The organism is Bradyrhizobium sp. CCBAU 45321 (assembly GCF_028128975.1).
GTDB classification, from domain to species: Bacteria; Pseudomonadota; Alphaproteobacteria; order Rhizobiales; family Xanthobacteraceae; genus Bradyrhizobium; species Bradyrhizobium yuanmingense.
Window position 1 is genome coordinate 1 of sequence record NZ_LFKZ01000114.1, and the last position, 55,923, is coordinate 55,923.

General features: G+C 58.5%; 45 protein-coding genes and 3 pseudogenes. 23 read left to right on the plus strand and 25 right to left on the minus strand.

The annotated features are described in order from the left end of the window. Nucleotides 1-118: 118 nt before the first annotated feature. From ACM43_RS38930 to ACM43_RS13865, 6 genes and pseudogenes are all read right to left on the minus strand, one after another. Nucleotides 119-972: pseudogene (locus tag ACM43_RS38930) on the minus strand (pantoate--beta-alanine ligase). Nucleotides 973-1,218: 246 nt separating this feature from the next. Next, a complete protein-coding gene (locus tag ACM43_RS13845; protein WP_271540682.1) occupies nt 1,219-2,901 on the minus strand; it encodes a pentapeptide repeat-containing protein in 1,683 nt (560 codons plus the stop codon). After that, complete coding sequence (locus ACM43_RS13850) at nt 2,898-3,854, minus strand: ABC transporter permease (RefSeq protein ID WP_225115148.1); 957 nt, start codon at nt 3,852-3,854, stop codon at nt 2,898-2,900. Before ACM43_RS13850 ends, ACM43_RS13845 begins: the two co-directional genes overlap by 4 nt. Nucleotides 3,855-3,858: 4 nt before the next feature. Beyond that, nucleotides 3,859-4,545, minus strand: coding sequence for an ABC transporter substrate-binding protein (locus tag ACM43_RS13855; protein WP_225115151.1), 687 nt, complete (start codon nt 4,543-4,545; stop codon nt 3,859-3,861). Beyond that, the gene (locus tag ACM43_RS13860; protein ID WP_271540683.1) at nt 4,503-5,546 is read right to left on the minus strand and encodes an ABC transporter substrate-binding protein; all 1,044 of its coding nucleotides are present in this window, start codon (nt 5,544-5,546) and stop codon (nt 4,503-4,505) included. The genes ACM43_RS13855 and ACM43_RS13860 overlap by 43 nt, the downstream gene beginning before the upstream one ends. A gap of 34 nt (nt 5,547-5,580) precedes the next feature. After that, nucleotides 5,581-6,921: an NtaA/DmoA family FMN-dependent monooxygenase gene (locus tag ACM43_RS13865; RefSeq protein WP_036032050.1), complete on the minus strand. Its 1,341-nt coding sequence runs from the start codon at nt 6,919-6,921 to the stop codon at nt 5,581-5,583. 2,461 nt (nt 6,922-9,382) lie between these two features. Here ACM43_RS13865 and ACM43_RS13870 point away from each other — a divergent pair. Beyond that, on the plus strand, nt 9,383-10,252 hold the full coding sequence (locus tag ACM43_RS13870; protein ID WP_271540684.1) for a hypothetical protein: 870 nt from the start codon (nt 9,383-9,385) through the stop codon (nt 10,250-10,252). A 200-nt stretch (nt 10,253-10,452) separates the two neighbouring features. On the opposite strand, the pseudogene ACM43_RS13875 reads toward ACM43_RS13870, so the two are convergent. Together ACM43_RS13875 and ACM43_RS13880 are read right to left on the minus strand one after the other, a co-directional pair. Continuing rightward, nucleotides 10,453-11,652: pseudogene (locus tag ACM43_RS13875) on the minus strand (IS256 family transposase). Nucleotides 11,653-12,673: 1,021 nt separating this feature from the next. Beyond that, entirely contained in the window at nt 12,674-13,114 is a 441-nt protein-coding gene (locus tag ACM43_RS13880) for a VirK family protein (protein ID WP_036032015.1), read from the minus strand. 693 nt (nt 13,115-13,807) lie between these two features. Here ACM43_RS13880 and ACM43_RS13885 point away from each other — a divergent pair. The 5 genes from ACM43_RS13885 to ACM43_RS13905 all read left to right on the plus strand — a co-directional run bounded on the left by ACM43_RS13885 (nt 13,808) and on the right by ACM43_RS13905 (nt 23,332). Next, nucleotides 13,808-14,785, plus strand: coding sequence for a hypothetical protein (locus tag ACM43_RS13885; protein WP_036032013.1), 978 nt, complete (start codon nt 13,808-13,810; stop codon nt 14,783-14,785). 2,040 nt (nt 14,786-16,825) lie between these two features. Next, entirely contained in the window at nt 16,826-17,515 is a 690-nt protein-coding gene (locus ACM43_RS13890; RefSeq protein ID WP_036032010.1) for a response regulator, read from the plus strand. A 27-nt stretch (nt 17,516-17,542) separates the two neighbouring features. Continuing rightward, nucleotides 17,543-18,997, plus strand: a complete 1,455-nt coding sequence (locus ACM43_RS13895; RefSeq protein WP_036032008.1) for a type II and III secretion system protein family protein — start codon at nt 17,543-17,545, stop codon at nt 18,995-18,997. A 10-nt stretch (nt 18,998-19,007) separates the two neighbouring features. Beyond that, nucleotides 19,008-19,670, plus strand: a complete 663-nt coding sequence (locus ACM43_RS13900) for a CpaD family pilus assembly lipoprotein (RefSeq protein ID WP_036032006.1) — start codon at nt 19,008-19,010, stop codon at nt 19,668-19,670. 1,220 nt (nt 19,671-20,890) lie between these two features. Further along, nucleotides 20,891-23,332: a hypothetical protein gene (locus ACM43_RS13905; RefSeq protein WP_271540685.1), complete on the plus strand. Its 2,442-nt coding sequence runs from the start codon at nt 20,891-20,893 to the stop codon at nt 23,330-23,332. A 329-nt stretch (nt 23,333-23,661) separates the two neighbouring features. On the opposite strand, the gene ACM43_RS13910 is transcribed toward ACM43_RS13905, so the two are convergent. Genes ACM43_RS13910 through ACM43_RS13960 form a run of 11 tightly spaced genes read right to left on the minus strand, consistent with a single transcriptional unit; the run spans nt 23,662 to nt 32,088 of the window. Next, entirely contained in the window at nt 23,662-24,699 is a 1,038-nt protein-coding gene (locus ACM43_RS13910) for an EscU/YscU/HrcU family type III secretion system export apparatus switch protein (RefSeq protein WP_271540686.1), read from the minus strand. Then, a complete protein-coding gene (sctT, locus tag ACM43_RS13915; protein ID WP_036031183.1) occupies nt 24,696-25,517 on the minus strand; it encodes a type III secretion system export apparatus subunit SctT in 822 nt (273 codons plus the stop codon). The genes ACM43_RS13910 and sctT overlap by 4 nt, the downstream gene beginning before the upstream one ends. A gap of 10 nt (nt 25,518-25,527) precedes the next feature. Then, nucleotides 25,528-25,803, minus strand: coding sequence for an EscS/YscS/HrcS family type III secretion system export apparatus protein (locus ACM43_RS13920; protein WP_036014823.1), 276 nt, complete (start codon nt 25,801-25,803; stop codon nt 25,528-25,530). Nucleotides 25,804-25,805: 2 nt separating this feature from the next. Further along, nucleotides 25,806-26,471: a type III secretion system export apparatus subunit SctR gene (gene sctR, locus ACM43_RS13925; RefSeq protein ID WP_036014825.1), complete on the minus strand. Its 666-nt coding sequence runs from the start codon at nt 26,469-26,471 to the stop codon at nt 25,806-25,808. After that, on the minus strand, nt 26,464-27,585 hold the full coding sequence (gene sctQ / locus ACM43_RS13930) for a type III secretion system cytoplasmic ring protein SctQ (RefSeq protein ID WP_036031180.1): 1,122 nt from the start codon (nt 27,583-27,585) through the stop codon (nt 26,464-26,466). The genes sctR and sctQ overlap by 8 nt, the downstream gene beginning before the upstream one ends. After that, nucleotides 27,582-28,118, minus strand: a complete 537-nt coding sequence (locus ACM43_RS13935; RefSeq protein WP_124163627.1) for a hypothetical protein — start codon at nt 28,116-28,118, stop codon at nt 27,582-27,584. Before ACM43_RS13935 ends, sctQ begins: the two co-directional genes overlap by 4 nt. Continuing rightward, the gene (sctN, locus tag ACM43_RS13940) at nt 28,094-29,449 is read right to left on the minus strand and encodes a type III secretion system ATPase SctN (RefSeq protein ID WP_036014832.1); all 1,356 of its coding nucleotides are present in this window, start codon (nt 29,447-29,449) and stop codon (nt 28,094-28,096) included. Before sctN ends, ACM43_RS13935 begins: the two co-directional genes overlap by 25 nt. Next, nucleotides 29,446-30,066, minus strand: a complete 621-nt coding sequence (gene sctL / locus ACM43_RS13945) for a type III secretion system stator protein SctL (RefSeq protein ID WP_036031175.1) — start codon at nt 30,064-30,066, stop codon at nt 29,446-29,448. The genes sctN and sctL overlap by 4 nt, the downstream gene beginning before the upstream one ends. Next, a complete protein-coding gene (locus tag ACM43_RS13950; protein WP_271540687.1) occupies nt 30,063-30,695 on the minus strand; it encodes a nodulation protein NolU in 633 nt (210 codons plus the stop codon). The genes sctL and ACM43_RS13950 overlap by 4 nt, the downstream gene beginning before the upstream one ends. Before the next feature lie 11 nt (nt 30,696-30,706). Next, nucleotides 30,707-31,567 (minus strand): type III secretion system inner membrane ring lipoprotein SctJ, encoded by an 861-nt coding sequence (gene sctJ, locus ACM43_RS13955; protein WP_036031168.1) that lies wholly within the window; start codon nt 31,565-31,567, stop codon nt 30,707-30,709. 8 nt (nt 31,568-31,575) lie between these two features. Beyond that, a complete protein-coding gene (locus ACM43_RS13960) occupies nt 31,576-32,088 on the minus strand; it encodes a nodulation protein NolB (protein WP_124163624.1) in 513 nt (170 codons plus the stop codon). Nucleotides 32,089-32,263: 175 nt separating this feature from the next. On the opposite strand from ACM43_RS13960, the gene ACM43_RS13965 reads away from it, so the two are divergent. The 4 genes from ACM43_RS13965 (at nt 32,264) to ACM43_RS13980 (ending at nt 35,346) form a co-directional block, all read left to right on the plus strand. Continuing rightward, nucleotides 32,264-32,959: a secretin N-terminal domain-containing protein gene (locus ACM43_RS13965; RefSeq protein ID WP_260374198.1), complete on the plus strand. Its 696-nt coding sequence runs from the start codon at nt 32,264-32,266 to the stop codon at nt 32,957-32,959. A gap of 305 nt (nt 32,960-33,264) precedes the next feature. Further along, nucleotides 33,265-33,657 carry a hypothetical protein gene (locus ACM43_RS13970; protein ID WP_271540688.1) on the plus strand — a complete coding sequence of 131 codons (393 nt, stop codon included), beginning with the start codon at nt 33,265-33,267 and terminating at the stop codon, nt 33,655-33,657. A 206-nt stretch (nt 33,658-33,863) separates the two neighbouring features. Next, nucleotides 33,864-34,130, plus strand: coding sequence for a hypothetical protein (locus ACM43_RS13975; RefSeq protein WP_162130866.1), 267 nt, complete (start codon nt 33,864-33,866; stop codon nt 34,128-34,130). 790 nt (nt 34,131-34,920) lie between these two features. Next, the gene (locus ACM43_RS13980; protein WP_225114932.1) at nt 34,921-35,346 is read left to right on the plus strand and encodes a hypothetical protein; all 426 of its coding nucleotides are present in this window, start codon (nt 34,921-34,923) and stop codon (nt 35,344-35,346) included. Nucleotides 35,347-36,006: 660 nt separating this feature from the next. Here ACM43_RS13980 and ACM43_RS13985 read toward each other — a convergent pair. Continuing rightward, complete coding sequence (locus tag ACM43_RS13985) at nt 36,007-37,452, minus strand: DUF1521 domain-containing protein (RefSeq protein ID WP_036031150.1); 1,446 nt, start codon at nt 37,450-37,452, stop codon at nt 36,007-36,009. Nucleotides 37,453-38,374: 922 nt separating this feature from the next. On the opposite strand from ACM43_RS13985, the gene ACM43_RS13990 reads away from it, so the two are divergent. From ACM43_RS13990 to ACM43_RS14035, 11 genes and pseudogenes are all read left to right on the plus strand, one after another. Beyond that, complete coding sequence (locus ACM43_RS13990) at nt 38,375-38,683, plus strand: hypothetical protein (RefSeq protein ID WP_036031147.1); 309 nt, start codon at nt 38,375-38,377, stop codon at nt 38,681-38,683. Nucleotides 38,684-38,725: 42 nt separating this feature from the next. Beyond that, nucleotides 38,726-38,917 (plus strand): hypothetical protein, encoded by a 192-nt coding sequence (locus ACM43_RS13995; protein WP_036014847.1) that lies wholly within the window; start codon nt 38,726-38,728, stop codon nt 38,915-38,917. A 115-nt stretch (nt 38,918-39,032) separates the two neighbouring features. After that, complete coding sequence (locus tag ACM43_RS14000) at nt 39,033-39,926, plus strand: SctD/MshK family protein (protein ID WP_036031142.1); 894 nt, start codon at nt 39,033-39,035, stop codon at nt 39,924-39,926. Nucleotides 39,927-39,959: 33 nt separating this feature from the next. Continuing rightward, complete coding sequence (locus ACM43_RS14005) at nt 39,960-40,496, plus strand: hypothetical protein (RefSeq protein ID WP_036031139.1); 537 nt, start codon at nt 39,960-39,962, stop codon at nt 40,494-40,496. Between the two features lie 2 nt (nt 40,497-40,498). Continuing rightward, nucleotides 40,499-40,927, plus strand: coding sequence for a tetratricopeptide repeat protein (locus ACM43_RS14010; protein ID WP_036031136.1), 429 nt, complete (start codon nt 40,499-40,501; stop codon nt 40,925-40,927). Nucleotides 40,928-40,936: 9 nt separating this feature from the next. Further along, entirely contained in the window at nt 40,937-43,027 is a 2,091-nt protein-coding gene (gene sctV / locus ACM43_RS14015) for a type III secretion system export apparatus subunit SctV (RefSeq protein WP_271540689.1), read from the plus strand. Nucleotides 43,028-43,132: 105 nt separating this feature from the next. Beyond that, nucleotides 43,133-43,648 carry a tetratricopeptide repeat protein gene (locus ACM43_RS14020; RefSeq protein ID WP_225114933.1) on the plus strand — a complete coding sequence of 172 codons (516 nt, stop codon included), beginning with the start codon at nt 43,133-43,135 and terminating at the stop codon, nt 43,646-43,648. A 119-nt stretch (nt 43,649-43,767) separates the two neighbouring features. Continuing rightward, nucleotides 43,768-44,640 (plus strand): Effector protein NopP, encoded by an 873-nt coding sequence (locus tag ACM43_RS14025; RefSeq protein WP_225114934.1) that lies wholly within the window; start codon nt 43,768-43,770, stop codon nt 44,638-44,640. A gap of 449 nt (nt 44,641-45,089) precedes the next feature. Continuing rightward, nucleotides 45,090-45,329: pseudogene (locus ACM43_RS38935) on the plus strand (insulinase family protein); the annotation flags it as partial. Between the two features lie 926 nt (nt 45,330-46,255). Beyond that, nucleotides 46,256-47,005 carry a hypothetical protein gene (locus ACM43_RS14030; protein WP_036031156.1) on the plus strand — a complete coding sequence of 250 codons (750 nt, stop codon included), beginning with the start codon at nt 46,256-46,258 and terminating at the stop codon, nt 47,003-47,005. A gap of 59 nt (nt 47,006-47,064) precedes the next feature. After that, a complete protein-coding gene (locus ACM43_RS14035; protein ID WP_271540690.1) occupies nt 47,065-47,784 on the plus strand; it encodes a hypothetical protein in 720 nt (239 codons plus the stop codon). 461 nt (nt 47,785-48,245) lie between these two features. Here the strand turns inward: ACM43_RS14035 and ACM43_RS14040 are convergent, their stop codons facing one another. The 4 genes from ACM43_RS14040 to ACM43_RS14055 all read right to left on the minus strand — a co-directional run bounded on the left by ACM43_RS14040 (nt 48,246) and on the right by ACM43_RS14055 (nt 49,608). Beyond that, nucleotides 48,246-48,473 carry an NEL domain-containing protein gene (locus ACM43_RS14040; protein ID WP_245333771.1) on the minus strand — a complete coding sequence of 76 codons (228 nt, stop codon included), beginning with the start codon at nt 48,471-48,473 and terminating at the stop codon, nt 48,246-48,248. Nucleotide 48,474: 1 nt separating this feature from the next. Further along, entirely contained in the window at nt 48,475-48,720 is a 246-nt protein-coding gene (locus ACM43_RS14045; RefSeq protein ID WP_271540691.1) for an NEL-type E3 ubiquitin ligase domain-containing protein, read from the minus strand. Nucleotides 48,721-48,783: 63 nt separating this feature from the next. Next, nucleotides 48,784-49,362, minus strand: a complete 579-nt coding sequence (locus tag ACM43_RS14050) for a hypothetical protein (RefSeq protein WP_050996249.1) — start codon at nt 49,360-49,362, stop codon at nt 48,784-48,786. A gap of 87 nt (nt 49,363-49,449) precedes the next feature. Beyond that, the gene (locus tag ACM43_RS14055; protein ID WP_271540692.1) at nt 49,450-49,608 is read right to left on the minus strand and encodes a hypothetical protein; all 159 of its coding nucleotides are present in this window, start codon (nt 49,606-49,608) and stop codon (nt 49,450-49,452) included. 984 nt (nt 49,609-50,592) lie between these two features. Between ACM43_RS14055 and ACM43_RS14060 the strand changes: the two genes are divergently transcribed. Both ACM43_RS14060 and ACM43_RS14065 read left to right on the plus strand, forming a co-directional pair. After that, complete coding sequence (locus ACM43_RS14060; RefSeq protein ID WP_244621015.1) at nt 50,593-50,892, plus strand: hypothetical protein; 300 nt, start codon at nt 50,593-50,595, stop codon at nt 50,890-50,892. 2,106 nt (nt 50,893-52,998) lie between these two features. Then, the gene (locus ACM43_RS14065) at nt 52,999-54,081 is read left to right on the plus strand and encodes an ATP-binding cassette domain-containing protein (protein WP_271540694.1); all 1,083 of its coding nucleotides are present in this window, start codon (nt 52,999-53,001) and stop codon (nt 54,079-54,081) included. Nucleotides 54,082-55,089: 1,008 nt separating this feature from the next. Here ACM43_RS14065 and tnpC read toward each other — a convergent pair. Continuing rightward, a partial coding sequence (tnpC, locus tag ACM43_RS14070) for an IS66 family transposase (protein WP_271540693.1) occupies nt 55,090-55,923 on the minus strand: 834 nt, incomplete at its 5' end.

A 55,923-nucleotide genomic window follows, 5' to 3' on the forward strand; every position in this document is an offset into this window, starting at 1 on the left:
AGCCACGAACTTCTTGGCTGCCGTCCATCTCGCCGCCATCGTTGCCTATTGGATCAATTGAGTCCGAGCCCTAGTTCCGTGAAGGCCATGCGGTGAATAATGGTCTAGCTACGAGTGCTTAGACAGATCGATCCAGAGATCCGGAGCACCATTTAGGAGGGTATCCTGATCTGGAACATAGATACTCGAAAACCCTCAGGCCGTGAGCCGTTGCCGCGCCGATAATGATGAAAGGGAGCTTGACCTGCTCTAGATCTTCGAAGCTGTCACCGCCGACAATCCGAAGATAATCGAATTTAAACCGTCGGAACTTTATGTGAGATGCAGCCGACGCTACAAGGTCCTTGACGCTCGACGCTCCTCGGACGATCTGGTTGAGTGCCGTGAAGAGGCATGACAGCTCATCAAGCTCAGACCGGCTAAATCGCCTTAAGCGCGACGAAATCGGCACTCCATTCTTCTCACGGTCGGCACAAACCTTATCTCGCAATCGAGAAGGAGGTCTGCAACGGCGCGCTTCACCAGGATCGCCTGACCGATATCTTTCAGGCCGAAGTAGCTGCGAGTTGGCCGCGCATAGCAGATCCAGCGGACCGCACCGGTCAGGGCTTCCTTCAAGCACGCCTCAGGCCCATCTAAACGCAAATGATAGTCACCTTGCGATACGAACGTTCGATAGCCAGGCGGAAACATTTCGGTGTCGCTCGAGGAGATCACGGCAGTCGCTCCCGAACGTAGGGCAAGTCCAATATCATCGTCCAAATTGAAATTGTAGCTCCCACCTGGTCTAAGCTGGATCTTGTTCGGGTACACTGTGACAATCGCGACGTCATTCTCCAAGGCCGCTCTTCTGATCAGTTCTGCATGCCCAAGATGCAGGGCGCCCAGAGTGTGTACTGTGCCAATGGTCTGACCTGTTCTTGCGACCTCCCGGATGAACGCCTTGCCTGCGGAAAGACCTGCCAGATGCATGTTCTTACTCCAGTTTCCTTGAACGCAAAAAGAGTGGAGCGCTTGGATCTCGGAAGATGCGCGGCGGGGGCATCCTGTGTGGGCCGCGCACGCAGACGAGCTCCAAAGAGCTTCAACGCCCGCTTACAGTCGAATGACCGCATCAAATTGATCTAAGCTCATGGGCACTGTAGCTCCCTCTGTTCTTGCGGTTTTCAAAGGAGTCAGGTTGACCCTTCTCGACCACGTCGCATCAACGATGAGAGTTCAGCCAGATAGTTCGATGACTCGTTCAGCTGATCCCCCTCCAGAGCGACCTGCAGTCCCCGACAACGGTCGGCAAAAAACGGTGGTTATCTTAGCGCCTAAAAAGTCGACCTTCACGAAGCTGGCCTGGAATGGCGATATCCCACTCAGGTTCGCATCGCGCAGGGACGATTGGTTCATGCGAACGTATGCGGCCCGCGTTGCCTCCAGGTTGCTATCGGTCATACCCGCGGCGAGATATGCCTGAACGAGATTGGAGCCTTCGAGATTTGCGTGACCCAATGCCATTGATTGCGGCGGATCACCGGTGATCATCGACCTGTAGAGGTAAGCCTGTGATAGGTCCGCATGTTCGAGATCGCAGTCGCGCACAAAGGCGCAGCGGCCGCGAAAACCGGTGAGTTTGGCGGCTCGCATTGTGCTCTCTGTTATCGAAATGCTCTCACCTGATGCCTGAGATAGGTCCGCTCCGTCCAGCTGACAGGAATGAATAGATGCACTGTTGAGCACAGCACCGACGAGGTTCGCGTCGGACAGGCCTACGGACAGAAGCCGCGCCTCGGTGAGGTCTGCCTGTTCCAGCTCAGCGCTCGCGAGATTTGACAGGTGAAGATCAGCGAATGGGGCGCTCAGGGCTCTCGCCCGAATCCGCCCGCTCACCTTTGAGAGTCTCAGATACGGAAGATGAGCACCTTCCAAGACAAGACCATCGATGGAGGTGGGACGCACGATCGATAAGCAGTCTCCCTTTGAGTGGAAGAACGAGCAATCCGCCAGATGCGTCTTCGTGATAGCGACTTGGCTCAGCTTAGCAAAGCGGAAGGAAGCGGAAGGAAGGAAGCATTCATTGATAGTTGACCCTTGCAGTTCCGCGCCATCGAATACAGCATTACTCGCGTCGCACTGATAAAGGAGAAGCCCGCTGAGCATCGCGTTGTCAAAGCGTGTTCTTTTCATACTGCAACCATGAAATAGGCTGCCGGTTGCATCAATTAAATTGCGCAGACTGGCGTCATCGAAGTTGCATGCCTGCGCTGCCATGGCGTGCATATAGGCAAAATCAAGCTTGGCCCCGAGGAAACTTGCCCGCTCTAGCCCCGGACGGGGAAATGGATGACCCAGAACCTTGGCGGCCTCCACATACCCTGTCCCTTTGATGGCAAGCATCTGGCCCCTGATCATGCACGCATAGCCTGGCGCTGTGCCGATTCCGACAGCTATGACCTCAGTCAATAGGGACGGGCCAAAAACGGTCACGAACACAAGGGCGAGCAAGAGCGTGGGAATCGCAAAGAGCACGTCGACAATCCGGCTGAGGATGCTATCGACTACGCCACCAGAAAGCGCTGCGGCGACGCCGATAACGATCGCAATGAACATGCTCAGCGCCGTTGCGCCAAGTCCGATGGCGAGGGATTGGCCCGTCCCCTCGACTATTCGAGAGTAAAGATCTCGCCCCAATTGATCAGTTCCCAACCAATGAATGATCGACGGAGACTGCAATGACGATCTCAAATCTATAGCGAGCGGATCGTGCGTCTGCAGTACCTTTGGGGCCATAGCCGCGAAGGCAAAGAGGCCAATTATTATAAGAGAGACGGTAACCCGGAAGGGAACATGGCGCGTGATTGCCAGGACTTCTTTGAGCGAACGAGATATGGTGACTTCGGCGAACATGCTCATGTCAACTTGAACCTCGGATCGACCAGCCGGTAAGTCAGATCGACGATCAAATTGGCAAGAGCGAATACGCCCGCAGAGATCAAAACAGCTCCCGAGACAATCGGAACGTCTCTCGAGGACGTTGCAGCGACGAGGACTCCACCTAGGCCTTGACGGGCGAAAACCACCTCGATCAAAATCGCGCCCGAAAGAAGTTTGCCGAGCGCCCAGCCTGACAAAGTAATCCCGGGCAATGCGGCGTGGCGGAGGACATGGCGAAGCCTGACGCCAAAATCACTCATACCTCGGGCCCGCGCGGACGTGACGAAGGGCTGCTCGAGCACGCGCGTGAACTCGTTCTGAACGACTTGTCCAAAAAAGCCCGACAGTTCAAGAGCCAACGCAAGTGTCGGGAGAATGAGCCCGACCGGGGAATTTCCACCGATGACCGGAAGAATGCGCAGCTTTACCGCAAAAACAACCAGCAAAATTGTGGCCAGCCAGTAAGGCGGCACTGTTGCCAAAAAGACTTGCGTGTCCTTGAGCAGCTTCGACCATATGTTGTCTCTGCCGGCGATGAACAAGGTTGTCAGGATGGCGATAATCCATGCAATCAGCAGCGCGGCGACCGCCAGAATAATCGTAGGCCCAATCTGATCCGCGATGATCCCTGCGACAGGCCGATGCTGCTGGTAGGATTCACCAAGATCTCCATGCAGGATTCCCAGCATGTATTTTCCGTATTGAACCACGAGTGGTTGATCAAAGCCGTATTTCGCATTGATCGCCGCGAGTTCTGCCGCGGACGCCGGCCCGACGTTGCCACTTGTCACATTAATGATGATCTGGGCGCGATCGCCAGGCATCACACACTGAATTAAGAACGCAAACGTTGCGGCAGCCCACACCACCACCACGCCGGCCAATATCCGGCGCGTGAACCAAACAATGGCATGATGGGTTGCTATCTTCATGGCATCATTTCTTGTCGTCAAAATGGGCATCATAGAAGACAGGTTCGCCAACTGACCCACGGTCCAGCCAGACGTCTTTCAGGGTCGGCTTGGTCGCCAAAGTTACGTCCAGGACAGTAAGGCCAATAACGGGTGCCTCATCCACGATCTTCCGTTCCGCCTGCTGATAAAGGGCGGTACGTTCAGCTCCATTGAAATTCTGTTCCGCCTTTCGAATGATGTCCCAAAGCATCAGATCCTGGTAGCGTGAGGGATTGAAGCGATTGGGCTCGCCATTCTGATCGGGCTTCCACGAGATCCGGAATATCTCAGCGCCGGGGGCAACCCAATAGAGGAGAACGACCTCATAATCATCGGGTCCGAGGTTTTTCCCGGCGAAGAAGTCAGCCGGATTGGTGGGTTGAAGACGTACGTCAAAACCGGCCGCCCGTCCCTGCTGCTGGACAACTTGCAAGGCTTGCTCGCCATCCGGCTTGAGAAAAGCGTACGAATAGGAAATGCGCACGATGAGCGGACGACCGTTCTTGACACGAACGCCCGTAGGATTGCGCTCAGTCCAACCCGCCTGATCAAGCAGCTGATTGGCCTTGCGAATATCGTACCCATAGGACTGCCCGAGTTCAGGCAGGTATTCCGGCGAGCTCTGACTTAGCGCACCGTTGCCCTCGACGGTAAAGAGCCGAGGAAGGATGTGTCGACCGCGGCCTTTCGGTCAGTAGAATAGGCAAAGGCCCTGCGGACGAGCACGTCGTCAAATGGGGGCCGGGCCGTATACAATGCGAGGCGCAGGGGGGGGTTCCCCGTCAGGTGCCGTAATACTGGAAAGCGGAAGTTGGCGTCCTTCCATGCGACAGCCGGAATATCGTATATGGCATCGGTCTCCCCCGCGATCAGCGAGCCGTATCGGACAGTCTGATCTGGCAGAAACTTCCAACTGATCCCGTCAACGTAAGCCGGCCCCTGATGTCTGGCGGTGGCCGGCGCCGAATTGTATTCGGGATTGCGGCGGAAGGTGACTTCTCGCCCATGGTGCCACTTGTCGACAATGAATGGACCTGAACCGACGGGGTTCTCGCAATTGACCGCAAGTCCACGTTTGAGTGCCGATGGCGAGAGAATGCCTTGTGAGGATTGGGCGAACACGTTCAGCAAGGGCTGGAACGGCACCTTCAATTTTACTTCCAATCTCAGAGGAGCAATTGCCCTCGCCGATTCGAAGCTCTCGCCGAGATAAGGAGCGGCAGTCGGATTGCGAAGATCGGGGTCATTGCTGAGCCACCCGTTGATATTGTCAGCGATGGCCTGCGCATCGAGGGCGCTCCCGTCAGTGAACTTTACATTCGGCTTTATCTCGAATGTGTACACCTTTTTGTCGTCGGAGATGGTCCAAGACTCGGCCAGCCATGGCAAAATCTTGCCGTCCTCGTTGCGCGCAACCAGATTATCGCTGTACTGGCGTTGCAGATACCATTGCTGCACCCATCCTCCGAACAGGCAGGCAGGCTCTTGAAAATGCCCGTAACGAATAACGCCTCCTCGCTTGACGCTGCCGGCCAAGCCTTCCTGCGCATGAACGCTGGGCGCCAATTGGGACAGGCCCAAGAGCATGACAAGGGTAGCCGCCAGTGTTCTTGCTTGACGGTTGGACTTGCCAGTGAAGCGCCTCGCTGACGGCGCATTGGCTAAATGCATATCCAGGCTCCAGAGATTTGGTGTTGAGGAAGCGTCAGAGCGGTGAGCTAGCTGTGGCTCGTGCCGGCTCGAACGGAGTAGAAATGCCGAAATGCTCTCGCAGTGTCTGTCCCAGATATTCTTTGCGAAACAGCCCGCGCTTCTGCAGGATGGGAACCACATTGTCGACAAACGCTGAAGTGCCATCGGTGAGAACATCCGGAATGATGTTGAAACCATCGACCGCGCCGGCGCGGAACCATGCCTCAATCGAATCCGCGATCTGCTCGGGTGCACCCACAAGCAAGCGGTGGCCAAAAGCTTGAACGCTGCTGATGATCTCGCGAACCGTCCGACCTTGACGCGCCAGAGCTTCAATCGTGCGATGGTGACCGACAGAAAACGGAACATGATCTGCATCAGGCAGAATCTCCTCCGGGATTGGCCTCTCGAGGCTGAGCTTCTCGACCGCCACACCCATGCTTCTTGCAAGGGCGCCGAGGGCGCGCTCCAGATCGAGCAGTCCATCAAGGTTTTCTTTGCGACGAGCCGCCTCGTCCTCGGTGCCCCCGATACAGGTGACAAGGCCCGGCAGGATGAGCGGAGCCGCAGGGCGGCCGAATTGCCGAGAGAGCGCACGCAGGCGCTCTGCCTCCCTCAGAGCCGTCGTCAAGTCCCCGGCGGCCGCAAACACGACATCTGCACTGCGGGCACCAAGCCATAGTCCGGGATCCGAACCGCCCGCCTGAACGATGACTGGGTGACCTTGGGGCGAAGCGGGATGCGTCAGTGGGCCTCGGATGCCGAAACTATTGGTATCCGGATCCAGGAGGCGGAATTGACTCTGATCTGCGTAAACTCCCGCAGCCTGATCGGCGATGACCACCTCGCCGCTCCAGCTCAGCCAGAGAGCGCGGACCGTTTCAACGAAGTCCTCGGCCCGTCTGTAGCGATCCACTCGCCCGACTTCTCGACCGCCAAAGTTTGCTACCGTCGCCGGGCTCGACGTCGTGACTGCGTTCCAGGCAACGCGGCCACCGCTGATGACCTCGAGCGATTGGAAACGCCGAGCGAGATTGTATGGTTCATTGTAGGTCGTCGACGCTGTCGCGATCAGGCCAATCCGCTGCGTTTCGCGTGCAATCACCGCAAGAACGAGGGTAGGTTCGAGCCCATTCAGCGGTGGCTGGTGCGTAATGTCGAAACTTATCGCGGGAGTATCGGCGAGGAATACAGCATCCAGCAGACCACGCTCCGCAACCTTCGCAGCCCGGACGTAGTGCTCGACATCGAAAAAGGCGCTTGGATTTGTACCTGGCCAGCGCCACGCGGCGGAATGGCCACCAGCGCCATGAAGATTTAGGCCGAGATGAAGCATGGAGTTAACCGAAGACATCACAACCCCTAATGCGGCGGCCTCTGAGCCAGTTGGTGGGCGTTGAGGACAAATCAGCGACCACCCTGCCCTTTCGCGCAAGCTCACGCTCAATGTGCGCCGGGCAACCGATTTGAGGCATGGATAACAAACCGTCGGCTGATGTTAGAGGGCTCTCCCCGAAGAAGATTCGGGTACGTGCTATGATGTTCTGTGCGCAGGCGCAGCCCAAAAGAGCTTCGACAACGGTGGTCGCCGATTGACGCTGTCGTGACAGCCAGTTTCCAGCGGCTAGTTGATCCCACACGAGTACACTCACATCTGCGCTCCAGAATTCATCAAGGCCAGCTGCTTCTCAGGAAGGTGTTCTGATGCCCATTCGCGATCGGAACGTTTGGACTCGCGACCGGGCGAGCAAGGATCGATTAGAGGATTTTTAGAGGGCGAAACCACGCAAACGCAATAGTTGAGTATTTCAATCTACTATCGTCTGTTGGCATCCCCTTCTATTGCGAAGTCTATCTGTCCATCGCTTAGCCCAAATGGTCTCTGATCAGGCTCCCCGAACATGCGCTGCGTGATTGCAGCGACTTTAATTGGCAGCGCCGGCTCAAAGCGAGGGACATGAATTGATGCGCTCGAGAACACAAACAGATTAGGCGAGACATTGCTGATCAGCCGCATGCTGCCCCGTTGCAAAGCGACATCCGATCAATAAGGCCGGGCCAAGCCAACCATCTAATAATGCGATGAAACATTCTAGATTATAGATGCCTAAAGCATTGCTTGGACGCTGAGCTTTGTTCTGCAGCACCGTGGCGCCTGCTGCATTCGAGGATGCTGCGGATCTTCGCGTGATTGTCTTGCAGGCGCCGCATGTTCTCGCTTTTTCCATCGGTATGATGACCGACGCGACTTTGGAAGAATGCCGTCCCCGAGGCCGCCTTCGTGAGCGCGCCCCGCTATGTGCACGGGACTCAGTTACTTGTGAACACAAAGGCCCTGGAGCATCAAACACCCGGAGCATCAACGTTCACGAAATCACTCAGTTGGGTATCGGAGCGCGTCACTTACCGGCAGATGAGGTCGGGCGCGCCTCTCGTGATGAATCGCAGGCTATCAGCTTCATCAATGCCGGTTTGAACCGTCTGGCTAGCCTCGAGGTCTGCGGCCACCTCCGGCGCGAAAGATCACGGACGACACGCTCCGCGCCAGCATGGTGGACGACCGCAGCCCCGGCGATCTGACCTAAGCCATCGCCGTCCTGCCACTAGCAACAGAAATGCAACCCTCGGAGCGCCAAGAGCCGCCTCCTTCGGCCATCCGGGCTGGTCGCTTTGGATCGACCCAAGAAGACTGATGCTAGTCACATTTTCATGCGTCGGTGCCTGAGATCTATCGCTACTTTGACCGGAACCGCGCCGGGGTTCGGAGATGGCAAGGAGGGGCCGATACGACCGACCGCGGAGATTGCCCTGGATCTTTTTGTTCTGCTGCGCCTGCAGGTCACACTAAAAGGCTTGTGCGGCGATATGTTTGTAAGGCGCGACCAACGTTGTGGTGCATTGTGTGGCGCATCGGCTGCAAGCGTCAACGCGCCGTTTTTCTTTTCCGAACTGAGGCGCCCGTGCGCCAGTTCTTGCCGCCGCGGGTTCTATGCACCCGAATCGTTTGTGGCCCAGTCAAGCTCTGGTTGGCAGTTCAACGTCTCGCGGCCGCACAGCGTTTTAATGTTGTCAGTTAAGCCATTACCCATGTGTTGCGGATGCCCGAATCGAAGTCGCACGCGCGGCTCTTGTTTTACGGCCAGCGCCCCGGCGCACCGACGCGAGGTCTCGTTTCAGCAGTCCCGACAGAGGAATAAGCTTCACGCCACCCCGGCCCGGACACGAGCCCGGCGGCTGCGGCCAGACTCAGCTGTTCGGATCCAGCTAGCACCTTGACGAGCATTTCAAGGAGATCCACTCGGAGCCGATGCAAGCTGGCCCAGGCATACTTCTCCACGCCGCTCAAGGTCACCGATAGCAGCGCTTCCGCCGCGCTGCTTCTCCCCGGACCTTCACACGGCCCTGCCGTGGAGCGGATAGCGAGGATGGCCGTATCTCCCAAACTCTGCTCTGCATGAACAACAGGCTCGCGGGGGTAGTCGGAAAGGACCCCGCGTTTTCTTCAAGCACTGAGTCTGGTCAGCTGTTCGACAGCTAAGCCTTCTAGCATCGCAGCATCTTTATCCGGACGGCAGGCCGACTTGATGGCCCAAGCTCTGGAACAGAAGAATGACTTGGATCGGCGGTCAGTCCGACCCGTATGCCCTCAACACACCGATCGGTTCGAGAACCGGAGCCGGTGCGTTTTATCGACATTGCGGGCGTCTCGGTTTCTGATCCTTATCGGATCAACTTCGTACGAATGATAGTGACAAGGCTACCAAAGGGGGACCGACATGGACCCATTTGAGGACGTCAACCGATCCGAGGCTCGGATGAATTACCTCGAGCCTCAACAGGAAGAGATAGCGCAAGCAGATTTTGAGCAGCGGCTTAGAGAGTCTCGGCCAATCCTCGCAGCATTGGCTTCACCTGGGGCCGGATCGAGCCGGACGGTAACGGACGGTAACAAGAGAGCGCAAGCTATCCCGGAGAATGAACGCTGCACGGCTGCATCCTTTGTCAGAACACGCGCTCAACTTGCCGCAACGCTGACGTGCGCTAACATTGCGGAACTCAGAAGAGAAATCGAACTCGCTGCGCAAAGATCAGCAAAATGGTCACGAGCGAGTGGATCGTCAGTCGACCGCGTGGACAGTGGCCGCGTTTACGATGACGTGGTGGGATCGTCATACGTGGAGCTGGAGCGCTTTCAAAACCACGCCAGGCATTGCAAGCCACATGCGTTGGACCGTCAAAGCGCGATGGCCCATTTGCGTTCCATGGCGGCTTTGCGTTATGAGGCCGCCCCCTGGAATATCTGGGGAGGCCAACGACTTGATCTGGGTCGCACAGCGGCAGAGCACATGAGGGGAGGTACCAGTTCTTCGCCTTTTGTGTCACTGTCTGAGGAGGCCTCACAACTGCTCCTTTCGCCGGACGATGACAACGAGTATGGCGCCAAAGCAATCGCGGAAAACGCGAATGAGTTGCACACCTACACGGTCCCGAGAGTCACAACATGGACGGCGGAAGACATCGTCAGTATTCTCGAGGACGGGACTGAGAATGACGAACCCGCTCTGGCTTGGGTGAGCGATACCCCAACTGAGGAGCGTGAGGTACTATTTCTCGGCGGGAACCTGGATGACTATCGGACCGCTAGCGCATCTAATCCATACAAAACGTCAGGAACAAACGACTGAGTGGTACAGGCCTCGGAAAGGGTGACTTGCCTTTTACGACGCTCGGAGAAATCAAACAGTAGCGTTTCACGCTACCAATAATACTCCGGCCCAACTGGCCAGCGCGGGGGACTGGCCGCGTACCGCGCTTGGAGATCGTGTCCCTGAGCGTGGTGTAACTGGCGGTGGGACACCGCGTTCGCCGGCAAAAGCCGGACTGGTCAGCTGGCGATAGCCGGGAGGCTGACGGTTGGATCATCGCTCGACGGCGCGATGGTTTCCAGCGTCATGTAACGGGCGCGCTGGACGGCCCATTCATCATTCTGTTCGAGCAGGATCGCGCCGATGAGGCGGACGATTGCGTCCTCATTGGGGAAGATGCCGACGACCTCGGTCCGGCGCTTGATCTCGCCGTTGAGGCGCTCGATCGGGTTGGTCGAGTGCAGCTTGGTGCGGTGCTGCGGCGGGAACGTCATGTAGGCCAGCACATCGGTCTCGGCCTCGTCGAGGAAGCCGGCGAGCTTGGGTAGCTTGGGGCGGAGCTGATCGGCGACCTTCCGCCATTGCGCTCGTGCGGCCTCGGCATCGTCCTAGGCAAACGCAGTGGCGATGAAGGCGGAGACGACACGCCGTCCACTTTTGCCGGCATGGGCCAGCGCGTTGCGCATGAAGTGCACGCGGCAACGCTGCCAACTGGCGTTGAGCACCTTGGCGACGGTCGCCTTGATGCCCTCGTGGGCGTCGGAGACGACCAGCTTGACGCCGCGCAGGCCGCGGCGGGCGAGCTTGCGCAGGAACGCCGTCCAGAATGTCTCGGCCTCCGAGGGACCAATGTCCATGCCGAGAACTTCGCGCCGGCCATCGCTGTTGACGCCGACCGCGACGATCACCGCGACCGACACGATGCGCCCCTGCTGGCGCACCTTCACGTAGGTGGCGTCGATCCACAGATAGGGCCAATCGCCCTCGATCGGGCGAGCGAGGAACGCCTTCACCTTGTCATCGATCTCCGCGCACAGCCGCGAGACCTGGGTCTTGGAGATGCCGCTCATGCCCATCGCCTGCACCAGATCGTCGACGGAGCGGGTCGAGACGCCCTGCACATAAGCTTCCTGCACCACGGCGGTGAGCGCCTTCTCGGCCATCCGGCGCGGCTCCAGAAAGCCGGGGAAGTAGGAGCCTTTGCGCAGCTTGGGAATGCGCAGCTCGACCGTGCCGGCGCGGGTCTCCCAGGTCCGGTCGCGGTAGCCGTTGCGCTGCGCCAGACGCTCGGGGTTCTTCTCGCCGTAGGCGGCCCCGGTCTGGCCTTCCACTTCCAGCTCCATCAGGCGCTGGGCAGCAAAGCCGATCATCTCGCGCAGCAGATCCGCATCGGGGGTCTTCTCCACGAGCGAGCGGAGGTTCATCATCTCATCGGTCATCGGTGGTTCCTCGAATCAGGTTGGTGTCAGCAACCCGACCCTACCGGCGAACTGCCGGTGACCACCGCAAAGCCGCCCGCCCGCTACGGCGCCATGGGAGGGCGCGCGTGCGGACGGCTTTGCTCTACCGAGCTACACCATCACCGGGGACACGACCCGCTTGGTGGAAACATGAGAGTTCAGCCCAACCCTGTATCGTCTCTGAAGTTCGCCGCACTTATCCGCGGGTTGGAACGACCCTTGCCCACTATTCATTCTAGGTTTCCGCCTGGGCAGGTCAGCTTTTGCGAAGCTAACATGGTAGCGATAGAACGAGGTAGCCATGCCCGCCGACCGCAGAATGGATCGATACAACGCGATCAGCCTAACCGATGGCCGCGCTCAGCTCTTCCGTTGGCGCGCAATTTGGCTGAACGAGGTGCTCGTCGGCACCTCGAGCAGTTGCTCAAGCTGCCGAAACCACGGATCGTTTGCTCAGAGAGCTTCGATCTGCGCGCGAACGCAGTTTACGAGCGGTGAGCAAACCCATAGCGGCCAGCCCAGATGATCTTAAGCGGGATGGTTCAATCACCTTGTGGCTGCATTCGGCAGCACTGAGATTTCAAGGTAAAGGACCCCAAAAGAGGCGGATGAAGGATACGAGCGCATCCTGGGCGCCTAGGTCGAGTGTCATCAACGCGAGCCCGCGGCTGGATCGACTTGGAATGTTCTTACGATGACCGCAGACTGCGTGAGGGCGTCCTTGGCGAGTTCATCTGAAGCGTTCAAGTGAGAGCCTTGCTCCCCCCATCCGACGACTGGCTGAACCGCCGATCTTCCAATCCCTGATATCGAATCTAGATCGGCGGCCCTCATGAGTTACCTGAGCAGCAAGTTCGTGCAACTTGATCCTCGCCCGACGAAACGACCGTCAGAAACACTCTGATCGTTCCTGACGATCGAAAGGATCCGTATCCGTGCGAAGGTGTCCGCGCGATTAAAGGATCAAGTCTTTGAAGCGCCCCCTGCTCTGTGCTCTTCGTTACCAGATGAACTTTGCGCCATCCGGCAGTTCGCAGATGAATTCGCCCTGGTTCACGAGTTCGGTGGTCCCGACGACAAGTTTCGAGGCTCGCACCGTCAGCTTGCCCTCGCGGCTAAGGCTATGGCGGATGTACTCGGTCACGGCATGTCCGGAGCTGTCGACCGTTTGATGAGCATTGGCGAAGCTGATGCCGTTCTGGACGGTTACCCTGAATGCATTGATGAGCAGGCCGGCTTGCGTCGCCGACGCAGGCTTGCCACCCTCCGCTGTGGTACAGCGGCTCATGTCCAGTATGAGCTTTACATTCTTCCCCGCCTGGAGGGCACTGAGCACCTCGGTGTATTTCGGCGAGGGCTCGTCGGCTCTCGCCGGCGCGCTCACGCTCGCGGCCGAAAGCAAGGACAACAGGATCGTTAGTGCTCGGCCAGTAAACTTCATATGCTCTTCTCCCTCGATAAGTACCGCAAATTGCGCTTTTAAAGACGTCGTGCTCGCAAGCCCTTTGTCTGATTCCAGACACAACGCGCGCTCGCGCCTGTACAAAAGCAGCCTGTCGCAACGAGGCGCAAGTCGCTGTGATGGCTATTCCGACATCACAACCTCGTAGGTCAGGTTTGCTGAAGTGGCTTAGCTTCGCGCGCGTCGACTACAACGATTTGATCCAGCGTCGTCCTCCGCTTGGAAACAACAAAACGGAAGCCGGTTGCGCTTGTCCATCGCAGTCCTAACGGGCGCGAGAATGCAGTTCTCACATCTGCATAAGGAGACGATCTACGAAAGACATTCGGCCAGCCGCAAGCGCCAGTCCGTCCGTCTTGCTGTGCAAGGACCGTCTCCCTGGATGAAGCGTCCGCATGAGGTAGTGGAGCGAACCTGGCGCGGCGGTCCGAAAAAGCTCACTCAGCGGCGCCGATCTCGGCTGATCGAACACCAATGCCGGAGGGCACAAGGCAGCACGGTGTCGTGGTACGTCGCCTCCCGCGGCTTCCGTGCAGCTGACCGTTCGCCTCGTTGACTGACTCTATTCGACCCTTTCCAAAGCTAAATGACCTCCTTCCTGGTCGGTCAGCTTCTCGAAAGCTGCACCTGCAACAACTACGCCGACCGCCTGCACTTCGAAGGGAGAGAGAGATGAATGTTGATACAGGAAATGCCGCAGACACTCCCTTTGAGGTTCACAACCCGCTACAGGAGCCGCACCGGGTCCACGGGCCACAAGACGAGCTTAACACCCAGATCAGCGCATCGGCGCACAGTTCAGACGATCAAGAAAGCTTCGAGCAGCACTTGAATGACTTGAATCTAGACGACGTAGACTCGGTCTATTCAACCTCGGCTTCACCCCCCTTAGCGGCAAATTCCGCTACCGCCCGCTCCTCGTCTGCGCCAGGCGGCGCGGCCTCGGAAACCAGTCGCTATCCAGCCCCATCATTTGTCGGCGCGCGCGCCCAGCTTGCGGCAACGCTAATGGGCGCCACGCTCCAAGAGCTCAAGAACGAGATCGCCCTCGCCGAAAACCAGTCAGCGCGATGGGCGCCAGCGGGGGACAACGGTGTCGACCGGGATCGCATTTTCGAAAATATAGCGGCATCGACATATCTCAAGCTGCATCGTTTCCAGAACCAGGACAGCGATTGCAAACCGCGCACGGAAGCCACCACATCTGCAATATCACACGTCCGTAACACGGCGCGCGATCATTCTTCCATTGGAGATCCTCTGGAGCGATATCCCCTGGACCTGGCACGCCAGGCTGGATGGCATATGCGCGGTAAGACCGCTTCTCCATTCGTGTCGTTGGTCGAAGACCCTTCGAAACTCAGCGTCTCCCGAGACGACTGGGCGAGAGCGATCGCAAACAATGCCGACAAGCTGCATACCTACGTCGTCCCGAAGTCTGCGGTCTGGACGCCCGACGACGTACTGAGCAGTATTGGCCTTGCAATGAATGTGGAGGATAGCGACAACATCGATGCGGATGTGGATTTGATGTGTTCGCTTGGCAGAACGCCAACTAGTGAGACAGAGCGCTTGTTCCTCGGCGGCAATTTGGAAAGCTATCGAGTCGCCAGTGAAGACAACCCCTTCAAGCGGAGGACTGGAGAGTAACGATTAGCCAACTGGCGACTGCGCCATGCTCGTAGGTCCCTTAATGCTGACTAGATGACCACCCGAAGGAAGGGTCATCCCAGGCGAGCCCGCTTCACGGACAACGATAATGGCTTGGCCACAGGCGCTGAGACCTATCCCTTGACCGGGCGAGGGACGAAGGGGCGCCCACATCCCAAGAGGTACCCGACAGTGTGGCGGAGGACACACTCGCGCCATTGTTTGTTCTTCCCCGGCCTCATTCGAGTGCTGCGGCCTCCTCGCTCGATCCAGCCGCCGCCGACACGTTCGGAAGAAAGTTCAGATGACGTGAGCCACTAAGGCCGCGCATCGATCGTTTCCGCAGCTCGACCTGCCATCGATGGTGCGATCAATCGCAAGAGCTCGAACGCTAGCGCATCAAAGATCAAGTCAATAGAGTCTCGCTCGCGCGGCAAGCCGTGCCCTCGCACAATGGTCTATCTGCTACCTGGATGCGTTCCATCAAAAGAATCGATTTTGCCGATCTTGCCTAAAAGCTCCATAGTCGCTCGTGATGTATGGAGGCAGCATTCAAGAATGTCGTTTCGCAATTCTTCCAGTCCCTTGTCAGTCAAATCAGCTTGCGAGCTCCGGCGCCTGCATCCCATAGGTTAGCTCCTGCGCCTCACATAGAAGCATCACGGGGCGCCACTGTCTCCCTGCTGAGTTCGCACGCACGAAGTCGACCGCACGACCACGACGTCACACCTAAAGGGCCAGCAAAGACGACGGCCCTCACACACTGTCATCGCCTTTGGCTCAAGCTACGCTTTTGGACCGACGAAATGCTCATGACCTTGAGGAGAGGGACGCGCGCGACGCGCAGCTCGATAGTTTGGTTAGGACGTGTCGTCATTGCTAAAGACTCGTCGAGTTCGAGAGCACCGCTACGGACCAGCGGTCAAAAGCACTTGAACCTCACCTAGCGTCAGATTGTAGGATTTCTGACAGTCGCGACACCGCCCCCCGCTCGCGTGAACTCTTCCTGACAGGTAGCAAGAATTGCGAACGTCTCAAAAGAACAATGCTCCGCTGCGCCGCCCAATCATGCTGCTGGATAGCTCCTCTCCAGGGCCAGCGTCCCACACCGCCTATGTGGAGATCGAAGGACGCAGCGCCGATCCTATCCCAAGCGAATCAAGATGCGCCGTGCGAGAAGAACGCTGGCGGCCGCTATCTCGGCCTTGCGGGGCACACTCCAACTCCGAAATCGAGATCCGATCATTTTGGGGCTGTGCACTCCGTGAGGCGAAGTTGTTCTGGTGTAGGCACCGGGATCTATGCGCAATGGCAAAACTGTGGAGCTCGGTTCTGCAATCGCTCGCAGCTTTCGCTGGGCTGCGACGTATGCGGGGACCTCGGGCGCGTCACAACTTCAGCACGGTTGACACCTTGCGTGCGAACAATTGCGCGCGAGAGGGTGCTCTTCCGGCCGCGAGGGGCAGATCGTTTCGGCGTGCATCTCGGGCTGTGAAGCCAGTGGCCAGATGCCTCGCGTGATGTGTCCTTGAATACCGGAAAGACTTGCACTGTCGTGACTTCACGACACGACAGGCTCGACAGCCCAGCAAGACTGGCCGCAGACCAAGACTAATTGGGGAGTTTCCATGTCAGTTTCGCTCATCTGTTCAGCCACAAATCCGATCGTCTCCCGCGCTTTGGTTTCGGTTGCGCGGCTCGGCGCTATTCTTTCTGCGGGGGCCGGGTCAGTGCGTGCAAGGACGGGCGTGATCGGCCCACGGACGCGTCAGCGGGCTGCCGCGGCTGTCAGCCTCTTAAACAAAAACAGATCTGGCATGAGGGGCATGTTGAGCAGCGCCGACGCCGTAAGCAGGCTGCAGCGGTCCGTGGTCCATCCGACGACAATCGACCCGCAGGTATTGATCGCCAGCCAACATGCTCCGCCCTCTCGTTTCGGGCTGTCCAAACTCACACCGGTCCAGCCTCCTCTCAGTTACATCGAGCCCATGCTCAATCGTGACGCGCTCAGGTCTGCGTGGATGGACGAGAGGCAATGAAATGCGAATTCTCCTGGTTGATCATCATGCGGACTTTGCCCGCCACGTGAAGGAAGTGCTGTTAGGTTGCGGCTTCGCCGTCGACGTAACACGCACGCTGGATGAGGCGGCGGCCGCGCTCGATTGCGCGAACTACCACATGGTCCTGCTCGAATCGGCTTTGCCCGATGGAGACGGATTGGACTGGCTGAAGCAGTTGCGGCGCGAGGGACGGTCAATGCCCACCATGATGATGAGTAGTCTCAATGATCTCGGCCGGCGGATTGCGATTTTCAATGCGGGCGCGGATGATTTTCTGCCTAAGCCCGTCTCTACCGACGAACTCATTGCTCGGATGCGAGCGATTTTGCGACGGTCAACGCAAATGACGGCGCCGGTGGTGACATTCGGGAATCTGCATTTCGATCCAATCGCGCGGCAAGTCTCGGTCGGTGGCCGAATCCTCAGAATTGCGCGCCGGGAAGTGTGCATTCTTGAACATCTGCTCAACCGCGCGGGGCGTACCGTGCCGCGCGCATCGCTCGAAGATAGCTTGTATGCATTTGACGACGAGGTCTCGACCAATGCGCTGGAAGTCGGGATCTATCGATTGCGCACGCATTTGAGCCAGGCGGGCGCAACGCTCAGGATCAAGACCGCGCGCGGTGTCGGTTACACCCTTGAACTCATTGGCGCAGCCTCGGCTGCCTAGCCGATCGAACTTGAAAGCGACACTCCCTTGAACATCGTTAACAATGCCCCCGGCGCTGATGAGCCGTCCATGGTGGCAGGCCGCTCGCACTATGCCGCTTTTCGCCGCCTCTGGTACGCCCTGTGCGCAGTCGCTCTGTTATTTCCGTTTGCTGCCACAGCTCAGACAAAGCGAGATGGCAAAGCAGAACAGCCACGCGCGGCGTCTGGCAGCACCACCGGCACGCTCAGCCTTACTTCCTCACAGGGCAAGACAGTTCATCTGACCGGACCGGCTGCGAGCATTTTTGTCGCCGACCCGGCGATTGCGGACTATCAGGCGCCCTCAAACACCACGATCTTCGTCTTTGGCAAAAAGGCGGGACGGACCAGCCTGTTCGCCCTGAACGACAAGGGAGAGGCTCTGGCTGAGCTGCGTATTGTCGTTACCCAACCGATCCAGGATCTGCGGGCCGCGCTGAGGGCTGAGGTCGGCGACTATCCGATACAGGTCAGCTATACTCCCCGGGGCGCAATTCTTAGCGGGACCGCGCCCACTGCCGATGTCGTCGAGAACGCCAGGAAGGTCACTGAGCAGTTTCTTGGGGCGGGCGCGCTGGTTGCCAACAAGATCCAGGTGGCTGGCTCGTTGCAGGTGAATCTCAGCGTACGGGTGGCAGAAGTCTCCCGCAGCGCGGTCAAGGATCTCAACATCAACTTCACCGCCTCCGGCCCAAACGGCGCTTTCCTTATTACCGGAAAAGGGGGCGGGTCCGGCGCGGCCGGCGGCGGCGGCACGATCGGAATCGGGTTTAGCGCCGGCAATACCAATCTCAGCGCTGTTCTCGACGCTCTCGCGAGCGAGCACCTCGCCTCTATCTTGGCTGAGCCGAATCTGACGGCGATGTCCGGCGAAGCCGCAAGCTTTCTCGCCGGCGGGGAATTTCCGATTCCGGTCATGCAGGACAATCGACAGGTTTCCGTGCAATTCCGGCAGTTCGGCGTCAGCCTGGAATTCGTCCCAACTGTGCTGAACAACAATCAGATCAATATACGTGTGAAGCCCGAAGTCAGTGAACTGTCGAGCGAAGGCGAAGTCAAAATCAATGGCATGGCGGTCCCTGCACTATCAACGCGGCGCGCGAGCACCGTTGTGGAGCTTGCCAGCGGTCAGAGCTTTGCAATCGGCGGCCTCATCAGGCGCAACTTCAACACTGATATCGGCGAGTTTCCCTGGCTCGGCGATGTGCCGATCCTCGGTGCGCTGTTTCGCTCTTCATCGTTTCAAAAACGTGAAACCGAGCTGGTCATTATTGTCACGCCGTACATCGTGCGGCCGGCATCGAACCCGAACAAGATGAGTGCACCGAGCGATCGCATCTCACCGCCCTCAGACGCGGGGCGCATTTTGACGAACACGGTGGCCCGGCCGCCGCGAGACCGCGATGCTCCTCGCACCAGCACACCAGGATTGACCGGCAGTGCCGGCTTTATCATCGAATGAGGACCCTCATATGACCTTGCGACATTTGTGTCACTTGATCGCTATAGGAGCAACATTGGGTGGCTGTGCAAATAGTGCCTCGATCCATCTCGGGCCGGCTGAACAAGCAATACAGGTAGAGCAGAAGAAACGTATCTTGTTCCTGCGGAGCCTGCGTGGCTCCGAAAAGCGTCAACTGCGGAGCTTTATCGCGAACGCCAGTGGCGGCCGGCGGGATGCGCTCCATGTGGATGTCACCGGCTCACCCAGGCTCCTTGCCCAAGTGGCGCACGAGGCCCGCGCCATGGGCGTTGCACCTTATAACATCCGCCTGTCCGCTTCTCCCGTCGATTTACCGCCCCGTTCCGGCGTGAGGATCGAGGCGATCACCTTTGATGCCCATCCTCCGATCTGTCCGTCGCTTTTGATCGTCGGACCAGCCGTGAACGACAATTCGTTCGAACCCACGCTTGGTTGCTCGACCAAAAACAATCTGGCAGTTATGGTAAACGATCCGCTCGACTTGCTGGATAATCGGTCTGTCATCACAAGTAATGGCGATCGCGCCGCCATTCCCCTGGCCAACTACGGTACCTTCGCCCCGCGTAACAAGAGCAACAGAGAAGATGGAGCAGGTACGGCAGCCCCGAACGCGGCGGGAACGACAGAACCGAATGTGCAGCCGCTCCGATAGCGGTTTTTGGCGAATGTCGGAAATCACAATAGCTGCTGCCATGTGGCTAGCAAGGAGAGGCGGCTCGATCGTGACACACAAACCCGCGCTCTGTTTCGGGAGCGGTGACGATCAAGCGCAACGTGCTGCACAGCTCTCGAACGGATGGCGGATCTTGTTCACCCGCACCAATGGATCTCGTCCAGAAATTCCACGTGGCGTGCGCGTGCTCAACAAGGCCGCCATCACGACCCTGAGCGCTTCGACGGTGAAACCGTGACCGGACGTGCCTAAGCGAGATCGACGGCGAAGACCGAGCCTACGATCTATGGGGCGTCTCCAAGAGGGCAACTTAGGCTTGGCGACCACGTCGGTCGTTTGGCTCCGCGCCGTTATGGCTATGGAGCACCCATTTGTGGCTCCAGTTCAGTAACGCGCTCGGCAGCTGGTCTGCATCATCGTCCGTCTTATCCGATGGATGCAATGCCCTCTTGCGCGAGCGCCACAGTTGCCGCGCGCTGGACGCTATGTAGGAGGCACATCGGATTAAGCCAAACAATAACATGGTTTGTCCTGGGTGTCTGAATGCACGCGGCTTCACAGGCTAGCGTTGCCTCTCAATGGCAACGACCGAGCCATCAGCAGTCAAAACGCGCTCGGCCGCTGGCTTCATGGATCAATGGCCCTCGGCAATCCCGCCCTAATCTGCCACCCAGCATGTCGGAGCGTGTGTGTTGAAAGTGAACATGACCACAAGGTGGTATACGAATGGCTTCGTTTCGCTTCTATTCTCGCAGCAGGCGACCACCAACCAGAGCTTGCGAGCTTTATTGAAAGCGCGCGTTCCTGGGAATGCTGGTCAGGAACGCGCAAGAGTGCCCTCAATTCTGGTGCCGCCCATACCGATATCTCGTTGGTTCAAGGAGCGAGCGCCCCGTCGCCGCCTCAGCCCGACCTCCGAGTAATCGAAAGCCCCCGGATGACCCGGTCCTCACGATCATACCGCCGTGAAGGGACCGAGATCTGAAGCGCTGTGGCGCATCACACCACCATTTCAGCTCAACACTTCAGTTGAAGACGCTGTTTTTTCTTCCGGCGCTTTCTTTTGCCTGCTCGAGCGATGCTACAGCGCACGCCGGCCATCATTCACATGTCATTCTACCTTTCCGCCGGCCACGTCAGATTTTGGAAAGCTAACGTGAGTAGCGAAGTGGCGAAAAAGCGATGCCAGCGGACTGACCATGGACCGATTCAACACGATCAACCCAGCCGATAGAGAGTCCACTGCGTCAGATGCCAGCGTGGAACAGCCGCAACAGCCGCATGTTGCGTTTGAGCAGCACCTGGCAGGCGCGCGAGAGGCGGGCCCCGTATATCCTCACGCGGCATTGTATGATGTCACTGACGAAGACGATCGCCTCATCCAGGCGGCATCGGCCGCTGCTCTCGATCGAGGGCCACCGCCGAGTAAAACCACCGTCGAAATTTATGATCGTCGGCTTCGCAAATTCGCCGACGCACTGAAGAAGTCTGGCAAATCAATCTCTGGGCTGGATGACGACACGTTAGCCGGTTACGCTAAGAAGCTGCTGCCAGGCGATAAGGTCATTGCCCCAGCATTGTCAATGGTCAGTCAGTACCGCGAGCCTGACGCCGACGCTGGCCCCATCTCAACACATTATCGTCCTTCCAGGGAAGATGAGAGGGTCATCAGGAAGGCCGCCAACGCAGGTTTTGGTCGACGGATTGGCAAGAGAACGGCCGAGAGCTATGCGAGCCATCTGCGGAAATTGGCGGTAGCGCTCCGCCCCTTGTCCATGGCCGAGCTCAGTGATGATAGACTGCTTGGCCACGCGGACAGGTTGTTTCCAAAGGACAAGACGCTCATCGCCGCCTTGAACGGCCTCCGCGATTATCGCGCGACTACCCTGCAGAACAATTTAGGCGGGGAAGGAGGCAGCTCGCGTCAGGTCATTCAGCCGTCCGCGCCCTCGCCCATGCCCCCGGCCGATGGGCAGCCGATGGGGAGCGGCGCGGATGGGGGCGGCTCATTGCCGCCCGGGTTCGATGTTCCGCAGGTCAGGCATGCAATGGGTTTAGCGGCCCATTCTCCTATACAAAGTGTCGCCCAGGACGAGCTTTTCGATGCGGCGGATCGCGAGGTCCTCTTGCCGGCGACAACACATGCACCGGTGCCTTGGCCAACGACGAGTTCAATCGCCCCCTCGCCGGTGCAAAGTGTCGCTCAGGAAGGGCTTTTCGATGCAGCGGATCGCGAGAACCTCTTGCCAGCGTCGACCTTCGATGCACCGGTGCCTTGGCCAACGATGAGTCCAACCATCCCCTCCCCGGTGCAAGGTATCGCTCAGGAAGAGCTCTTCGATGCCGCGGATCGCGAGAACCTCTTGCCCACCCCAACCTTCGATGCACCGGCGCCTTGGCCAATGATGAATCTAACAATCCCCTGGCCGGTGCAAAGTGTCTCTCAGGAAGAGCTTTTCGATGCCGCGGATCGCGAGAACCTCTTGTTGGCCCCACCCTTCAATGCACCGGTGCCTTGGCCAACGATGAGTCTAACCATCCCCTCGCCGGTTCAAAGTGTCGCTCAGGAAGAGCTTTTCGATGCCGCGGATCGCGAGAACCTCTTGCCGGCCCCGGCCTTCGATGCACCGGTGCCTTGGCCAACGCTCAGTCCAATAATCCCCTCGCCGGTGCAAAGTGTCTCTCAGGAAGAGCTTTTCGATGCCGCGACTTGGCAGCCGAGCTCGCGGCAGCCGAATTCCGCCTCTGAAGACCACCCTGGACGGATGATGAACCAAGGCGCTGCGGCCCAGACCATGCTTGAGCAGACGGTCGCGGCAGCCGGCGACGCCTTTGATGCGTCTTTGAGCGTTCCCGAGGATTTCTCGCACGGCACCCAGGCCGCGCCCAATATGATGCACACGCTTCGCCGCTGGGGCCTCCTGCCGGATGCAGCACAGCGGATAAAGACCTACGATATTCGCGGTGAACGCTATATCGCCGTCTTGGGACCGGGAGGGCTCAATGATGTTCGGCTCGTCCATCTGCGGTCGCCCGCTGTCGGCGATACGTTTGATGTTTCGTTCGCCGTTCCCGAGAATTTTTCCCATCACACCCAGCTGGCCCCCGACATGATGCTGTCCACGTTGGGGGATTGGGACTTCTTGCCTGTTGCGAAACATCCAATCATGAACTACGAAATCGGCGGCGAACGCTACACGGCCATCTTGGGACCGGAAGGCCCCAAGGACGTTCAGCTCATTCATCACCCTCGGCCCGGTTTGCCGGGTGAAGCTACGCCTGCGGCACCGAGGACTTCCTCAGATATTTACGGCGGTCTTGCGCCCGGCTTTGATTGGCTGGCACCTTTCGAATCGCGTGAGGACCCTCCCTCGGCACTGCCACCAAGCCTTTCCCTGCCGTCTGCCGCACCGGCATCAGGTCATCAACCCTTCCCCCAAGTGCCTGAACTGGGAGAGTTGTTGGGCGACGACTGGACGCACGGCCCCCAAGAGGCTTCGCCTGCCGTGATCGACATATTGCAGATCCTTGGCCTTCTGCCGAGTCGCGACGTCCCAATGACCGTGTTTTTGATCCACGGTCAGCGCTACACGGCCGAAAGCCTAGCGGGAGGCGGCGTTCTTCTGTTCCATCGGCCATAATTTGGCTGAACGAGCGGCTCGTCGGCACCACAGGCCCGTTGAGAGCGTGCTCCAGATGGGAGCCGTCCTAGTTCATGATCAGCAGTACCGCGTCATCCGAGTGGCACCCCCTGTAGCTACGGTACAAGTCGACGTCCTCGAGGGTGCAGGCGCGGAAAGCACTCGAAATCGGCGAACAAGTTGTTGCGCTTGGCGCCGCAGCTGATCCAGGGATCCGGTCGGCGAGCCCGTGGCCCAGAGGCTATCTGGGCGAGCCTATCGGCCCGTCGCGCAAGATCCCAGCGTCCATTGGGCGCACTCTGCAGATCGCAGCGTCAGGACAGGATGATCTAGACTAGCCCCGCCGCATAGAGTGCTTTTGCGACCGACTCGAAATATTGCGAGGGAACGGGGTTGCCGAGCTTTGCTTTGCCGAGCAGCTGACGCGTCAGGACATCGTCATCCACAATGTTGAGGCGCAGCGCGCGCGCCTCACCAAGCAGCTGTAAAGCAGCTTCGCCCTCGCCACGGCAGACCAAGACCGGCACGCCGGTCTCGCCGCGAACATAGCGCAGCCCAATCAACGTTGCCGATCCCCGCAATATCAACGTGGCTCGACTGACGCCGACCGGAGCCTCGTTGGCCGACTCTTGCCGCAGACGCCGGTGCTCACGCTTCACCTGCGGATTGCCCTGCTGTTCCTTGTTCTCCCGCTTGGCCTCCGTTTCAGTCATGCGCATGTCCTGCATAAATAACCAGCGCTGGATTAGGAGGTCAGCCAATCCGCCGACCAGAAAAGCTCCAGCGGCAATCCCAGTCAGCAATTTAACCTCGGTGAAAACGAAGCCAAAACAGCTCATCCCGCAGACTGGCAGGTACACCAGCGCTTTCCAGCTGGCGGTCACCGTGAGAAAGAAAGTCGCACTAAGCAAAACCACTTTAGCCAGTGTCTTGCCAAGCTCGATGGCCGAACGTTTCGAGGCGATGCGTTTCAAGCCTTTGATTGGATCCAGTTTCTCGAGCTTCGGCTTGAGCGGCTCCGAAGCAAACATAAAGCCGCCATTGGCCAGGACATTGGCGAGAAGAGCTGCTGTGACGGCAGCAGCGAGCAACGGAGCGACGGTGGCAATCGAAAGTTCTAGCAAGCCGCTGAGCGCTTGTGGCACTGCGTTTGTGAACGGCTGCTCCTGCAGTTTATCGACCAGTTGGACCGTCTCTTGCCACTTGTCCTTGATCGCACCCGCTCGCCACCACAGACAGCCGAAACCGGCACAGGCGCTGACGCCGCTCACCAGATCCGAGCTGCGGGCGCTCTGCCCCTTCTTGCGGGCATCACGCAGCTTCTTGGGCGTCGGAGGAAGCTTTTTCTCCTCACTTGTAGAGCTCATTTCAACAGCTTCTTCAGATACTCAAGCATGCTGTTCGAGGTCAGGATTTCAGCTCCGGCGTATTCAAGCAGATAGACGGCGTAGCTAACCATGATGACCCCGAATGCAAGATTCTTGATCATTGGGGAGAGATCGTTCAGCTTGAGCTGAGATGCAAAACGGCCGAGTATCATGACCGAGACATCGACCAGCAGCAGCAGGGCCAGCACCGGCCCGGCAACTAACAAGGTCGTCATCATGATGCGATCGAGAAGGGCCAGACATTCCATTGCACCCTGCGCTGTCACGGCAGGCAGAAACTGATAGACAGGCCACACTAGGTAGCTGCCATAAAGGCCGCTCACCATGGTCTGCAGCCCGCCGACCAGTACGAAGATCGTAACTGCCGTAACGCCGAGAAAAAGCCCGGTCCCGGACGCTTGGCTGTGCGTCGCGGGATCCTCCCCCGCAACTTGGCTCGAAATTCCTCGTTGAGTATCGATGATGTCGCCGACTGCCTGTATGCTCCATAGTGGAATACTGAGCAGGATGCCGAGCATAAGACCGACGAACACCTCCTTCAGGCCAAGCATGGTAACGCTGACTAGGCGAGTGTTCGGGTCCAGGGTCTGCAGACCGAGCTTGATCTGAGCGAGGCACGGTAGGCCGATCGCAATCGTAAGGCTTCCCCGAACCAGACCGCTGATGCGCGGCCGGGTGAAGACCGGAAGCACCAGCATGATGCCGAGGGCGCGGGCCGCACTCAGGCCGGTTGCGGCGACGAGCTCGATCGTGCCCTGTACGAGAGCTTGCGCCTCCGCGGGTGACAGGCCAGCCATCCAAGCTCTGCTAATATCTTGCGGTGAGTGCTGGAAACTCGCTGAAGATGTGCTCGGCCTGGTCGATCAGAGGAGCGCTGAGCACGGGAGAAAACCCGGCGAGCACGGCTACAACAACCAGAAGCTTGACTGTCAGTGGCAAGGTTTGATCCTGGAGCTGAGTTGCCGCCTGGATGAGGCCAATGATCAGTCCAGAGATGAGAGCTGCGAGCAGCGGCGGCAGAACCCAGATCATGAAGAGCACGAGCGATTGACTCAGGTGCGTAAGGATACTGGCTTCGTTCATGGTCAACCTCCTGGGGTCGTGTAGCTTAATACCAGCCCGTGCATGAGACGTGACCAGCCGTCGATCGTGACGAACAAAAAGAGCTTGAAGGGGACAGATATCACCGTGGGGGATACCATCGACATACCCATGGCCATCAAAATCGTCGTTACAATGAGATCGATCGTGATGAAGGGAAGATAGAGAAGAAAACCGATTTCGAATCCACGCTTGAGTTCAGAGATCAAAAACGACGGCACGAGAATCGCAAAATCATCTGCCGTGACGCTGCCGCGCATGTCCTCCGACCAGACGTGTTCCGTTGAGGACAGGAAGAAGCGGCGTTGCTCTTCATTAGTGAATTTCTTCAGATGAGCTCGGAGCGGCTCCTGTCCCTCCTTGGCGGCCGTCACCCAGTCATCGAAACTTTGGTAGCGAAGTTGCGGATCGGTAAGGCGGTTATAGGTCTGCTCGAAGACCGGAGCGCTGATGAAGACGGTCAGGATCAGTGCCGCTCCGTAGAGGACGATGTTCGGCGGTATCGATTGAGTCCCCAGCGCATTGCGCACGAGGAAGAGAACAACGGAGACCTTGATAAAGGCGGTCGTTGTCACGACAGCAAAGGCCAGCAGGCCAAGGCCGACGGTAATCGCAAGAAGCGCAAGGATGCTGGGTTGAACCTCAGTCATTAAGCGCCAACCTGCCGCGCAGCCTGACGGCCAGCTCGTCCCCGATCCGCACGATGTCGCCCTGGCCGATACGTTGGCCGTTGGCAAGGATATCAACCGGCCCATCCAGAGGCCGGCCAAGTTCGAACACGTGGCCTTCGTTGAGGGTTCGCAAGGTTCCCAAGGGCATCGGCCAGCGGCCACATTCGAATATGAGTGTGATCTCGATGCTGTCGATATCCGCCTCTGACGGAGGCTGCTGTTGCACCTGGTTTTGGGGCATTATATCTTCACTCGTTAGGGGGTGGGATCGCAAGCGGAATGGTCCTCGCAGCACCAGCCTGTCGCCGCCAATCTCTGCAGGGGCCCACAATCGGTCTGCAGCGAGAATGATCTGTCCTCGCGCGAGTGGAATTACGTCCGGGAGCAGCGCGTCGCCTTGCTCTGCTCGGCGAAGAACGCCGATCGCGACGCGAAGCGAACCGACTTGGCCTGCAACGATGACCGGGAGTTCGGAAGGCAGCTTGGCCGTCTGTCGCGGTGATCGGCCGAGCAGCTCGCCGAGGGCGGTGAAGGCCGGCGGAACGGGACCGTCAAGCGGCGAGAATAGAAGCAGCCGCGCCTTGCTGGCGAGCTCACCAAAGGCGACGTCAAATTCAAGATAAGGCCTCGTATTCGGCGCTTCCTCGGTGCGAACAAGCTGCAGATTGCGCTGCGTCATTCTTTCCAGCGGAGCCAGCAAGGGTTCCAGCGCAAGTTCCAGGACCAGCGAACGCGTCGGCTCAGAAGGTAAGGTAAGGCCATCCTGCAAGGTCCCAATCAGCGCTTCCGCAAGCGCAACTGGCAAGGACAGGATCAGGGTTTCACCATTTACTTCGAAGACGCAATCAAGCATCGACGTCGCAGCCGGCTCCGCCTGCCAGACGGTTCGGCTCACCCGCACAGATAGCGGCTTCTCGCCGAGGAGGGTTTGCAGAGGCGCACGCAACGCTGCGATCTCGTTAAGCCACGAGGTCACGGCGTGCGAGAGGATCAGCGTCGGCGTGAAGGCTGCGCGTTCAGCCGGCCGATATGGCGCGGATGCGGCTTCCGCGTCGCAGGCCCCTAGCTCGCGCGGGAGAGGATCTGCAATCATGTTGGCTCACCTCCCGTCTGCCCTGATCGGCCTCGCCGGTAGCGGAGCAAGACTTCATCATCGGCTTCGATTTCGGCGGCAGCCTCGAAATGTGCATTCGTGATGCGCCGAACGTCGTGATCGATCTCACGCCATTTCTGGCTCGCCGCTGAACGCTTGGTCCAAACGGCTCGGGCCTCAAGAGCCGCAGCCTCAGCTTGCTCTTGGGCAGCACGGGCCTTGTCAAGAACGCACTGCGCCGCTGTGATCTCGTCTGTGAGTCGCCCGATGATGAGATGATAGCGTCGCTGCAGTTCGCATACAGATATCGCATCGGCCGCTAGCATCTCCCGATAGAGCTCCGCCTCGACCTTTGCGCGGCGCTCTTCGGCATGTGCAAGATGCTCGCACGCTTGTTGGACAGCTTGAATCGCGAGGTGGCGCTTGGCTTCCATGTTGGACAATTCACGAAGGGCGCTTCGTTCCCGCATGTCCTTTACCAGCCGCAGCTTTGAGGCGTGAACGGGACTTAGGCCGTCAGACGCGATATCCATGCGACCGTCTCCTCAAAGCTGCACGCCTCACCCTGCCCCTGGCGCAAAAAGGCCCGCAGCTGCTCGATCGAGGCGATTGCTCGATCGGTCAACGGATCAGAACCTTGCTTGTATTCACCGACCTTGATCAAGAACTCGGCCTCAGCGTAGCGTGAGAGCAGATCACGGAAGAAGGATGCGGCCTTGCGATGCGGCACCGACACGATCGCATCCATGACACGGCTGCGGCTAGACAGCACATCGATAGCCGGAAAATGCTCTCGAGAGGCCAGCGCGCGGGACAGAATAATGTGGCCATCAAGGATGCCGCGTGATTCTTCCGCTATTGGATCGCCCGTGCCATCACCCTCGACAAGCACCGTATAGAAGGCCGTAATGGAGCCATGCTCGCCCATGCCGGCGCGCTCCAACAAGCCCGGCAACAGCGCAAAAACGGAGGGCGGAAATCCGCGCCGGGTCGGCGGCTCTCCTGCGGCGAGGCCGATTTCACGCATGGCGCGGCTAAAGCGCGTCAAAGAATCCATCATCAAAACGACGCGAAGGCCCTGATCACGAAAATATTCCGCCAGTGCTGTCGCCATGTGGGCGCATTGGGCCCGCTCCATCGCCGAACGGTCGGAGGTCTCCACCACAACGACGGAACGGTGAAGGGCTTCGCCAAGATGACGTTCGATGAATTCACGCACCTCTCGACCGCGCTCACCGATCAGCGCAACGATGGTGACGTCGGCCGCCGCGCCTCTTACGATTTGCGACATCAGCGTCGACTTGCCGCAACCCGCATCACCATAGATTCCGATCCGCTGACCTTCTCCACATGTCAGAAGGCCATCCAGGACACGAACGCCTAGCGGGAACGGCTGTTCAATTCCGCGCCGTTTCATCGGATTGGGCGCCCTGCCGCGCAGCGGTCTGGCTTCGCCGGCTTTTATCGGGCCCTTGCCGTCGAGCGGTCGGCCAAAACTGTCGATGACGCGGCCGAGCAAACCGGGGCCGACAGCCACTTCCTGCATTCGCCCGGTCGTCACCACCTCCGCACGATTGGACAGCCCCACCATGTCCCCGATGGGCGTGAGTAACACCCCGTCCGGCAACAGGCCGATCACCTCCGCCTCGAGCGACCATCCGCTACGAGGATCCTGCAATAGGCATAGCTCTCCGACCCGGGCCTCCGGCAAGACGGCGTGCAGCAGCGTGCCCACCGCCCGCGTGATCCGGCCGCGGACGGCGCGTGTATCGATGTGCCTGGCGGAAGATCTCAAGGACGAGAGTGCGGCCTCTACACTTCCTTCTGCGGCCTCGGCATCATGGGTCGCTCGTTGCCCGGTCACGATTCAGCTTCCTCTGACAAGCCAAACCCGAGACGCAGCGCGCGCAGCTGCGCGGCAAGTCCAAGATCGACATTGCCAAACTCGCTCCACAAGACACATTGGTCCGCACTCAGCGCCGGATCCGCCTCAATCCTGACCTTCGGCCGGCCCTCAAGTCCGTCATAGTCCTTGAACTCACTGGCTAGCAGGTCGGCCTTCAGTGGGGAGACGTGGAGGCAAACCTCCGTGTTCTTATATCTTTGCTCGATCGCATGACGAACGCCGTGGACCAGCAGCTCACCGGGGTCAAACGCGCCAAGCAGATCGCGAACGATCTCGAAGACCAGTTGCGGCAATTCCCGCTCCAGAGCCGCCTTGCGCTGGGCCAGTTCACAAGTCGCCTGCGCAATCAGCCGCGCCATTTCCTCTGCGCCAGCCTTTGCACCCTCGGCGCGGCCCCGCGCCCGTTCCCGCTCATAAGCCTGGCGTGCCCACCCGCGAACCCGCTGCAGATGCCGCTCGGCAGCGGCTCGCGCCCGTACGGCATCGTGCCAGATCTCAAGCTGCGCAGCTGGGATCAGCGGTCCAAGTGGCCGAATCTGCGGGGCCGCGGGTGATGCGGGATCATCGGCCGTCATGCTCCGGCAGCCTCTGCACGCAAATGCGCCATGACGAGGGAAAGCAGGGGGCCTGCTGCGCTACGGTGTTCAGCAGTTGGACTCTCGGCGGCCGTCCCAACAGGCAAGCGTAGAAGCACGCGGATACGACCAAGCGATGAAGTCTCTTCGAGCCAGGCGCCGAGACAAGCGTGCCCGTCATATTCGATCTGTCGCGACAATTGCTCTGGATCGACGATCGGGATCGTTGCGACGGCACTGGATAAATGCCGGACTGCGAAAGCATGCGCTTCGGCACTGATCAACTCCACCAATATCGGCAGATCGTGCCTGGAAACCAGCTTGAGGATAGAGCGTGCATGCCAGATGCTGCCCGCGAGCAGCGCAGCCCGCCGCGGCTCATGCCCCAGGAGAGCATCTTCGTTCCAGTCGGCGCAGCTCACCTCGACCTTGCCGCCCAGCAGCAGTTCGGCGAGCCTTGGCTGCAGCCTGGAACTCTGCTGTAGCCGAGCCAACGTGGAAGGCGAAAGCAGCGGGTCAAGAAGCCCAGCAAAACGACCGGGATCGACCGAGGCAGCAAGCTCGCGCAGCCGATCGGCTGGGAGCGTGAACGAACGATTGGGTTTTGTGGATGACATTGATGCCGACATGAGCGTCCAGACTATGTCGCATCAGCAATCAACTTTTTGTCCGACTCCTGCTCAGCAGACACACGCGAGCCAAACACGCTCAGCTTGCGCGATGATCGTCCAAACTGACGCATGCGCGGGCCCAGCAATACGCAAGATACGATGCCGAATAGCGCTCCGGCGCCTCCCACAGCAAGCGCAAGTAACGGGGCTGAGCCCGCTCTTGCTGACTGAGCCGCAGGAACTACCGGCGCGGCAGACTGCTCGATTGGAGCGCGCTCGACCGGCACGAAGACGACCGCGACCTTGTCATAGGACAGGCCTTCAATGCTGTTTGCGACGAGCATCTTGATCTGCGGCAACAGTGCCGAGAGCTTCGCGCTGGAGCCATGGCGAATGAAGACCGAGGCGGAGGACGGGGTCGCATCTTGTCGCAACAAGTCGTTCTTCGGCAGAACGACGTGGACGCGCGCTGAAAGGACGCCATCTATATCGCTGATCGTGCGCGACAATTCTTCGCTTAGAGCATAAACGTAACGTGCCCGCTCCTCGATCGGCGAGGCAACGAGGCCCGATCCCTTGAACACCTCGCCGAGATTCTTGAAGGATTGGCGCGGCAACCCTTCGACATTTAGCAGGTCAATCGAATAAGCGAGCTGCTTTTCCTCGACCTGGATTGTACTGGTCCCGTCCTTGGCGACAACACGGACAGCATCAACGCCCTTGCTAAGGAGAAGCGCGAGCATCTCATTAGCCTCGCGCTCCTGAATTTTGGTGTAGAGATCAGCCTTACAGCCGATCAGCGAGAGGAGAAGGGGCATCGCGAGACACACGCGAAGCCGCCGCCACGATTGACGGCCGCCACAGCTAGCCCTCTTCATATCGCCAGTCATCAGCTTATTCAGCCGGCCGATAGCAGCTTGTTTAGCGACGAGCTGACAGCGCTGGTGCCCTTAGAGACGAGGGAAACCTGAATAACGTCCCTGTATACGTCTCGCAGATTCGTCATCATCGACTCAAAATCGGCTCCAACCGGTTTAACATCCGCATGTGCACCGACGTTATCCGTCTGCAAAAGCGGCTGCGTAGCCGGTCCAGGCTGTACATTAGTCACGGCAGCCGACGCAACCGCCGGAGGAACGGCGCGGCCCTGGTACATACTGGAAAGGGTTTGGAGGATTCGGTCACCCGGCGGACTTGCCAGCACATTCGTGCGCTGGACCTCCAATATCGGCGAAGCCGCTACGGGCCGATCCGCAGGCGGGAGAGCAGATCCCTGATTTGCAGATACTTGCGCTAGGGACTGCTCAAAGCCCGCCTGCTCGCCAGCAGCTGCGGGCGAGCAGGCACTGGAAAGACAGTCGGCAGGACTGGGAGAGATCGGCGTTGCGCCTAACAACATGGAATGAGTCATTGTGCTCGTGTGGTGAGACCTAGGCGTTAACCGATGAACCGATCAAGTTCATAGGCTGGCGAGCTGACGAAAACCTGACGGAGATCGGTCTGACTACGTCATCTAAAGATCACTTTTCGCTTTCAAGCTAGGACCAAACTCCAACTTGATGATGATGAGCGGAAGGCGTCCGGGAATGCTCGCGCGATCCACGATCGTACATATTCTAAAAAGAATTTTTTGTGCCGGCGTTTTTGTCTGTATCGGGATAATGCGCTCGTCTGCTGCATCCCTTTCGCTGCCGTCCGCCCCTTATAGCTACACTGTTCTCGATCAGGATCTTCCTGCGGCGCTGCAGGAGTTCGGCAACAATCTCAATATCAGGGTCAATGTCAGCGCCGAGGTCAAGGGCCGGATTCGCGGACGAATGCCGGACCTGCCGCCACGAGAATTCCTTGATCGTTTGACTAACCTGTACAATCTTCAGTGGTATTACGACGGGCTCGTCCTTTACATCTCCGCCGCCCACGAGGCGCAAAGCCGGCTCATCGTATTGAACCCGATCAGCTTCGATGCGTTCACCTCCGCGCTCGACGCGCTCAACATCTCGGATGAGCGCTATATCGTGAAACCGGCTCCGGGAGAGGGCCTCATCCTTGCTTCTGGCCCACCCCGATTTGTTGCGCTGGTGGACCAGACCCTTAAAGGCCTTGTGGCGGAAGCGCAGGCCCGGCGCGGCCCCGTCGCAGCCGAGAGGCCACAACGCGAGTCGGTTTTGATGTTGTTTCGCGGTTCCTCGAGCACGGTCTTGCGAGACGGGCGGCCGGAAGGTTCTCCCGAAACGCCGCACCATGAGGGCACTTTGCGCGAAACCGGTCCAGGCCAGAAGTGAGGTCGAAGATGCAAAACCGCTCCGAGCAAAGTCGGTCCGTCCGGCGTACGCCTATATTCATCCGATCGTCAGCTTTTCGAAAGCTACGGTCCCCAGCATGAGCCTGCGAGGTCTGGACGGCTGCCTTGCTTGGGGCAACCCTGATAGAGGGATCAGAGACCAGGCGCTCAAGGGAAATTAGGTAGTGCTGTCTTTGCAGGCGGCGCGAGTATTAAAAATCAATGTGGGCCTCCGCACGTGTGCTTCCGAGCTAGCCGAGGCTTCGCGGAACTCGATGCGCGTCATCAGTTGGAAGGAGGAACAGGGTGGATTTCAATGCAGTCGCCCCGGCGAATACGAGCCCGGAGCCCGACGCAGCACGGAAGGCTTCAGATGCAACCGAATTCGACCGGCAGCTCAGCGACGCACAGGCTCCCGCTTTGGCGCAGGGCGTCGCCCATCCACTGCTGCAGGGCGAGGCTTATTCACCCTATCTGGACGCGGGCCATCCCTACTCTCCATACTTTGATACCGGACACCTGTATCCGCCTTACGAAGATTTAGCGCATCCCCATTCGCCAGACTCGGGTTGGCAGGATAATCTAATGCCGCGCCTGCGGCTGTCGCCGCGCCTGAGCCGGAAAACGGCCGGCAGCATCTCTCGCCGCAGACCATCGCTCATGCGATCGAGGAACATCCCGGCTTCGATCAAGATCTGATATGGCAGAATCTGGATGTCGACCCGTCTGATGCCGAGCCACGGCACAGTGAGCCACAAGCGGGCCCATCGCATGCAGGACCATCGCACACCGCCCCTTTTCAGGGTGAGCCGTCGCACGCCGGCCCCTCCCATGCCCGGCCATTGCAGGCGGGACCGGCCCAACCTGGGTCTTCCGCAGCTCCGCCAGAACTTTCCGAGTTCCGTATGTGGGACGGACATCTCGCCAAGGACTATTGGGTGTTTACGCCTCAAACAGCCACCGGCGCTCAGATGGACATGCTGGAGCGCAGCGGAGTGAAGCCAAGCAAAGACAACCCGACAACAGTTTTCGCCATTCTCGGCGTGCCTCATACGGCCGAATGGAGAGAGGAGGACTTCATTCGTCTCACACCTTCGCTAGATCCGACCCTTTGGCCTGAAGAGGAAGGGCAAGACCAACCTCTAGATGCGGAAGATCCGCCCATCCCCTAACGGCTGCAGCCGTGCAACGGAAGGGCGATCTCCGCGGGGCCGACAAAGACTCAGAGATCGCAGGACACCTGGTGAGAGGCGAGCTTGCCGGCGGGTATTCGCGGCCACCCTTCTCTTTTCCGGCCACTCCTAAGTGCCAGACCAGCTCGCGAGGGGTAGCGGCCAAATCAAAGACCGCGCGAGCCGAATGCGTGAAACAGTTCTCAATGGTTCGCTGAGAACACAATGGCCCGCGGAGAAGAACATCGCAATTTAGCTGCGAAATCAGGTCTGGCGCGCCGGACCCGCGAGTACGGTGCGATTTAAGAGCACGGCGAGACGTTCATGCCGTCGAGATGAGGGTAAGGGCGTTCCGGATCAGGAGAGTCAGGGTATGACCGCCCCCCTGAGCACCTTCAACATCGAAGTGCTTGCTCTGCCGCTTGTCCGCCGTTCCTTGGCGAACGATTGATCATTCGCAAAACGAGGACTCTAGCATCCGGCGGTAACGGCCTGCTGATAACAGCTCTCAGTGACGTATGCCCGCGGATCATCCAAAGCATGATCATCAGAGATCGACGGATTGATCCGCGAAAACTCTGTTCGGCACCCCAAGGTCTCTCATCTCCTTTTTGCAGCCGGGCCAAAGCAGCCACTTGCACGCGATGGCCTGTTTCAGAAGCCGGGCAAGGCGCACCTCCGTCGATAGCTTTTTAGCTCGTATCGTGAGACAGAGGCCAGCTCTCTACGGCAGCCGAGCGCAGATGCCCATCCGATCCACTGGCCCTCAGTCGCGCCTGGAGCCGGACCGATGCGCGCCGATGTTCCTGGAGACAACAGCGGCCGAATGATTCGAACCGGCACCGTCCTTTGCGCATCAAACTCCAAAGGCGCGGAGCCACCCGAGATCACTGAGCGCAGGAATCACAGCATTAATCCAGCCTCACTCTTCGTCAGCTTCTTGCAAGCTGTCCCTGCTAGAACGGCGGGAATAGGTCATCTCGCGGCGCCGCCGCTATCTGGGTTTTATGACATGGACACAGGCACAGCCGATATCGCAGCAACGGCGCCAGAAGCTGGCACAAACACCGACAACGCCGCGAACGGCGGCGACAACTCGCCCGCAGCATTGTTGCAGCGAGCCTTCGAAAAGGCTCTGGTTGCCGTCGCCACCCAGGTCATAAGCGATTCCCAGTCAGATATGGATGACGCTATGAGCGAGCTAGATGATGGGTGAAGGCCCGTATTATCAGACGCGCACAGGGAAGACTCTTCGGAAGGCAAGCCGAACCGAGAACGACCGGGCGAAGCAGCCGACTTGGCAAACCAGCCGCTAGACGCGTCTTAGGTGGTCCTCCAGGTTGGCGGTGCGGCCGGTCGCAATCCGATCGCACTGGGAACTCTCGGAAGACGCCGCAGCGTCTAGCTAGGCGGGCATACGCCACACTCTTCGATGCGGATTCATCGAGTGCTTTTCAGTCAGCAGGTTTCAAGCGGAACCAACCGCTTCCCCATTGATGATCAATTCGGTCAGCTGGCTGTCCTGGATCGGTTCTGGAGCCGCCCGCGAAATTGGGCGTCAGAGAGACCCTCTGAGATCATAAAGTCGGCAGCTTTGGCGCTCGCTGCGCGCATACCAGCACAGCTCCTGGACCGCTGAGACCAGCATCGAAAAATGTTGCGGGTACCTGATCAGTGAGGTCATGGCGGGTCTGTCGGTACGATTGGCGCCCAAGCTTAGACAGCCCCGATCGCGAGATGAGAGCGGCGATCCAGATCGATACGCCGCCGCACCTACTATCTTCATCTGCCTCGCCGAACACGAAAAGCGGGCGCTAACGCCCGCTTCAGTGACTTACCCACAAGCTGAGAACGCTTCGCCAGGCTTGCGGCCAACTCAAGCGTCCGACGGTGTGCCTGGATTCTCATTGCTGTCGATGATCGCCTGGTTAACCTGGCGTCCAGACCGATCGACCCAGCCCGAGCCTGGTTGTTCATAAATCGTCTGGGCTCCATCCGAAGTCAGCTGATCAAGCGTACGGCCCGCATTTGACTGCGTCACCTTAAGGTTGTTCTTACCGTCGAAGCGGTCTCCAAGACCTTCGACGACCATGGCATTGTCGCCGTTGGTAATGGTCAGCTTCGATGCCATCGTTTTGCCGTTGCCGATATCAACGGTGTCGATGGTAATTTTCGTGCCGTCGTCGAGCTGGAAGGTCATGTTCTTTTTGAAGTCAAAATCGATCTTGCCGTCACCGTCGGCATCGACGTGGGGGTCGCCGTGGATCGCTGTGATCTTGCCCGTTTGATTGTTGCGAATGAGCACCGTTCCGTCACGTTCGTCCACCAGCATCGAATACTTATCACCAAGCTTGATCTCGGCCCTGCTGCCCCTGACCTCATGCGACCAGACTGGCGCCGGCTGAGACGACTGCGTCGGTGCCTGGGCGACCGCAACAGGCACCATCGCAAGAGGCGGCGGCGGCGGAGGAACGAAGAAGACGGGGGCGGTAGAGGCAGGCGCTGCGCTTGCATACTGGTAGTTACCAGGCCCGCGCCCTTGTTCGCCTGCATCGATGCTCGCCTGATTCACCGCGCGTCCGGCCCCATCGACCCAGCCTTGGCCACTCTCATGGATCGTTTGGGCACCATCGGACGTCAGCTCGTCAAGCGTCATACCAGCATTGGACTGCGTCACCCTTAGATTGTTTTTGCCATCCTTGTCGTCGCCGAGCCCCTCGACAACCATCGCGTTATGGCCGTTCGTAATGGTAAGCTTTGAAGAGATGGCCTCACCATTACCGTAGTCGACGTTATTGACAGTAATTTTCGTGCCGTCGTCGAGCTGAAACGTCATATCCTTCTTGAAATCGAAGTCATCTTTGCCGTCTCCGTCGGCATCAACGTGGGGATCGCCATGAATTACCGTGACATGACCAGTCTGGTTGTTGCGAACTGTCCAGGTGCCATCCTTTTCATTGGCCGTAATCGTGTACTTGTCACCAAGGTTGATCGTGGCCTTGCCATCCTTGACCTCATGCGTCCACACCGGATCCACAGCAGGCTCAGAATTTTGATTCAGCTGGCTCATCAGCATGGTGGGAGGAGGAGGCGCCATCATGTACGCCTGGGTCGTAACGACGGCTGGCGTCACGACGACGGGAACGGCGACCGAACTGACGAGGGCTGGTGAGGCCACCGGTAGGTACTGGTAGCTCGCCGGAGCATACTGTCCCAACAAGGCGTTGAAGGCGGGAGTGACAACCGCGCCTTCTGGCACCACTCCATTCATCGAGTCGGGCGCGCCCACCACCGGAAGACCGGCCACGGGAAGATACGGCATTTAGTTTACTCCTGTTGCATAGACGAAATCTGTAAAACTGCGAGCGCTACGCATAGTCAACCAAGGTACGCAGCTTCGATTTGCATGAGAACGCACCATTAGCTCATCCGAACGAACGACTGCTTCTCTTGCCAGAACCACCAGCCCTAATGAGATCTTCCTCTCGCCGCACCACGGTAACCGCACGATCACATCACCGCATTTAACTCACAAAGACTGTAGCCCGAATACCTGTCGAAAAGCTGACGACGATGAGCGAGCGAAGCCGCACGCACTTTGACATCGATCGCATGTGCGAGACGCATCCTTCGCTAAGCTGTATCGCAAGCTTCAACGCACCTGTCCGCAAGAATCGTCTGGTACCAGATGTGCCCCTATGTCTTCGCGATACGCCACGTCTGCCGGTCATCAACCAGTCATCTCATCCTCCCCGCGCAATCAGCGCTCCCGCCGGTCGTGCACATCATCTGCGAGCAGCGATCGATCGGTTGAGCACGCGCGCGCACCAGTCTCTCCGGCATTAGGATCTTCACGGAACCTGATTTTTCGCAAGCCGCCCATGTTAGCCAAGCGAGTCAAGCGCGGACTGAGACCCGCACAACTCTATGACCTTATCCCGCTTCCGCGCTCTATCCGGCAGGCCACGCGCCTGTGCAGGGTCCGCAAGGTAAACTCATTCCTGAACGCGCAGCTAAGCACCATCCAACCCGGCCTTGAGCCAAGCCGATTATAGGCGGGGCTGGGAACGCCCGGGCGAGCCGGTGATTGCGAGCAGATGCAAGGCTGCCGCAAAAGATCAACCCACTCGCCTCAACATGAGGCTCGTCAGCTTTTCGAAAGCTAGCGCCCCTAGCATGAGGCCGCTGAAATCTAGGCGAGCAGTCGTCTATTGAGCGCAACAAGACGAGGATAGGAGAATGCGATGATCGGAGAAATGATCGGAAGCGCTGCCGGCGGATACCTTGGCGGTCCTGCCGGAGCGGCCATTGGTTCGGCACTGGGCGGGACCGTGGACAAGGTCTTTGACAAGGTGGTCCACACCTCGGTGCCCGACGAGGGTAACCACTATAAGGCCGCAGACGACAAAGACGCCGGCGACAAGAGCGAGGTACAACCCAAGTCAGATACTCTCAGCAAGAGCCCGGAGCTGAACCTTGGGCTCAGCACGCTCGGCGGTACGCCCATGTTCCTTTCGATTCCTGCGATCATCTCGCCGGCCCACAACTCGTAACAAGTCAGAACCAAGGTTATCCTAACAGAAAGGTAAGTAGACATGGCAGTTGACAATGTTGGCGGAAATGGCGGCGCTGCTGGTGCCCAGCCGACGGGCGATACGGGCTTCCAGAACCAGATGGCTGAATTCGAGCGTGTTAGCCAGAAAGTTCAGGCCCAGGCCGTGGCAATGCGTCGAATCACGACCGAACTCTCGTCCGAGAAGAAGGTCGCCGACGAGCGCGTTCAGTAGTTCTGCAAGACGGGTGGCTCACCGCGTTGCTACCGTCGCCGCGCTGTGAATGACGAAATCTGGATGAGCCGTACGGCACTGCCGTACGGCTTCTCTCGTTATTCAGGAGGTTATCGTGAACGACTCTGTTTCGCTCGAGTTCGAGGTGCTTTCGGGGCTCTATACCGGGCTCAAGGGAAAGGCAGCGGGCGGCGAAAGCATTGTTGGCAGCGGCCTCGATGCCGACATGATCTTCGTTGAACAAGGGCTTGAACCGCATCACCTTCGGATCATCGCGCAGCGCGATTCGATTGAAGTCGAGGCGCTCGCCGCCAATATCAGCATAGACGGCCTCGCGAGCATCACTTCAGGTGAGAGCGTCAGAGTGCCCCTACCCGCGGTCATTCATGCTGGTGCGATGTCCATCCGCTGGTCGACAGAGGATGTCCAGCCAGTTGCTTCGAGCAAGCGCTCTCGCAGCTCGATCATCGCACTCAGCCTGGTTCTGCTCAGCTCTGTCGTGATCGGCACCGTCTCAATTATCCTCTCCCCCGGCGATAGGGCGGTGGTGCCAAGTACCCAGTCGTCGCGCGCCGTCGAGATTGCCACTAAGCCAACCGTCGATCATTTCGATCCGAGAGCTGCTGATGAAATGGCCGTATCGCTGCGGCAAGAAATCGAACGAGCGGGCCTTCTTGACGTTAAGATCGGGCGCGGCCCCGGCGTTGTGACCGCGGAAGGCACAATTGCGCCGAACCTCGTCGCAAAATGGAAAGAAATCCAGCAATGGTTCGATCGCCAAACCAACGGTACCACGACCCTTGTGAATGCTGTCACGGTGAAAGAGGAGAAGATGCCGTCTTCGATTGCTGTCCAAGCCGTCTGGCGCGGAAGCGAACCTTATCTGCTTATTGCCGGACAGAAGTATTTCGTCGGCGCGCTCTTAAGTAATGGATGGACCGTTGATCGAATTGAGGATGGACGTGTTCTGCTCAGTCGCAACGGCCGATCTGCTGCTTTGCCATATTAAAGTCTCTACCCTGCAAGAAAGAAGGAGAAGGCGATGGCTAGGCTGCCCCAGCACTCTGTAGGGCCCGGCACCTCATCGCAGGGATTAGATGCGGGCCAGCACGCACCGGTCATCGGCTCGCCTCCCTCGCGAGGTGATAAACTCGAAGTCGGAGGCGTCCATGCGGATAGCGGCACGAAGCGCGCGTCGTGGCGGGATGCGGTTACGCATGATCTGCCAATTGATGGTGCGAGCGAAGCGGCGCTCGAGGTCAACTCCGTCGGCGCCATCCAGCGCGTCACTCTATTCGAAAGCGAAGCAGGGGCAAATGAGCTAGATCCGCGCGCGGTATTGGCTTCGCTCTATGGTCCCAATCTGTCCCGCGGACTACTCTCCTTCGTCGTTCCACGCCTCCGTCATCCGGACGTACTGCGCGCCGACAAGCATGGTGTTCTTCTGGAGCGCTTGACGCGAACGTTGGAGGCGACGCCGAATGACAAAACGGCGCGAGAATGTTTGGCAATCCTGCAGCAGGAACTACAGCGGCTATTAATGCTCCGGCAAAATCAAAACAGCTTAATCAAGGGCTAGCCATGGCCGATCCTGATGGATTGCAGCATGTGCCCGCTCCCCTGGAGCCAGAAGTCTCCAAATCCGGCGATATTCTGTCGATCTCCGGGCCGGAGCGCGACCTGCTTTGTGCGCTCTCGTATGTACATCTCGCGTGCGGGCAGAGCGCACAGAGTCTGGCTCTGTTGCGAATTGCAGCTCGCGAGCATTCCAACGACGTCGGTTTACTCCGCATCCTAGCTTACACGCTAATCTCCGAGGGCCTTGGCGACGAAGCACTCCACGTGTTGGACCGGCTGGACGCACTCGATACGCAACCCTCTTCCCGCATACCGATGACCCTGTTGCGCAGCCACGCCCTGCGTCACGCTGGCCGCATGCCCGAGGCTCGCGAGGTCTTCCAGCGCTATGTGTCACTGCGCGCGGGCAGGGCCCTCATCAAAAAGCAATAGGGATCTATCATGGCCAACGTCTTGCGTGACTTCATCGTGCGCGCTCCGGCCCACCCGGATTTCATGGTTGCCTTGATGCTGCTTCTGGCGATCGGCATGATGATCATGCCAATCCCAATCATCGTGATCGACATGCTGATCGGCTTCAATCTTGGGTTTGCCATATTGCTGCTGATGGTTGCCCTCTATCTCACCACACCGCTTGATTTTTCGTCCTTACCGGGCGTCATCCTGATCTCCACCGTATTCCGACTGGCGCTAACGATAGCAACAACGCGGCTGATCCTTGCCGAGGGCGACGCCGGCAGCATCATTCACACATTCGGCGACTTCGTCATTTCAGGGAATATCGCGGTCGGAATCGTCATATTCTTGATCGTGACCATGGTGCAATTCATGGTTCTTGCCAAGGGTGCCGAACGCGTCGCAGAGGTGTCTGCGCGCTTCACCCTTGACGCGCTACCAGGCAAACAGATGGCGATCGATGCGGAACTGCGCAACAGCCACATCGATCAGCACGAAGCACGTCGCCGACGTGCCGCCTTGGAGCAAGAGAGTCAACTTCATGGCGCGATGGATGGTGCCATGAAGTTCGTTAAGGGAGACGCGATCGCCGGGCTAATCGTGATCTGCATCAATATGCTGGGCGGAATCAGCATCGGTCTGCTCTCAAAAGGTATGTCGCTCGATGACGCGCTGCATCAATATACGCTTTTGACGATCGGTGATGCGCTCATTTCGCAGATTCCGGCGTTGCTGCTGTCAATTACCGCTGCGACCATTGTCACGCGCGTCAACGGGCCCTCCAAGCTCAAACTCGGCGCCGATATCGTTCACCAACTTACCGCAAGTACGCAGGCGCTTAGGCTAGCCGCCTGCGTCTTGGTATTCATGGGGCTCGTTCCCGGCTTTCCTTTGCCCCCGTTTTTCGTGCTGGCCGTCCTGTTCGCTGCGGCAAGCTTCGCCAAGGTCGGCAAAGGCGACAAGCCTGCCGCTAAAATAGGAGCTAGCGTCGCTGCTTCGGCGCCGGCACCCGCAGCGGCCCAGAAGCAGCCGGTGCATGCGGAAGCACTTCCGATCGCGTTGTTCCTTGCACCGAACCTGACGGATTCGATCGACAAAGACGAGCTGGAAGAGAGCATTTCGCGTGTTTCAAGGCTCGTCTCGGCGGACCTTGGCATCACCATTCCGCGCATCCCGGCCCAGATCGGCGAGAGCTTGTCCTCGTCGCAATTCAGGGTGGATGTCGATAGTGTGCCAGTTGAGCGCGATGTGATCAATCCCGGGCACCTGGCGCTCAACGACGATGTGGCCAACATCGAGTTGAGCGGCATCCCCTTTCAGCAAGACCCGGAAACGAATCGGGTCTGGATCGAAGAACGGCATGCAGCGGCCCTCAAGGCCGCCGGAATCGGATATCATCGGCTGAGCGAAGTTCTTGCCTTACGTCTCCATTCCACATTGACACGCTATGCACAGCGCCTGGTGGGTATCCAGGAAACCCGCCAATTGCTCGCCCGGATGGAGCAGGAATATCCTGACCTGGTGAAGGAGGTGCTGCGTACGGCCACCGTCCCCCGGATCGCCGAGGTCCTGCGCCGATTGCTCGATGAAGGCATTCCAATCCGCAATACCCGCTTGCTCCTGGAGGCATTGGCAGAATGGAGCGAACGCGAGCAAAACGCCGTCCTGCTCACCGAATACGTTCGTGCTACCTTAAAGCGGCAAATCTGCTTTCGGTATGCGAACGCCCATCGCGTCGTGGTCGCCTTTATCATCGAGCGTGAGAGCGAGGAAATCATCCGCGGCGCAGTACGGGAAACGGCCGTCGGCCCATACCTCGTTTTGGATGAATGGCAGAGCGAAAAGCTGCTTGCACAATTTCGTCAGATCCATGCGACCATCGCGCAAAGTAAGAGCCAGCCTGTCGTCCTTGGGTCGATGGATATCCGGCGTTTCGTACGCGGTTTTCTCACGCGCAACGGGATCGACCTGCCTGTTCTATCGTATCAAGATCTCGCCGCCGACTTCACGGTCCAACCGATTGGATCCGTCAAGCTTCCCAAGGCGCCTTCCTCGCTTCTCACAGCTGCAAACTAAGAATGGGCAGCGCTTCCTCGTGACTAACCTATGAGATCAAATAGAATCAGGTGCCGCCGGTATTTGTGCTCCGCCAGTCCAGGGCCGCGGCCGGCTCTGCTTGCGATGCTGGCTACTGTGCTGCTCGCTGGCTGCGCTGCCCCAGATAAGCATAGCCTTTCACCACAGCAGACGTCCACATCTGACCTCGCACACAGCGAAGAGATCGACCCTGCGGTGCGCGAGCGCATTTCGCACGCGCTCGGCCAAGATCCTGATGAAGGAGCTCTGCGTGATGCATTGAAGCAACAGCCGAACAACATCGATGCGGCGATTCCTCTTGCGCGAGCCCTGCTGGCAGGCAACCGTCCGAATGATGCGCTCGAGGTGCTCGACGGCGTATTATTGGCAGCCCCTGGCGACCTGCGCGCATTGAATGCCAAAGCGGTTGTTCTCGATCACGAGGGCCGCCATCAGGAGGCCCAAGAACTATACCGCCAAGCTCTCGCAGCGGAACCCGCAAACCCGATGCTGCGCAACAATTTCGGACTGTCCCTCGCCCTTGAACGCAAGACGGAGGCCGGCGATGCCAGCCCAGCACCGCAGGCGGGCGGCCGGCACGCATTGGCTCGTTCAAGATAGCGTGGCGATAAAGAGCGGGGCGGAATAGCGAAGTGATGCTCAGCTTGCCGACAGCTGGGCTTACTATGAACGCGGAACCTCAACCAGCGCAGCCCCCGTCGATACAAATAGAAAGTGTTATGTTTCATCACATCATCAATCTATCTAGTAGCGAACGTGCTTCCGAGCCCGATGAAATGAGAACGAGCGCGACCGATGACTCTTCCTCCTACACGGATCGCCAAAGGTTCTCGGATGTATTCTCTAGTCTGAATTTGGCGCCATCGATCTCCTCTCCTGATGCAAGTTCGCCGCCAGTTCCGCCATACGCGCTGGTTGAAGAGCCGCCGGTCGTTGAAATCTCAAGATCTTCATTCGAGAGGAAGCTGGTGGACTTTTATGGAGCAGACATAGAGGATATTGCTGCTAATCCGCAGAGATACTCTCGCTGGGTGTCTCAAAAGGCTCAACGCACAGCGGACACCGCGTTTCGCTTCGGCACCAAGTCTATTTCGGAGAAAGCGCGATTTTTCAGCTATCAGCTCGCGAATAAGAGCGTCGGGCTTCTGAGAACGGAACCCGGAGGTCGCATGAGTGAGCTGTTCAAGGGCAACGATGATTGGCGCAAACAATTTCCTGGGCGAGATCAAATCACCTCAACGACAGCTTTCAGGGTTACTCATCCGCTCGTCGATAACGCGGGCGATATCTTGCTTGAACATCAGCTCCAGATCGATGGTAACAAACCGCTTGTTCTCTCCCACTCTTCCAATCCGGAAGCGAAAGCCCGCGCAGCAGCGTTGGGCTTTCTTGAGGTAAGCGACTCGATGATGGTGCTCGATCCCACCAAGCACGAAGACAAATGGAAGAACAAAGAAGGCAAATGGCAGCGAGCGGGTAAACCGCCTTTGTATCTTGCCGCGACTGAAGACAATAGCAGCAATGCCACGTGTACCGAAAGTATGGCAAAGCCCGCGAACGATCCGTATGATGATGACTATGACTTTATGTAGAGCGTACACGCACCACATGAAGAGCGATTGGCCAGATCAACTTTGGTGAGGTCAGGCTCGCACTGGATAACCTGATCCGCGCGACCGATAATCTACGCTATTCTGGCACCTTCGTCCTGGACTACTTCGGCGCAGTGTACTCCGAGGAGCTGCTCGCCGACTTCCAGCTCGCGTCCATGAGAAATATTGTCAAGCTACTCATCTTCTAGAGCGAGATGTGTGAGGGCGAGCCTGCCGGGTGTTGTGCCGGCGTCATATCGCGCTCGATTGACCTGAAGTCTCCATTGGGCGAAGTTCTCCTGACGCGTTGTGCGCAACGTCGCTGTGTGCCGTACGCGAGGCCGGCGATTGGTCCGGTTTTCGCTCCACTGTTTGCCAAGACGAGACACGGCTCCGTGCCGTGTCGGATCTTCTACCATAATGACAACTATGGAGCGAAAGGCGATGCCATGAAGAACCGGCTTTCGGTCACCGGCAAGGCGGCAGGCACCGCCGCTGAAGCCTCGGAGTCGACGACGCGCACCGCCCCGGCGGTCGAGCGCACAACGGAGAATGGCACCGACTTACACCTTCCTGACGAGGCTAGCGTCTCTGCCGGCACGGTCAAATCAGATCGACCACCAAACTTCACGCTGCGGAACGGCCTGCAGGTCGTCGTGATCCCGGATCATCGCACACCCGTCGTGACTCTCGAGGCCGCTTTTTGCGCAAACGCGTTTAAACAAGGCGACAATCCGGGTTGGATCTTCAGGGTAATCAAAGTGGGCGCTCTAAAACCGGAGCGTACACTGTCTGCCGCTTCAAGGAAGCGGCCACCGAGAGTACGCACCGCCATGGCTACCGTTCATTCCAATAAGTCCTTCTCGATCCATAGGACGTCGCTCGGCGAACTCTGTGTCCAAGACAAAGATCGCCGTGCCGGCCACCAGACGCGCGCTTCTTTCGGACGCCCGATATCGCTTCCCCACCGATGCTGGCCGTCCGCCGGCGCCCCGCTCCGGATTCGATCTTGTTCTCCGTGGCCCGATAATCTCGCCGCAGAGCGATGCATGGTTGCTATTGCGTCACCAACGCGCTTCAGCCTTCGCATATCCCGACATTCATCACCAGAGTGAGAGTGAGAGCTCGGTCGTTCAGGGTCATCTTTCAGGAATTTACCAGCCGCTTCTCTCTCCGCCGAAGAGACGACCATCTAATCCAGCAGGGCTTTGTGGTCTGCCAAGCCATAGTCGCACCGCGTCGCATCCCGAGCTCGCAATCTGACGCTACGTTAGTTTCCGTCGCTTCATGAAAAGTAGATAGCGGCAGCGACGGCATCCATAGATAACCTATGGCATCACAACGATCACCACAGGCGGACAGTTGATTCTTGGCCCGCGCATTCCAGCTGCCCACAAACCTCACGTAGATCACCAATACAAGTGATTACTTCCATTCTCAGGCCTGCATCATCGGACCACGTCACTCGCTTAATGTTGAAAACGTTTATCAGTTGCAGAGCTCCAGCATCGAAGGTTCATTGCCCCTTCTTTCTGCCATGATCGCGCCCAAAGCAGAGACGCGCCGATTGCGCACCTTGCGCGCGGCAATGGCGAGTGTCTCAGGAGATGTTTCTATGGTGAAGCCAGTTGTAATTGTGGTCGGCGCGGACAAGGGAGGAGTCGGCAAGACGACCGTATCACGAACGCTACTGGACTACTTCAGCGTCAACAACGTGCAAACACGCGCATTCGACACAGAGTCGCCCCGCGGAACGCTGAAGCGCTTTTATCCCGAGATCACTGAGATCGTCGACATGACCACGACGGCGGACCAGATGAAGATCTTCGATACCTTGAACTCAGGGCTATCCGTCACTGTCATCGATGCTCGCGCAGGACTACTGTCTTCTGCGTTAGCTTCCTTGCGCGACATCGGCTTTTTGGACTCGGCACGGTCTGGCCAGATCACATTCGCCGTGTTCCACATCCTGGGATCATCCATCGCTTCGCTAGACGAGATCGCGGAAACCGCGACTTTCATGAGCGGCGCAAAGTACTACCTCGTCAAGAACTTCATCAACGACACTCAATTCTTCCAGTGGGATCAAGCGACTTATAATTCCTATTTTCACCGCATCAAACATGCGACTGAGCTGACCATACCGAAGCTCAACGAGATGGCCTATGAGCAGGTGGAAGTCGCATCCATCCCATTCATAGACTTCGTGGCAAACAAGGGACGGAACGATGAACCTGCGAACAACTCCTTCGTCCTGCGCGGCTATGTCCGGCACTGGCTGGCAAATGTCTGGAGCGAATTCGATCGCATCAACTTGACGGAATTGGCGGGGGCCAAGTCCGCCACCCGGGCCGGCGAAAAGTAGCGGCATATCCGGCGAGCTCCGGTCGGGCCTACGTACGGAACGAAATTGATCTGCTGGCTATGTTAGCGACCCCCATCTACATCATCTGCTCTCCTAGCCCGCAGGTCGGTAAAACCCTCATCGCTCGGGCTATGAGCGAGTTCTTGCTGCTGAAAAACGGCGCAACGCTATCGTTCGATGTGAACTTGAAAGAGCCGTCATTGCTCGACTACCTCCCCAACATCACGGAGACCGCGGATGTGATCGACACTTACGGCAAGATGCAGCTGATGGACCCTCTGATCATCCACGATCGGGTACCCAAGGTAATTGACCTCGGCTTTCACGCCTTCGACGAATTCTTCAAGATGTGCGAGGAGATAGGCTTCATGAAGGAGACGGCGCGCTGCTATGTCGCCCCTATCATCCTCTTCGTCGCGGGCGCAGACCGCATCTCCTTTCGCGCTTATGAAATGCTGCGGCGGCGAATTCCGCCGGCGTCGCTGGTCACCGTCCAAAATGAATTCGTGCTGCGCGGCGAATTACCGGAAGCGATGGATCACGAGCGGGTGATTCGGATTCCCGCACTTCCGCTGTTCCTCAAACGATATATAGACCGGCTTAGCTTTTCCTTCACTGGATATCTGCGCAACGAGAAGGACTGGTCCACCGAGCTGCATCAATGGATCCGACGGAATTACAGCCTGTTTCGCGATCTGGATTCGAGTGTGACGCAGCGAAGGTCCGATCGTCGGCGGGGAACGGATATCGATAGCCTACGTTGCACAAGGGCCACTTGAAAGTTCGCTCTGATCCGCATCTATTCGTCCGGCCTATGAGTGGTCGTTGACCGCTGACTTCAATGGCGTTCGCAACGCGAACGCATGAATTGCGGTATACGACTGTTCGCTTGGATCTCCACCTTACGATCGTGCGCACGGGCAGCGCGAGGGCAATTGACGGCAGATCATTCGCCAATGGCTGATGCAGGCGGCCTGTCCAAGAAACGATAGCAGCCTTGGCTGGTGAGCGGCTAGGCGGATCGAAGAGGTCTTCCTTCGGGAGCCGCTCATAGCTTCAGGTCGAATTCTCCGAGCACCTGATGCATGACCGCGCCTTTGATCTCGCCGGCGATCTCGTCTCGTGTGTGGGCGCCGAGGACCCGCTCGGCATCGGCGTCGCCTGTTAGACCATGCTCGGCCAGTCGCTCAAGCGGGTTTCAAACTGTACGCTCATCGCCTCGACGAGCCGCTCCTGCATTTCAGCATAGTCTTGGGGTGCGATGCGCCTCACCACGCGTTCCTGGTTGCCAGCACGCTGCCAAATAGTCCGGAAATTCCGCCGCTTCCTGCTCCCGCACCGATGCCTCGGCCCTGGCCACATCGCCCTCGGTCACGTGAGAGACGTTCATGAAGCGCATGTCGGGAGCGGTGTGCCGCAGCTCCAGCGCGTCGCGCAGCCGGGTCTGGTAGGTAAGGTAGACCTCGATCTCATCGACATCTGCGTCGGGATCGGCACGACGAAGTGAATTGCCCTCTCGCGCGCGATCCCCTCAAGCGTTCCGAGCGAAACATGACGCGGCCGTTCTGGAGCAGTTCGCCCAGTCGCCCGTCATAGACGCCGTCCTCGATATCAGCGTTCAGGCGTGCAGTCCGCATGCCGTTCCAGACCAAAGTAATGCGATCTTCGCAGCTCGCGTTCGCTCCCGAAGCCATCTCGAAATACTGCTCGCGCAAATGCGGCCTGAAGGCTGCCTGCCGCAGATCTTCGGCGACCGCCTGGCGGAACGCCTCATGATGTTAGTTCACGGTGCCCCGGAGCCCATCGAGGAAGCGGTGCATAGTCCGCGGCCCCCGCCTCATGGGCGAAGTGCTGCCAAGTGGCCATTGCCGTGGGCTCGCCCTCGAGCCAGTCCGCGGCGACCTCTTGTAGCGGCCGCGGCTGAACTTCCACCGCTCCAGCGGTGATCGAGAAGAAAACCTGAGGGCCGGCATAGTGTCCGGCATCGCTGTTGCCTGGCCGGCCTGCACCCAATCGGCGAGCGGATTATTCTCCAGATTAACGCTCGACTCACGGCCTAGGTGCGTCAGCAGGGTCTCGCGCACGCTGGTCAGCAGATTGTTGCTGGCACCGAACCATAGCAGCTGGTGCGAGACGGCCTCAGGCAGGCTGGTCAGCCGGTTGTGGCTGGCGCTGAGCCATTCGAACTCGGCCGGGAGAGGCTCGGGCAGGTCCGCCAACTGATTGTACTCGACGTTCAGACGCTGGAGCCCGGCCGGAAGCCGGGGCAGGTGGGTCAGGCGGTTACCGCGCGCGTCCAACTCCTGAACCGTTTTTGAAGGCGTCGGGGAGGCTTGCCAGCTTATTGTTGTCGACATTCAGGCGGCGCATCCCGGTCAGAATGGCCGCAGACAGCCTAACACCACGACCCTCCGGCGCGGATTTCCTCGAAACTCGGCAGAACTTTAGATCGGAAACTCAGCCTCCGCCTTTTGCTGGAACATCGAATGGTCCACGTTGCGCAGTTGCTTGTCGCGCGTGACCACCACCGTTGAGAATTCAACGATGTCGCTGGCGCGATCGCTTTCGCCTAGCGCCCTCGCGAGGCTGGTCTGAACGGACATGAGACCTCCCAAGCTGTCGCCGCAGCGCTCGTGCCGCTATCAGTGCTGCCTGTCGCCGCCTCTGGATAGATGAACCGTCTGCTGGAGTACTTTGCTCGCGAGCTGGCTGTTCACCCAGCGCGTTTTCCCTGCACCAGCTAAGGGGTGGCTAGGCTGGGTCAGACACATCCTATTGCCCGCATCATTCCATCATCCACGCTATCTCGCGGCTCCAACCGTCAAGTTGTACTTGACGATGCCGGCCAGGCGCCCCGTGCCGACCATCGAAATGGCCTTCCTGGCCATCGCCCGCAGGCAAGAAAACTGGAAATCAACAGGTCGTCGCCGTGATCTCCACTTGCGATGGGACGTCAACGCCTGCCAACCTTTATCTGTGGCGCATCAACAACGCTAAAACCTGGCGCAGCGTGGGATTCAAGCTATTCAATCGCTCTTCTGAGGCGTGCACAGCCGATGTCGATGGCAATGACCGTCTGTGGAATGCTCAATTGGCTCGACACTGCGTCCATCGACATTTTACCTTGTATTACCAAGATCGCAACCGCGTTCGCTTCTTGATTGGCTGGCGCGTGCCGTGGATCGCACTCAGGCTGGTTTGCGTTCCTCACAATTCGTTCTCATGGCTTTCCCATGTTGTGGATAAGCTCCACCTCGCCCATGGATTAGTTATCGGGTAAGCGATTGTGAATGCCTATAGCACGCCGGATCTACTTAACTGCTCGTCGGCCAACCAAGCTTGTGGAGCGCTGAAATTATGCAGGACACACGATCGGGGCGCCGTGAAATCGCGAAAATCCGCCGCGATTAGTCGTCACACGCGCGGTGTCGGGTGATATTGATTGGTAAGAGTTGCACACATCTTGCTCGGGGACAACGGGCGGAAAGTCGTAAGTCCTCAGCTCAACTATTCGGCAGAAATGCGGAGCCAAGCAACGGCCGCTCAGACGATCGCCATGCTTGATACTCCAGGGACGAATATCAGTGATGACTTCGATTGATGATACATTAAGTGAGATCAGATGGTTGCGAAACGAAATCTGGCGCTGCCGTCGATTACTTGGCACTGGTCTGCTTGGCGCGGAGCGGGAGGCCGTGGAGAAGCGTCTGCATGAACAGCTTTCTGCCTTTGAACGACTCGTATCGACGGCCTTCCCTTTAGCCCTGAGCTCTGAAGTGTATTCTTTCAAGAGTACCACGTTCGGGCGAAGCGACTCCCCTGGAGCGCCCATCGAAAACGCCGCAATGGCATCAAGCGGTTGCCTCGAGAAGTCGATCAGCGGCTAACAAAAGATGTTTTCCTAGCGCACTCTATTACCTTGAGCCCGGCAGTCCAGCCCAAGGTAGTTCCAAGCTGAGAATCTAAGGGAAACCAACTCCAACGCTAATATTCCGGCGAATCGTCTGCCCGTCACTACCGCTTAGCTTACCTGCCCAAAAAACGCCTAGTCGCCGACCATAACGGTATAGATTGGTGAGCAGTACGGAATTCTTGCATATGTCAGGCCATTCCCTCCTCAGCTTACGCAGTTGTCGTTCGGACCCGTTACAGCGAACCCATAGCAACGTCACGTAAGCCTCGAAGTCGCCGTATGGCTGCAGCGCTGTTTGAAGCGCAACTGCTGCCAATCGATCCACGGATCAGTCCTCAGATAGTTGAGCTGCGCGAGGCAGGCTGATCCTTCAGTCCGATCAACTTGCAGCCACCAAGCTGGTCAAACCCCGGGCCCGGTCAGGCTGAACACCTCACTATCGTTCGAGTTCGCAACTGCCGTGCCTCACTCTGGATGAAGGCCTACTGGACGCCTGTTGAGAGATTGTCTCGACCGGTCGCTTTTGTCCGCGGCGGCGGTAGGCATCATGCGTCGGCATTCGCGGCGTAAGTTTTTGAAGTTTTCCGTAAGACAAAACATGGCCACATCAGCATCGTTACGGCCTGTAAAGCGGTCACAGAAGCGGATCACGTCTGGTTTGCACGACACCAAGACTTCCTCGGCCCGACGATCTCGCGCGCGAGCATATCCTGTGCACCACGTCGCTGCGATCGCGATCGCAGCGAGGACGGCCGAATAGCGATGCGCATTGCAGGTCCAGCCCATTCGTCGCTCTTGATTCACCAAACCTCTCAACTGTTTTTCTTTGCCCCGCGAGGCTGATCTGTTTACCGGATTCGAGCGCTTCGGCAGCCACTGGCTCACTGTTCCGAGCGCCGCAATGATAACGGCGCCCCGAATCATCGTCCCGCTAGGCGCAACACGCATTGCGAGGACCGGGATCAAACAGAGATCCGGCCGTTTAGCGCTTGTGTGCCGATGTTGGCTCCCAATATGGCGTTTTGCTTCGCAATGCCTACATCCTGACGTTACGGGCGATTCAAGCACTTTGAGCGCGCGGACAGCACATATCATCTCATATCAGCGCTTTTTCGAAGAGAGGCTGCCAACCTTCTCCTTCGCGCAGATCGGAAGGTGCGCCAGCCGGAGGCAGCGACTTGTGTATCACTGACGCGTTTTACGGCCGCACATTCGCCGAAGCACCGTCTCCAATGCGAGAGGCATGGTTTCACCCTCAGGTGCCATCTCATAGCTCCTGCATGTGCGGTTGGCGACGCGAACGTCCAAGGTCCTACAATGCGGCGATTTAGGACGCAGGGTGGAGACCGATGCAAAGCCTCCCTTGCCACTAGCCGGCCAGGTATTCCTTAAAACGGCACGCCGATTGCTGGGTAAGGATAAAGCTGCCGCGAAGGAAGCGGTCGCGGCGGAGCCGGGATTCCAATGAAGTTAATTCGATTCATCATGATCGATCTAGCTTTGATGCTACTCGCACCTGAGAGTGCAAAGGCCACCATTGTGGCGACGGACGCAAACTTCGAATCGGCTCGCGAAGCTGTGGGATCCGTAATGCCGAGTTCTGGCCCCGAGCCAGTATTCGGCTCTGGCGTGATCGGACAGCTTTACCGCCAAGCCTCTCAAGCCGCGCTATTCGAACATGCGCTCGGCCCGCCAAGCAGACTGACAACCTTGCGCTGCTGGAAGGGCGCTTACCTCTCAATGGCAAGTGCAGCGAGCAACGTCCGATTGCCACAATCCTAGCGGCGCGGAGCTGCTCAACAAGACTCCGGTCTTGATACCAATCTGCAGTCCGCCCCCTACCCTAGGCCCTCACGCGAGCAGAAAAGCCCGTGCTGCCGCGGGATAGAGTGGATCGTTGGAAGCATGGCGATCAGCTCCACTGCAGCCATTGGCCTCCTGACTTAGCTGAGAAGATACAGCACATGCTAAGGTTCATCAGAGAAGCCAAAAAGGGCTATATCGAAGTTGCCTTCAACGGCTCTCTCGGAAGCATTTTGCTAGATACGCAATTCAGCGTACAGCCAAAGGCGTCACAGCGATTCTTGGTCCGCCCGGGTGCGGCAAAACTACACTCGCGCGCTGCATCGCTGGCGTCCAGCGCCTGCCGAATGGATTCTGTGCGATTGATGGGGAGATTTGGCAGGATGAGACTACGTTTCGACCGACTCATCTTCGTCACGTCGCATTTGTATTTCGCCTACTGATTCTCTCTTCTCATTTGTCTGTACGACACACCGTTTTATACAACGCGTCCAAATCGGAACAGGCACTGATCGATTTTGATGGTGTGGTCGAATTGCTCGCCTTGGCGCCACTGCTCGAGCGTTTGCCATCAGATCTTTCCGGAGCGGAGCGACAGCGACTCGCCCTTGGCCGTGCGCTGTTGGGCCAGCCTCGGCTACTCTTGCTGGACGATCCACTCATTGGGCTCGACCGCTCCGCCAAATGCGAGATCCTGCCCTTTCTCGAGCGCATGCGGCAAACGCTTCCATTGCCGATGATTTACTTCGGCCATGACATCGCTGATATCGAGCGTTTTGCCGATTATCTCGTGATGATGAAGGGTGGCGCCGTGACTACGGCCGGTCCGCTCAATGTCATTCAGAGCGATGCGGCGCTTGCCAGGCGGGGCGAAGCGGCAGTCTGTCTTGATACTACGGTCGGCGGGTATGACGGGCGCTATGGGCTGATCATGCTCCGCCTCAAAGCTGTGCGCTTTCTGATACCTGGAGTGCCGCTTACACCGGGCGCGCAGCTGCGGCTGCGCATCGCTGCCGACGACGTCAGCATTGCGCGCGAACCTCGGCGCGCAAGCTCTATCCTCAATGTTTTTCCAGCACGCAGAAAAGCCTCTCTGCCGCACGGCGAGGCTGAGGTCACCTTGGTTCTGACCCTTGAAGCCGGCCGATCTGGCGTGCCGCTTTTGGCGCGCGTCACACGCCGCTCCTTTGATGCGCTACGGCTTAGCAATGGAGGGCAAGTATTCGCGGAGGTCGCGCGCGCCGTTCCGCTCGGGCTGCCGAGCGGTTGCTTGCAACGCCTACCACATTCGCAGGAGCACCTTCGACAGCTATGCCCGATGCGAGAAAAACACCAACAAGATCCCGGCCGTGATCGATAATCTACATGAGATCGATCCGAATAGTGTTCCGGGCAGTTCTCTACCCTCCAAAAGACGAATAGGCTACTGGCCGATGTGGCTCAGGATGTCGGGCACCAATGCGTACGCATCGGCGACAGGTGCAGCGACACTCGAGGCCAGCAAATGGGCACGCACGTTATACTCGCAATCGATTTTGCGAGGGGAGAAAAGATCTCGATTTCGCAACCACTCGGCAGCAGGTGCCCTTTAGTCTTGATATAAATGGGCTTGCCGAGCCCGCAGCCGTCGGACCGGCCAGCTGTTTCTCGTTCTTTTAGCGAATTTGCTGATCGCGAGGAGATCGATCTTATTGCGAAGCGCGCGGGAAAAGGCCGACCGGCGAGCCTCACCGCGGACTTGGCAGGCTGCTGCCTTGATCGTGGCGCGCAGCCGGGCCCCATCCGAGCTGCGGTGCTTTGGTTACAACCGGACGACCTGAACGCGACAGTGGGGCTGCCGAGCACGTCGGCTCCGCAACCGTCCATCAGAATTTTTGCCATCTCCGGAAGCCGCCTTAGCTCTAGCGTCCGCTCCTGCGTCACATTGATGTCTTACGAACGCGCCGATTGTGGACCCTCAACGGCGAGACGTCGCAGTTCGACCAGCTGCGCGCGCTAAATAGCGCAAGCCGACATCAAGCCCGTAGCTGGCTTTGCGGTACCTACCGGTCGATGACGAGACTGCTACGGTTCGGGTCTGACGTCTTCCCGCCAAGTCCCTGACCAGCGCCCGCGTGCCGTCGAGCTCAAAGGCACCCTAATCCTAGCCATTCCTCTGCTGGGGTATGGCGGTGTTTTATAGTTGGCTCCAACGCCTTGTGAGAGCATGGTGCTCCAGATGACCGTCAGCTTAGTGCTGATCGAGGCACCAAGCGCGCGAACATGCCCGGACCCAAGCCGCTGGGCTGGTCTTGTTGCGCCCATTCCAGACCTAAGAACGTAACCGTCCGGTGAGGGCCGCGGGATGATCCGCGGTGCGGTGGCCCGATCAGGCCGCAGACTGAACAGGGCTGTTCTTCCATTCCCAAGGCAGCAGCTCATTGAGCCGACCTTGCGGGGTGCCGGCGATGCGGGCCAAGACGTCCGCCAGCCAGGCTTGCGGATCGACGTCATTGAGCTTTGCCGTCATGATTAGCGTCGCCATGGTGGCGGCGCGGTCGGCACCACGTTCGGAGCCGGCGAAGAGCCATGACTTGCGGCCGAGGGCAAAGCCGCGCAGCGCGCGCTCCGCCGCATTGTTTGTCAGGCAGATCCGCCCGTCATCAATGAAGCGGGTGAACCGATCCCAGCGGCGCAGCATGTAGTCGATTGGCTTGGCAACTGCAGACGAGTTCGACAGCCGGGCACGCTGCTCGCGCAGCCATGCTTCCAATGCCGTTAAAGGCGGAGCGCTTTGCTCCTTGCGCATGCGCAGACGCTCTTCGGCGCTTTGGCCATTTATGCCGCGCTCAATATTGAACAGCGCATCGATGCGCTTGACCGCCTCCAGGGCAATCGGCGAGATCGCTGCGGCATTCTTGTCTCGCCTCGCATTGGCCGCGATGTCCGCCAGCTCGAAGAACTGGCGCCTAGCGTGGGCCCAACAGAGTGCGGACGTGATCGGCCCCTGCGCGCGCGAGGCGTCATACAGTTCGTTGTAGCCGCTATAGGCGTCGGCCTGCAGGATGCCGGAGAAGCTTTGAAGATGCCGTGTGGGATGCTCCTGCCGTCGGTCGCACGAGGCGTAATAGAGCGCACCCGGGGGCGCCCGTCCGCCGAATGGCCGATCGTCGCGAACGTAGGTCCAGATGTGCCCCTTAACCGTCTGGCCCTTGGCCAGGAT

What these genes read in the sequence shown, in the direction of transcription:
- ACM43_RS13885 (WP_036032013.1), top strand. Translation starts at nt 13,808, where the DNA reads ATGAATGTTGATACAGGAAATGCCGCAGACACTCCCTTTGAGGTTCAC.
- ACM43_RS14025 (WP_225114934.1), top strand. Translation starts at nt 43,768, where the DNA reads ATGTTTCATCACATCATCAATCTATCTAGTAGCGAACGTGCTTCCGAG.
- ACM43_RS13965 (WP_260374198.1), top strand. Translation starts at nt 32,264, where the DNA reads ATGCTCGCGCGATCCACGATCGTACATATTCTAAAAAGAATTTTTTGT.
- ACM43_RS13990 (WP_036031147.1), top strand. Translation starts at nt 38,375, where the DNA reads ATGATCGGAGAAATGATCGGAAGCGCTGCCGGCGGATACCTTGGCGGT.
- ACM43_RS13935 (WP_124163627.1), bottom strand. Translation starts at nt 28,118, where the DNA reads ATGGATATCGCGTCTGACGGCCTAAGTCCCGTTCACGCCTCAAAGCTG.
- ACM43_RS14060 (WP_244621015.1), top strand. Translation starts at nt 50,593, where the DNA reads ATGACTTCGATTGATGATACATTAAGTGAGATCAGATGGTTGCGAAAC.
- ACM43_RS13900 (WP_036032006.1), top strand. Translation starts at nt 19,008, where the DNA reads ATGACCTTGCGACATTTGTGTCACTTGATCGCTATAGGAGCAACATTG.
- ACM43_RS13870 (WP_271540684.1), top strand. Translation starts at nt 9,383, where the DNA reads ATGAATTACCTCGAGCCTCAACAGGAAGAGATAGCGCAAGCAGATTTT.
- sctL (WP_036031175.1), bottom strand. Translation starts at nt 30,066, where the DNA reads ATGACGGCCGATGATCCCGCATCACCCGCGGCCCCGCAGATTCGGCCA.
- ACM43_RS13975 (WP_162130866.1), top strand. Translation starts at nt 33,864, where the DNA reads ATGTGGGACGGACATCTCGCCAAGGACTATTGGGTGTTTACGCCTCAA.
- ACM43_RS13985 (WP_036031150.1), bottom strand. Translation starts at nt 37,452, where the DNA reads ATGCCGTATCTTCCCGTGGCCGGTCTTCCGGTGGTGGGCGCGCCCGAC.
- ACM43_RS13950 (WP_271540687.1), bottom strand. Translation starts at nt 30,695, where the DNA reads ATGTCGGCATCAATGTCATCCACAAAACCCAATCGTTCGTTCACGCTC.
- ACM43_RS13890 (WP_036032010.1), top strand. Translation starts at nt 16,826, where the DNA reads ATGCGAATTCTCCTGGTTGATCATCATGCGGACTTTGCCCGCCACGTG.
- ACM43_RS13980 (WP_225114932.1), top strand. Translation starts at nt 34,921, where the DNA reads ATGCGCGCCGATGTTCCTGGAGACAACAGCGGCCGAATGATTCGAACC.
- ACM43_RS14010 (WP_036031136.1), top strand. Translation starts at nt 40,499, where the DNA reads ATGGCCGATCCTGATGGATTGCAGCATGTGCCCGCTCCCCTGGAGCCA.
- ACM43_RS14030 (WP_036031156.1), top strand. Translation starts at nt 46,256, where the DNA reads ATGGTGAAGCCAGTTGTAATTGTGGTCGGCGCGGACAAGGGAGGAGTC.
- ACM43_RS13905 (WP_271540685.1), top strand. Translation starts at nt 20,891, where the DNA reads ATGGACCGATTCAACACGATCAACCCAGCCGATAGAGAGTCCACTGCG.
- ACM43_RS13910 (WP_271540686.1), bottom strand. Translation starts at nt 24,699, where the DNA reads ATGAGCTCTACAAGTGAGGAGAAAAAGCTTCCTCCGACGCCCAAGAAG.
- ACM43_RS14050 (WP_050996249.1), bottom strand. Translation starts at nt 49,362, where the DNA reads ATGTCGACAACAATAAGCTGGCAAGCCTCCCCGACGCCTTCAAAAACG.
- ACM43_RS13920 (WP_036014823.1), bottom strand. Translation starts at nt 25,803, where the DNA reads ATGAACGAAGCCAGTATCCTTACGCACCTGAGTCAATCGCTCGTGCTC.
- sctJ (WP_036031168.1), bottom strand. Translation starts at nt 31,567, where the DNA reads ATGACTGGCGATATGAAGAGGGCTAGCTGTGGCGGCCGTCAATCGTGG.
- ACM43_RS13860 (WP_271540683.1), bottom strand. Translation starts at nt 5,546, where the DNA reads ATGCATTTAGCCAATGCGCCGTCAGCGAGGCGCTTCACTGGCAAGTCC.
- sctT (WP_036031183.1), bottom strand. Translation starts at nt 25,517, where the DNA reads ATGGCTGGCCTGTCACCCGCGGAGGCGCAAGCTCTCGTACAGGGCACG.
- ACM43_RS13880 (WP_036032015.1), bottom strand. Translation starts at nt 13,114, where the DNA reads ATGAAGTTTACTGGCCGAGCACTAACGATCCTGTTGTCCTTGCTTTCG.
- ACM43_RS14055 (WP_271540692.1), bottom strand. Translation starts at nt 49,608, where the DNA reads ATGTCCGTTCAGACCAGCCTCGCGAGGGCGCTAGGCGAAAGCGATCGC.
- ACM43_RS13995 (WP_036014847.1), top strand. Translation starts at nt 38,726, where the DNA reads ATGGCAGTTGACAATGTTGGCGGAAATGGCGGCGCTGCTGGTGCCCAG.
- ACM43_RS14035 (WP_271540690.1), top strand. Translation starts at nt 47,065, where the DNA reads ATGTTAGCGACCCCCATCTACATCATCTGCTCTCCTAGCCCGCAGGTC.
- sctQ (WP_036031180.1), bottom strand. Translation starts at nt 27,585, where the DNA reads ATGATTGCAGATCCTCTCCCGCGCGAGCTAGGGGCCTGCGACGCGGAA.
- ACM43_RS14020 (WP_225114933.1), top strand. Translation starts at nt 43,133, where the DNA reads ATGCTGGCTACTGTGCTGCTCGCTGGCTGCGCTGCCCCAGATAAGCAT.
- ACM43_RS13850 (WP_225115148.1), bottom strand. Translation starts at nt 3,854, where the DNA reads ATGAAGATAGCAACCCATCATGCCATTGTTTGGTTCACGCGCCGGATA.
- ACM43_RS13960 (WP_124163624.1), bottom strand. Translation starts at nt 32,088, where the DNA reads ATGACTCATTCCATGTTGTTAGGCGCAACGCCGATCTCTCCCAGTCCT.
- sctV (WP_271540689.1), top strand. Translation starts at nt 40,937, where the DNA reads ATGGCCAACGTCTTGCGTGACTTCATCGTGCGCGCTCCGGCCCACCCG.
- sctR (WP_036014825.1), bottom strand. Translation starts at nt 26,471, where the DNA reads ATGACTGAGGTTCAACCCAGCATCCTTGCGCTTCTTGCGATTACCGTC.
- ACM43_RS13845 (WP_271540682.1), bottom strand. Translation starts at nt 2,901, where the DNA reads ATGAGCATGTTCGCCGAAGTCACCATATCTCGTTCGCTCAAAGAAGTC.
- ACM43_RS14005 (WP_036031139.1), top strand. Translation starts at nt 39,960, where the DNA reads ATGGCTAGGCTGCCCCAGCACTCTGTAGGGCCCGGCACCTCATCGCAG.
- ACM43_RS13865 (WP_036032050.1), bottom strand. Translation starts at nt 6,921, where the DNA reads ATGTCTTCGGTTAACTCCATGCTTCATCTCGGCCTAAATCTTCATGGC.